Genomic DNA, 57,671 nt, shown 5'->3' with positions numbered 1-57,671 from the left:
AGACGTCAAGCTAAAGCTGTAAACTTTGGAATCGTTTATGGTATAAGTGATTATGGATTAAGTCAAAATTTAGGTATATCACGCAAAGCGGCTCAAACTTTTATTGATGATTACCTTGATCATTTTCCTGGTGTTAAGCAATATATGGAAAGTATCATTCAAGATGCAAAACAAGATGGGTATGTTGAAACATTATTAAAACGTCGTAGATATATACCAGATATTACAAGTCGTAACTTTAATAAACGAGGATTTGCTGAGCGCACAGCGATGAACTCACCAATACAAGGTAGTGCTGCAGATATTATAAAACTTGCGATGGTACATTTCCATGAGGCTATTCAACAATCGGATTTTAATGCGACACTTTTATTACAAGTGCATGACGAACTCATTTTTGAAGTCCCACAATCAGAAGTAGAAGCATTCCGTGAGTTTATTGAAAATATTATGGTTAATGCATTAGAATTAGACGTTCCTCTTGAAGTGGAATCCAATTATGGCAAAACGTGGTATGATGCAAAATAGAAAGAGGTTTTAAAAAGAATGCCAGAATTACCAGAAGTAGAACATGTGAAACGTGGACTTGAACCAATTGTTTTAAATCAAAGGATAAGTGATGTTGAATTTTCGGATAAAGTTATCTCAGGAAAGTCACAAAACAAAGAAACAATTATTAAAGGGATAAGTCTTGAAGATTTTAAAATAAATTCAATAGATTACCGTATTACATCGATTGAAAGAAGAAGTAAATATTTATTTTTCTACCTTCAAAAAGATAATGATGAACGAATTTTAATTTCTCATTTAGGGATGTCAGGTGCTTTTTTTGTCGTACAAACGCTTGATGATATAGCAATTTATAATTATAAAAAGCATTGGCAGGTTATTTTTCATCTTGAAAATGGTTTGAAGCTTGTATACTCGGATATTCGTCGTTTTGGAGAAATTCGAAATGTAAGTGATTTGAGTGTTTATCCTTCAGTATTAGAAATTGCTCCTGAACCGTTTACCGACGAAGGTTTAGTACATTACTTAAAGCAATTTGATATTAAAAAATATCAAGAAATGCCAATTAAACAAATGATTTTAGATCATAAAGTGATTGCAGGATGTGGCAATATATATGCCTGTGAAGCATTATTTGATGCCTCAATCAATCCGCATACTAAAAGTAAACATTTAACATCAAAGGCTCGTGAACAGCTTTATGAGAGTGTTATTAAAGTACTAAATATGGGTATTGAGAATGGAGGTACAAGTGTATCAGACTATGTACATGCTGATGGACAACGTGGATCAATGCAAGATCATCTAAAAGTGTATCAACAAGATCAATGTTCAGTATGTGGTAGTGCTATAAAAAGAGAAACAATTGGTGGACGTAACACACATTATTGTCCTAATTGTCAACATTGAAAAGGATGAGTAAAATATGCCAAAAGTTATTGGATTAACAGGTGGTATTGCAACGGGTAAATCAACAGTTGCTGAACTTCTAAAAATACATGGATTTAAGATTGTAGATGCAGATGTTGCATCACGAAAAGCAGTTGAAAAAGGTTCAGAAGGTTTAAAAAAAGTGCAAGAAGTATTTGGAGATGAAGCACTGACTGATGATGGTGAAATGGATAGAGCGTATATTGGGCAACAAGTCTTTTATAGTGACGAAAAAAGAGCGCAATTAAATCGAATTGTTCATCCGATTGTAAGTCGTATTATGTCTAAAGAAAGAGATGAATATCTTAAAGAAGGGTATAATGTAATTATGGATATACCTTTGCTTTTTGAGAATAATCTTGAAAAAACTGTAGATGAAGTATGGTTAGTTTACGCATCGGAACCAATTCAAATCGATCGTTTAATGGAGCGTAATGATTTGTCTATTGAAGATGCGAAAGCTCGAATCTACAGTCAAATCTCTATTGATAAAAAAAGTCGTATGGCAGACGTTGTCATTGATAATTTAGGCACAAAACTAGAACTTAAGCAAAACCTAGAAAAAATACTTGTTGAGAAAGGTTTTATAGAATCATTTGATTCATTGAGTGATGAATCTTCGTCATCATAAAATGTATTTTAGATTATTAATTTTGAACGTACAGTATCCGCATAAACTGTACGTTCTTTTTTTATTTTGAGTCATATTTCTTTTGGAATGAGGTCTATTTAAATCATAAAACAACTTAACAGTGAATATAATTACACAAATAAAGTGAAATTGATATTAGAAAACGATTTCATTTTAGAATTATTATGATATACTTATCTGTATAAAGTATAACACATATCTAAGGAGTGCTTTTTCAAATGACGACAAAGATTGCGATTAATGGTTTAGGCCGTATTGGCCGTATGGTTTTAAGAATTGCATTAAATAGAGAGGATATCGAAGTTGTAGCAATCAACGCAAGCTACCCATCAGAGACTATTGCGCATCTTATCAAGTATGACACAACTCATGGCCGCTTCAATAAAAAGGTTGAAGCAGTTGAGAATGGTATTAAAGTCGATGGAAAAGAAATCAAATTGGTTTCTGACCGTAATCCTGAAAATTTACCATGGAAAGATTTAGGTATTGATGTTGTTGTTGAGGCAACTGGTAAATTTAATCATGGCGATAAAGCAATCGCACACATTAATGCAGGAGCGAAAAAAGTTTTATTAACTGGCCCATCTAAAGGCGGAGAGGTTCAAACGGTAGTAAAAGGTGTGAATGATGATACGTTAGATGTTGAAAAGTATGACATATTTAGTAATGCATCATGTACTACAAACTGTTTAGCGCCAGTTGCTAAGTTATTAAATGACAAGTTCGGAATTCAAAATGGATTAATGACAACAGTGCATGCTGTTACTAATGACCAAAATAACTTAGACAATCCACACAAGGACTTACGACGTGCTCGTGCAGCGTTTGAAAGTATTATTCCAACATCAACTGGTGCAGCTAAAGCATTAGCACTAGTTTTACCTGAATTAGAAGGAAAAGTTCACGGTATGGCATTACGTGTTCCAACGAAAAACGTTTCATTAGTAGACTTAGTTGTAGATTTAAATCAATCTGTAACTAAAGACGAAGTTAACCAATTATTCAGAGATAACGATTTAGATGGCATTGTAGATATTACTGATGAGCCATTGGTGTCAGATGACTTTAATACTGATGCGCATTCGGCAATCATTGATGCTCAATCTACAATGGTTATTGATGATAAAAAAGTAAAAGTACTCGCTTGGTATGATAACGAGTGGGGTTATTCTACACGTGTTGTTGACGTATTACAAATCATTGCTGAAAAGTTATAAGGTTTTTTATATAAAAGGTTAGCATTCTGTTTTCAGAGTGCTAACCTTTTTGTGTTGGTTCTATACTTTTAATGGTTAGTGAAGTGTTTATTAGCTACTATCAATTTAATTTTAATAAAATTATATTTTGCATTTATTAAGGATGTTAACACTTGACCTGTTGAACTTTTGAAATAGTGATGTTTATAGTATAATAGAGCAAAATTAGACATGAAGAAGGTGAAAAGTCGTGAAATGTCCCAAATGTAATCATACGCAGTCTAAAGTTGTTGATTCTAGACATGCTGATGATATGAATGCAATTAGAAGAAGAAGAGAATGTGAAAATTGTGGTACACGTTTCACAACTTTTGAACATATTGAAATGAGTCCATTAATTGTAGTAAAAAAAGATGGTACAAGAGAGCAATTTAACCGAGAAAAGATTCTAAATGGACTTGTACGTTCATGTGAAAAAAGACCTGTTGGATTTCAACAATTAGAAGAAATCACGAATCGTGTTGAGTGGAAGTTGAGAGAAGATGGCGTTGCAGAGGTTTCTTCACTTGATATTGGTGAATATGTTATGGATTTATTAATGCAAGTGGATCAAGTATCGTATGTACGTTTTGCTTCGGTTTATCGTGAATTTAAAGACGTCGATCAACTTCTTCAATCAATGCAAGGTATATTAAAAGAAAATAGACGGAGTGAGTAGAATGACGATATCAAGATTTCAATCTCAGTTAAGTCCTCATGATGGTTTCACCGTGATCCGGCACTTTCAATATAATACAGATCATTATGAAATTTTGAATCGTTTGTTTACACCATTAATAGGGGCGACAGCCATAGGTATATATCAATTTTTAAATCAATTTAACGATGGCTCTCAAAAGCAACAAATTACACATTACACGATAATGACAGAGCTTAAAATGAATTTAATTGATTTCAGAGAAAGTTTGGACTTGCTTGAAGGTTTAGGGCTATTAAAAACATTTGTGAAACATACGGATAATGTTACACAATTTGTATATGAATTGTTACCGCCACCTTCAGCATTTGACTTTTTTAATGATCCAATGCTATCTATATATTTTTATGAAGTTGTAGGAAAAGAACGTTATCTGTCTCTGAAAAATTATTTTATACCTAAACGATTTGATTTAACAGGTTATACAGAAGTTACTAAAAAGTTTACAGATGTATTTAAAGTACCTAAACACGTCGAGGTAAGTCCAGCACATGATTTAAAAACAACTCAGTATCCAGGACTTGATTTAACAGATGTTGCATTTGATTTTGAGTTATTAGCAGATATGTTGCAGTCACATTATGTGAGTCGTAGCGTGTTATCAGAACCTAATAAATCTGTGATAAATCAATTAGCGACACTTTATCGTTTATCTCCAGATGTGATGAAAACAATTATATTAAAATCTCTAAATAGTGATCAAAGTTTATCGATTAACCAATTACGAAAGCAAGCTAAGCAATATTTTCTTATGAACAACCATCAGCAACTCCCTTCATTACAGGTGAATAAAAAGCCAGTTCAAAAGTCTACGTACAAAAAAGATGCTGAATCTGTTTCGAGTTGGGAAGAATGGTTTGATTTAATGGATGAATTAAGCCCAGTGGTAATGTTGACCTCTTATGGCGGATCAGAACCTCCTAAATATCAAAAAGATATGATTGAAGAGTTAATGCAGCGAGAGGGATTCGGATTCGGTGTCATAAATATTCTGTTACAGTATGTTATGCAAAAAATAGATAACAGCTTACCTGAAAAATATGTGTTTTCTGTAGCATCTACATGGAAAAAAAGTGGTGTAACAGATGCGAGATCTGCTTATGAAAAAGCAATGGAGACACAAAAGAATGAAGAACTCGCTCAACAAAAACGTCATACTAAAAATAGTCGAACTCAACGCTCTAATTACTATCAACGTAAAGAAAAACAACCAAGATGGGTCACGCATCCTGAGGAATTCGAACAAAAAAGTGAAGATCAAGAAGCGTTAGCTAAAGATAGAGAAGCTTTCTTAAACAAATTAAAACATAAGCGTCGGGCAGGTGAGAAGTAATGCAACAGTTTAATCAAATATTTGGCAATAATCCAGCACTTCAAAAAAGAATAGAAAAAATTAAGCGACAAGTATTAGCAGATCCAGATGTTAAACAATTTTTAAATGATCATCAATCAGAAGTTACATCACAAATGATTGATAATGATTTAAATATTCTGCAAGAGTATAAGGATCAACAAAAATATTATACGGATAATCATACTTACGAGAACTGTCCCAACTTTATTAAAGGGCATATTCCAGAACTTTATATCGAAAACCACCAAATTAAAATTCGTTATTTACCATGTCCATGTAAAATAAGACATGATGAAGAGAAAAAACTGAGTAGCATGATTACATCATTTCATATGCATCCGGACACACTTAATGCCAAAATTAAGGATATTTATATGACCCGACGCAATCGTTTAGATTTAGCTATGAAGCTAGATGATGTTATTGACGCAATAATTGAACATCGTACTACAAAAGGGTTTTATCTGTATGGTGAGTTTGGAACGGGTAAGTCATTTATACTAGGTGCCATTGCGAATGAATTAAAAGACAATCGTATTCCATCAATGATTATTTATGTTCCAGAATTTATACGTACATTAAAGAATGGTTTTCAAGATGGCTCAACAGCTAAAAAAATAAAACAAGTTCGTGAAGCAAAAGTGTTATTTTTAGATGATATTGGTGCTGAAGATTTGACACCATGGGTTCGTGATGAAGTATTAGGGCCTATTTTACATTATCGAATGATTCAAGAACTGCCTACATTTTTTAGTTCAAATCTAGATTTAACTGAGTTAGAAAATCATTTATCGGATACTAAGCAAGGTATAGATGGTATGAAGGCACAACGTATAATGGAACGAATTAAAACTTTAAGTGACCCTTATCAACTTGAAGGTGAAAATTATAGAAGAAAAAGTATTGAAAATTAAAAAAATAGGGGTATAATAGATTTATCAGAATATATTTGTAAAATTAGAGGATATGGTATGACATGTAATACTGTACAGAGAGCTACGGATGTTGAGAGTGTGGCCAGTAACTTGTTATATTACTCCCTTGTTTAAATGGTATTTGTAATGAATACCCGGCTCAAGACCGTTATCTTATGTAGAGATGAGACTCAATATAGTATGTAGAAATATACGATGAGAGTCTTAAATTAGGGTGGTAACGCGAAACCTCGTCCCTTTTTGGGATGGGGTTTTTATTTTATATTCGTATTTTGAAGAGGAGGATTTTCATGTCAAAAATTAAAGTACGCTTTCCAGATGGCAATGAAAAGGAGTTTGATAAAGGGATTACAACTGAAGAAATTGCACAATCTATCAGTCCTGGATTACGTAAAAAAGCAGTAGCAGGTAAATACAATCAACAGCTTGTAGATTTAACTAGACCCTTAGAGACTGATGGGGATTTAGAAATCATTACTCAAGGTAGTGATGAAGCACTCGAAGTTCTTCGTCATTCTACAGCTCACTTAATGGCACAAGCATTAAAACGCTTATATGGCGATGTGAAATTCGGAGTTGGTCCAGTTATTGAAGGCGGCTTTTATTATGACTTTGATATGGATCAAAAAGTATCAAGTGATGATTTCGAAAAAATCGAAAAAACAATGCGTCAGATTGTTGATGAAAATCACAAAATTGAAAGAAAAGTTGTTTCGCGAGAGGAAGCGAAGGAGTTTTTTAAAGATGATGAGTATAAATTAGAATTAATTGATGCAATTCCAGATGATGAATCAGTAACATTGTACTCACAAGGTGAATTTACTGACTTATGTCGTGGTGTACATGTACCATCTACATCAAAAATAAAAGAATTCAAGCTTTTATCAACTGCAGGTGCTTATTGGCGTGGTGATAGCGACAATAAAATGCTTCAACGTATTTACGGTACAGCCTTCTTTGACAAAAAAGATTTAAAAGCTCATCTTAAAATGTTAGAAGAACGCAAAGAACGTGACCATCGCCGCATTGGTAAAGATTTAGAATTATTCACAAATAATCAATTGGTTGGCGCAGGTTTACCACTTTGGTTACCAAATGGCGCAACAATTCGTCGTGAAATTGAACGTTACATTGTTGATAAAGAAATTAGTTTAGGATATGACCATGTTTATACACCAGTTATGGCAAATGTTGAGCTTTATAAAACTTCAGGCCACTGGGATCATTATCAAGATGACATGTTCCCAGCAATGCAATTAGATGCTGATGAAGCAATGGTTTTACGACCAATGAACTGCCCGCATCATATGATGATTTATGCAAATAAACCTCATTCATACCGTGAATTACCAATTCGAATTGCAGAATTAGGTACAATGCATCGTTATGAAGCTAGTGGTGCAGTATCAGGTTTACAACGCGTAAGAGGCATGACTCTAAATGATGCGCACATATTTGTACGTCCTGACCAAATTAAGGAAGAGTTTAAACGTGTTGTCCAAATGATTTTAGACGTTTATGAAGATTTTGGTTTCAAAGATTACACTTTCCGCTTAAGTTATCGTGATCCAGAAGATAAAGAAAAATATTACGATGATGACGATATGTGGAATAAAGCAGAAGCAATGTTAAAAGAAGCTGTTGATGAGTTTGGCCTTGATTATGAAGAGGCTATTGGTGAAGCGGCATTCTATGGACCTAAATTAGATGTGCAAGTTAAAACAGCTATGGGTAAAGAAGAAACACTGTCAACTGCACAACTTGATTTCTTATTACCGAAAAAATTTGAACTCACATACATTGGTCAAGATGGTGAACATCATCAACCTGTAGTAATTCATCGTGGTGTAGTTTCAACTATGGAACGTTTTGTTGCATTCTTAACTGAAGAAACTAAAGGTGCATTCCCAACTTGGTTAGCACCGCAACAAGTTGAGATTATCCCAGTTAATGTTGATTTACATTATGATTATGCACGTCAAATTCAAGACGAGCTCAAATCTCAAGGTGTTCGTGTACACATTGATGATCGTAATGAAAAGATGGGATATAAAATCCGTGAAGCACAAATGAAGAAAATCCCTTACCAGTTAGTTGTTGGTGATAAGGAAGTTGAAAACAATGAGGTTAACGTTAGAAAATATGGTTCTAAAGATCAAGAAACTGTAGAAAAAGATACGTTTGTTTGGGATTTAGTAGACGAAATTCGTCTTAAAAAACAAAGATAACCTTGCTACAGGTAGCGATATAGTGTATAGTTGGAATTAAAATATTAATAAGATTTAGTTAGAGGATGCATTGTCAATAAGTCACTTGTCAGAAGTATTGATAGTACGTATGTTGAACAAGTAAAAGGTGCCAATGCCGAAACTTTAAAAGGCTATCAACTTTTGAAGTTGGGCTAGTTATCGAATAGAAACTAGACTGTCACAGATGTGATGCGCTACTATTCATTCACTAAAAGGGTTGCATCATCAAGGTGCAACCCTTTTGACTTTAAAAAGAAAAATACTTTTAATAGTTGAATGAACGATAAATCTGAAATAAAGAGAATACATCAAGATTTTGATTGAGCAAAATATTGTGGTGGTTACTTTATAAATGTTGCTATTGAAGTTCCACACTACCTCTAAGTAAAGGAAAGGATTAAATTATGAGTAACGATGTAAAAGAACAAAATACGGTTCAACGTCACTTAAAAGACCGGCACATTTCGATGATTGCCATTGGGGGAGCTATTGGTACAGGTCTATTTATGACGTCTGGCGGTGCAATTCATGATGCAGGACCATTAGGAGCTTTATTAGGATATGCCATTATTGGCATTATGGTGTTTTTCTTAATGACATCCCTAGGTGAGATGGCTACTTACTTACCAGTTTCCGGGTCGTTTAGTACATATGCAACAAGATTTGTTGATCCCTCACTTGGTTTTGCACTAGGATGGAATTACTGGTTTAACTGGGTCATTACTGTTGCAGCTGACGTGACAATCGCGGCACAAGTCATTCAATATTGGCAACCGCTTCAATTCTTACCAGCATGGGCGTGGAGTTGTGTGTTCATGCTTATCATATTTGGTTTGAATGCTCTATCAGTCCAAGTTTATGGTGAAAGTGAATATTGGTTTGCATTCATTAAAGTAGCAACTGTAATTGTTTTTATTATAGTAGGTATACTTACAATATTTGGTATTATGGGTGGCAGTGCAGTTGGTTTTGATGTATTTACCAAAGGTGATGCACCTTTACTTGGTGATGGATTAGGGGGCAACCTCTTAGTTATCTTTGGCGTATTTTTAATTGCAGGATTCTCTTTCCAAGGTACGGAGCTAGTTGGTATTACAGCTGGAGAGTCTGAAAATCCTGAGCGTGCAGTACCTAAAGCGATTAAACAAGTGTTTTGGCGTATTCTATTATTTTATATTTTTGCAATATTTATTATCGGAATGTTAATTCCTTATAATCATCCTGCCTTAATGGGTGGAGGAGATGATATTGCAACATCTCCATTTACACTTGTGTTTAAAAATGCTGGTCTCGCATTTGCAGCATCTTTTATGAATGCAGTTATTTTAACTTCAGTACTTTCTGCAGGAAACTCAGGGATGTATGCAAGTACGAGAATGCTGTATTCAATGAGTAAAGATGGTTTAGCTGCTAAAGTGTTCGGTAAGACAAATCATAAAGGGACACCTCTTATTTCAATGTTCTCAACAGCATTGATTGTTATTTTGATTTTCATTGTTCAACATTTAAGTGGTAATGCTTATGAGTACATAGTGGCTGCCAGTGGTTTAACAGGATTTATCGCATGGCTCGGTATTGCGATAAGCCATTATCGATTTAGAAAAGCATTTAACGCTCAGAATTATGATGTGAATAAACTTAAATATCAAGCTAAATTATTTCCTTTTGGGCCAATTTTAGCATTTGTTTTATGTGTTATTGTAATCATTGGTCAAGATGTGGATTTAATTCAAAGTGGTGATTTTGATCTGAATCGCTTTTTAATCACATATATGGGTATTCCGGTATTTTTAATTTTCTTCTTTTATCATAAATTAAGATACAAAACGAAGAAAATACCGTTAGAACAAGTGAATTTGAGTCAGGATGTTTCAATGGATGAAAGAAATTTTCAAAAAGACTTGACTAAGCATTAAAATGTTGCTATAGTGTTACATGTTGAATACGAAACGGACCAAGTAGAAGCTTCCCGCTTCTCACCTGTAGCGACGCATAAAGCTGTTGGCAGGTTAACGATGAAACATGTGTGATATTAGTTCATGTTGACGTTAGAAGCGGGGGATGTATCCCTCGCTTTTTTTCGTGCTTGGACCATTCGTAAATTTTTTGGAGGTGTCAACCATAGCTAAGGATCAAACGCAAGTAAATGAAAAAATTCGTGCAAAAGAATTACGTCTTATTGGTCAAAATGGTGACCAAATCGGTGTTAAGTCAAAAAGAGAAGCATTGGAGATGGCAGACCGAATTGGTTTAGACGTTGTAATTGTTGCTCCAAATGCTAAGCCGCCTGTTGCACGTATTATGGATTATGGTAAATATAAATACGAACAACAGAAAAAAGAAAAAGAAATGAAGAAGAAACAAAAAGTCATCAATGTGAAAGAAATTCGTCTAAGTCCAACAATTGAAGAACATGACTTCAATACTAAGTTGAAAAACGGACGTAAGTTCTTATCTAAAGGTGATAAAGTTAAAGTTTCAATTCGTTTCAGAGGGCGTGCAATCACTCATAAAGAAATTGGACAACGTGTTTTAGAAAAATTTGCTGAAGAATGTAAAGACCTTGCAACTATCGAGCAAAAACCTAAAATGGAAGGTCGTCAAATGTTCCTTATGTTAGCCCCAATTAATGAAAAATAAAAGATTATAGGAGGAAATTACAATGCCTAAAATGAAAACTCACCGCGGAGCAGCGAAACGTGTTAAAAGAACTGGATCAGGTAAATTAAAACGTTCTAGAGCATACACTTCTCACTTATTCGCGAATAAATCTACAAAACAAAAACGTCAATTACGTAAAGCAACACTTGTTTCTAAAAGTGATGAAAAACGTGTACGTCAATTATTAACATACGTAAAATAATAAATTAGTGTAGGGTATGAAAGATACCGAAGAGATAAAAGGAGGAATTTACTATGCCACGTGTTAAAGGTGGAACAGTAACAAGAGCGCGTCGTAAAAAGACAATCAAATTAGCTAAAGGTTACTTTGGTTCAAAAAGTACTTTATATAAAGTAGCAAAACAACAAGTTATGAAATCAGGTCAATATGCATTCCGTGACCGTCGTCAAAGAAAACGTGATTTCCGTAAATTATGGATTACACGTATTAATGCAGCCGCACGTCAGCATGATATGAGCTATTCTCGTTTAATGAATGGTTTAAAACAAGCTGGAATTGATATTAACCGTAAAATGTTATCAGAAATCGCTATTTCTGACGAAAAAGCTTTTGCTGAATTAGTAAATAAAGCTAAAGATGCTTTAAAATAATCAATAATCATTAAGAGTTGGAATGTTAGACGATTCCAACTCTTTTTTACATATTATAATTACTTTACCTGATTTTTAAAATTTTGTTATGATGATAAAAACATTTAAAGGAGCCAAATGACATGTCTAAATTTGATGAACAAATCATAGTTGTTCCTAGGGAAAAGCTATTTAATCACGAAGAGTTAGCGTTTAATGGGTTTATTTCACATAAGGATAAGAGGGGCGAAGCAATTTATAATCATCTTAAGGCCTTCGAAGTGAAACGAAGAGGAGATATGGAGGAAGATCCTTCATTTAAACAATTGATTACTTATACTTTAATTGAGAATGAAAAAGGAGAACTATTAGTATATGAACGTTTAACAGGTGGTGGTGAAGCACGACTACATGGTCAACAATCCATTGGTGTTGGTGGTCACATGAATGATGTTGAAGGCGCCGAATCGATTGAAGTAATTGTTAGAGAAAATGCAGGCCGTGAACTTAATGAAGAAATTGGCATTCACCCTCAACAATTAGATCATATCGGCTTTATTAACGATGACAATAATGAAGTTGGACGAGTGCATATGGGTGTAGTTTATAAAGTCAAAGTCAATCAAGAAGAAGTTGATGTGAAAGAGACGGATACTTTAAAAATTAAATGGCAGTCTATTGACGAAATAAATCAGTTTGATACATTTGAATCATGGAGTGCACTTATATTAAAAAATTTAAAATAGGTGGTTTAAATGTCCGAAGTTATTCCGTTTCCGAAATTAAAAAAACAGCTGAATGAAAATATCAACGAAAGTGTTGAATCACAAGCATTTGAAAAGGCTTATCAATATATTAATGAATATGAGTCTTATTTTGAACTTAACAATGAGATTGCGCTTGTAAAATGTGAAGTTTTATGGAAACTCGAAGCTTATTTAGAATTAAGAGAAGAAACAAATATTCTAATGTCTCTAGGTTATCAGCCTTATGATACTTTTATGGTATTTTATATTAAAAGTTTACTAAAGCTTGAACAATATCATGATGTTATCAATGTCATCGATCAAGTTATTGACGAAGTATCAGAACATCAAACACGTTTAATTCTTTTACCTTTAAAAGACCAAGCGCTTTCAAAGCTCCATGAACGTGTAGATTTTATGGCATACCAATTACAAAAGTTCAATTCACTAACGACACCTGAACAAACCAAATTAATACTTGCTTTAATAGATGATCATGCGTTTCAATTTGTTGAAAGTATAAAGTATTTATTAGAGACACATCAGTATGTCGCAGTTACACAAAGTGTGATGCTTGAATATTTAAGGCTTGGTCGCTACAATCACTCTATAACACTTTCAAAATTTGATGATGATTATCAAATCATACCTAGTCAATTACCAGGAATTGAAAAAAGTGATTTTAAGCATTTAGTTATGCCAAAAGTAATTGAATTGTTAGAAGGGAATGCGCCTTCATTAGTTCAAGAGGCATATGTACACTTAAATAATCATAATATTGCGTTATATCCATTAGATATTTATCGCTATGGTAACCAAGAAGAATGGATTCATGCTTATAATCAATATTTTATGCATTTAATTGGACAAGAAAACGATAATACAAATTCAAATATAAACAAGTTACTAAAACTTATAAAATCATTAAATACATAGTGTTCATGTTTAAATCACTATGAACCTGTGTTATAATAAAGAAGTTGAAAAATTTTAAAAATGATTATTCATGGAGGTTTTAATACATGACAGCAACATGGGAAAAAAAGGAAGGTAACGAAGGATTATTACAAGTTACTGTTCCTGCAGAAGAAGTAGATAAAGCTTTAGACAAAGCTTTTAAAAAAGTTGTAAAATCTATTAATGTACCAGGATTCCGTAAAGGAAAAGTACCTCGTGTGATTTTTGAACAACGTTTTGGTGTAGAAGCATTATACCAAGATGCTGTTGATATTTTATTACCACAAGCTTATAGTGATGCGGTAGTAGAAACTGGAATTAATCCAGTTGCACAACCTGAAATCGAAGTCACTCAAATTGAAAAAGGAAAAGACTTAAAATTTGATGCAACAGTTACGGTAGAACCTGAAGTTGAACTTGGTGAATATAAAGGTTTAGAAATCACTAAGCAAGAAACTGAGTTAACTGATGAAGAACTTGAAGAAGCAGTTGAACAACGTCTTGAGTCAATGGCAGACATGGTTGTTAAAGAAGATGGTCAAGTTGAAGAAGGTAATACAGTTAATTTAGACTTTGATGGTTATGTTGATGGAGAACAATTCGAAGGTGGCCAAGCTGATGGTTACGACTTAGAGATTGGTTCAGGTATGTTTATTCCTGGATTTGAAGAACAACTTATAGGCTTAAAAGTGGGAGAAGAAAAAGACGTTGAAGTTACATTCCCTGAAGAGTATCACGCAGAAGAGTTAGCTGGAAAAGCTGCGACATTCAAAACAAAAATTAACGAAATCAAAGTAAAAGAAGTACCAGAATTAGACGACGAATTAGCAAGTGAACTTGATTCTGACGCGAACTCAGTAGATGAGTTTAAAGCTAATTTACGTAAACAATTAGAAGAAGCAAAACAAAAAGAAGCTGACGAAGATCAAAAAGAAGAAGCGATTATTAAAGCGACTGACAATGCTAAAGTTGACATTCCAGAAGCAATGATTACAACAGAAACTGACCGTATGTTACAAGAATTTGCACAACGTATTCAACAACAAGGTTTAGATCTTGAAACATATTATCAAATTTCTGGTCAATCTGAAGATGATTTACGTAAACAAATGGCTGAAGATGCTGAACAACGCGTAAAAACAAATCTTACTTTAAATGCTATTGCTGAAAAAGAAGACATTGAAGTTTCAGATGAAGATATCGATAAAGAATTAGAAACAATGAGTAAACAATTTAATATCTCAGTTGAGGACATCAAGAACACTTTAGGTAATACGGACATTGTTAAAAGCGACGTACGTATTAAAAAAGTCATTGACTTATTAGTGAACGAAGCTAAACTTGTTGATGAACCAACTCAAGACAAAGATTCTGAGTAATAAAAGATTGTTATAGCTCACCATTATCGTTAGCAGATACAATTTAAGTTGTATCTGCTAATGTTGTTTTATGCAAAAAGCTTGAAAGTATAGTTCAATACGTAATAAAATGCTTTCTAGTATAGTCGTAAAAGAACAGGGGTGTAAATTTAAATGTTTAAATTTAATGATGATGAAGAAAACTTAAAATGTTCTTTTTGTGGTAAAGATCAAGATCAAGTAAAAAAATTAGTTGCAGGTAGTGGAGTTTATATCTGTAATGAATGTATCGAATTATGTTCTGAGATTGTTGAAGAAGAGTTAGGCCACAATGAAGTAGAAGAACTAGCAGAATTACCTACACCAAAAGAAATTATGGACGAACTTAATAATTATGTGATTGGTCAAGAAAAGGCTAAAAAGTCACTTGCCGTAGCAGTATACAATCACTATAAACGTGTTCAACAATTAGGACCGAAAAACGGTGAAGATGTCGAACTTCAAAAAAGTAATATCGCGTTAATTGGTCCAACAGGTAGCGGTAAAACGTTACTTGCTCAAACTTTAGCCAAAACATTGAACGTTCCATTTGCAATTGCAGATGCGACAAGTTTAACTGAAGCGGGTTATGTTGGTGAAGACGTTGAAAATATCTTATTACGCTTAATTCAAGCGGCAGACTTTGACGTTGATAAAGCTGAAAAAGGTATTATTTACGTAGACGAAATTGACAAAATTGCTCGTAAATCTGAAAACACGTCTATCACACGTGATGTATCAGGTGAAGGTGTTCAACAAGCATTGCTTAAAATTTTAGAAGGTACTACTGCAAGTGTGCCACCTCAAGGCGGACGTAAACATCCTAACCAAGAATTCATTCAAATTGATACAACAAATATTCTGTTCATTCTTGGTGGTGCCTTTGATGGTATTAATGAAGTAATTAAGCGTCGCCTGGGAGAAAAAGTTATTGGTTTTTCTAGCAGTGAAGCTTCTAATTATGATGATGATAGTATTCTAGAGCATATTCGTCCTGAAGACTTACAAGCGTATGGCCTTATTCCAGAGTTTATTGGTCGTGTACCTATTGTTGCCAATCTTGAAACATTAGATGTTGCAGCACTTAAAAATATTCTAACTCAACCTAAAAATGCGCTTGTAAAACAATATTCAAAAATGTTAGAACTTGATAACGTTGAACTTGAATTCACTGAAGAAGCGCTCGCTGCAATTAGTGAAAAAGCAATTGAGCGTAAGACAGGTGCACGTGGTTTACGTTCTATCATTGAAGAAGCACTGATTGATATTATGTATGATATACCATCAAGTGATAACGTAGCGAAAGTCGTTATTACTCAAGACACAATTATCAACGAAACTGAACCTGAGCTTTATGATGCTGATGATAATCTATTAAATGATAAAAAAACATCAGCATAGTTAGTGAAGATAAGAAAATAAGTTACTGTGATTGAGATAAATTAAATCTAAATGATATAATTGCTTGTCATTTTATTTATAAAACAGTAACTTTAAAAGTGGGGGTGCGAAATCAAAACTGATTTCGTCCTCACTTTTTTATTTATATATGATAAATACCTATTAGATATAGGAGGACTAATGATGCAAATCAATTCAAACAACGTCGATATATTAATCAGTGCAGTGAAACCGGATCAGTACCCAGATTTAGGCTTACCAGAAGTAGCTTTAAGTGGTCGTTCGAATGTTGGAAAATCTACATTTATCAATGCTATGATTGGTCGTAAAAATATGGCAAGAACTTCTCAACAACCTGGTAAAACTCAAACTTTAAACTTTTTTAATATTGATGATCAATTAATATTTGTCGACGTTCCAGGATACGGTTACGCGAAAGTGAGTAAAAAACAGCGCGAAGCTTTTGGTAAAATGATAGAAACATATATTACCACTCGAAAACCTTTAAAATTAGTAATTCAGCTGATTGATTTGAGGCACCCACCTACTGAAGATGATATTTTAATGTATGACTTTTTAAAGCATTATGAAATACCTACTTTAATTATTGCTACGAAAGAAGATAAAATCTCAAAAGGTAAAGTACAAAAGCACATTAAAGTGATTAAAGAAGTACTTGATTTAGAACCAGGTGATCAGATTATCAGCTATTCTGCATTAAATAAAAATAAAACTTCAAATATATGGGAGGCCATTGCTACATATATTGATATTAATGAGTAAAAAAAGTGATTTTATAGTTCGGTTTTAATTAGAATGACTATAATCTATGTTATAATACCTGTATTGAAAAACGTATGGGGGCATTTTCATGTATATTTTAGCAGTTAGCGTGAATCATAAAACAGCTGATGTAGCGCTTAGAGAAAAACTTTCATTCAATGAACAAAATATGTTAAATGTTCATGAATCTTTATTTGAAACCAAATCTATATTAGAAAATGTAATTTTATCAACATGTAATCGTACAGAAATCTATGCAGTAGTTGACCAAATTCATACAGGTCGTTACTATATTCAGAGATTTTTAGCACGCCAGTTTAATTTTGAAGTTGATGATATAAAAGCTATTTCAGAAGTTAAAGTTGAGGATGCAGCAGTTGAACATTTATTTAAGGTGACTTCTGGACTAGACTCTATTGTGTTAGGAGAAACACAAATATTAGGTCAAATTCGAGATGCATTCTTTACAGCTCAAGAAGCACATACTACAGGTACAATCTTTAATGAATTATTTAAACAGGCGATTACATTTAGTAAGAAAGCACACCATGAATCTGATATTGCAGATAATGCAATTAGTGTTTCTTACGCAGCGGTGGAATTAGCTAAAAAAATGTACGGTAAATTGCAAAAAAAACGCGCCCTTGTTATAGGTGCGGGTGAAATGGGTGAGCGTGCCATCCAAAATCTAAAAGGTGCAGGAGTTACACAAATAACATTAATGAATCGCACTCATTCTAAGGCTGAGGCTTTAGCAGAGACTTATGAAATTGATGCAGCACCTATGAGCCAATTGGCTGATGCGCTAACAGAAGCGGATATCGTTATAAGTTCAACAAGTTCTAATACATTTGTCATTACAAAAGAAATGTTAGAAATGTGCGATAGCATGAATGGTGCACATCAAAAGGTATTAATTGATATTGCAGTACCAAGAGACATAGAGCCAATTGAAACAATGGATTCTAATCTATTTATTTACGATGTTGATGATTTAAAAGGTCTTGTTGATGCCAATATTCGTGAGCGTCGTCGTGCTGCAGATCAAATTTCAGGACAAATTCCAGCGCAAATCACTAAACATAATGAATGGGTACAAATGTTAGGTGTTGTACCTGTCATTCGTGCATTAAGAGAAAAAGCAATGAATATTCAACAGGATACTATGGAAAGTGTAGATCGTAAGTTACCACACTTAACTGAACGTGAACGCAAAGTCATTTCAAAACATACTAAAAGCATTATCAATCAAATGCTAAAAGATCCTATTAAAATGGCTAAAGAAATTAGTACAGAAAATGATTCTGAATACAAATTATCATTATTCCAAGAGATATTTAATTTAGAAGTTGAAGAAGATTATAAACAAAAAGCAGTTGAAAACAAACGTCAAATTCTTAATCAAAAAGTATTAAAATTTGATCATTAATAGTTGGTGGTGCTGTGGAAGAAGTATTTTTAATTCGTTTTCATGAAGTTATTTTATTGATTTACTTTATTTGTACTTTATCTTTAGTACTTGATTTATTCCAAAAGAATTATCGACTGCAGTCTTTTGGATTTTATACATTAGGGATTGTTTGGGTATGTCAAACAATCTCTTTAACTATATTTGTAATATGGCGAGGTTATCTCCCTTTAACGTCAATAGTTGAAAGTATGAGTGTTTTAACGTGGTTAATATTAACAGTTAGTTTTATGCTTACTTCAATGAAACAATCTGACTTTATGATAGTCTTGTTGAATATTATTGGTTTCATATTTATGGCAATTCATACTTTTCATCCTTATCAGTTTAAATTGGATGTGTCGCGTATTACGGCAATTAATGAGTTATTAGTGATTCATATTTCACTTGCATTATTAAGCTATGTTGTTTTTGCAATTGCTTTTGTAAATGCAATTATATATATTATGCAATTTCAAAACTTGAAACGGAAAAGATTTACCCAGCACTTTTTCAGAATAAGTAGTCTTGCAAATATTGAGCACATTGTTTTCTTAAGTTCAATTATCGGGAATATCTTATTATTTGTTAGTCTTATTTTGGGAGTGCAATGGGGACTTGTAACAATAGGTTTACATATATTCCGAGATTTAAAAGTTATTTTATCTGTAGCGATATTTCTATGCTACACCGTCTATATTGCATTAAAATTAATGAAACGGCTCAAACCAATTGTATTAATATATTTCAATATGATTTTGTTTTTGAGTTGTATGATGAATTTAATTGTCATTACGCAAGTCTCATCATTTCATCAGTGGACTGGTGTATAAAATATTAAAGGAGGAAAGCATCTATGAGAAAGCTTGTTGTAGGATCACGACGTAGTAAGCTTGCTTTAACACAAACTAAACAATTTATTGAGAAATTAAAAGAAATTGACTCCACTTTAGAGATTGAAATCAAAGAAATTGTCACAAAAGGTGATCAAATTGTAGATAGACAATTATCTAAAGTCGGAGGTAAAGGGTTATTTGTGAAAGAAATTCAAAATGAATTATTTAATCATTCCATCGATATGGCTATACATTCCTTGAAGGATGTACCAAGTGTTTTACCTGAGGGATTAACACTTGGATGTATTCCGGATAGAGAAAATCCGTTTGATGCATTTATTTCTAAAAATCATATCCCACTAGATGAACTTCCTGAGGGGAGTATCGTTGGAACAAGTTCTCTCAGACGTGGCGCACAAATCCTTGCAAAGTTTCCACATCTTGAGATTAAGTGGATAAGAGGGAATATTGATACAAGATTAAATAAATTATACAATGAAGATTATGATGCAATACTCTTAGCGGCAGCAGGATTGAAACGTATGGGATGGTCTGAAGATATTGTTACGACATATCTTGATAAAGATTTGCTAGTACCAGCTATAGGACAAGGTGCTTTAGGTATCGAGTGTAGAGCGGACGATACAGAATTGCTTGCACTGTTAAAGAAAGTTCATAATAATGATGTAAGTGAATGTGTAAGTGCTGAACGTACATTTTTGAAAGAAATGGACGGTAGTTGTCAAGTACCGATTGGTGGCTATGCACATAAACGAGAAAATGGAGAAATTGAATTTACAGGTCTTGTCATGTCACCAGATGGTCATCAACGTTTTGAACATACTGAAATCGGTCATGATGGCATTGAGCTTGGTAGAACAGTCAGTCAAGTTCTTAAATCACAAGGCGCTTATGAAATTATTCAAGCTTTGAATGATAATTAAAGAGGTGTTAACAGTTGAAGCCCAATGTTTTAATGACTCAAACACATGATTATGAAAATACGCTTGTAAATATATACCATTTACCATTAATTCGAACACAAAAATTGATGTTCGATACTCAACAGTTAAAAGTTCATTATCATTGGCTTCTTTTTTCTTCTAAAAATGCGGTACGTTATTTTTTACCATATATAGAACAAACATCATTTGATAAAGTAGCAGTAATTGGTAAAAAAACTGAAGCGTATTGTATTGAACATGGTATAAATGTAGACTTTACGCCAGATTTATATTCACAAGAAGGCTTTTTAGATGCATTTCATAATGAATGTTCTACATCGATATTGATACCATCAAGTCAAGGGGCACGTCCACTATTACATGAAACTTTACGTCATCAGGGGCATAAAGTATGTAAAATTGATTTATACCGTTCAATTCCGTATTTAAAAAATATTAAAAAAGCACATCAATTAGTGGATGAGAAAAAAATAGACTATATTACCTTTGCGAGTTCATCAGCTGTTCGAGCTTTTTTTGATGATTCGTATGAATTGAACAGTGATATTGGTGTAGTAACAATTGGAGCACAAACCCAGCAAACGGCCAATCAATATGGCATAGATAATATATCAGCGAACATACAAACTTTAGATGCAATGATCAAAAAAATAATTGAAACGAGGGAATAATTATGGATTTTGATAGACATAGACGTCTACGTTCTTCAAAGACAATGCGTAGTTTAGTACGTGAAACACATCTAAGAAAAGAAGATTTAATATATCCTATATTTGTAGTGGAAAAAGATGATGTCAAAAAAGAAATTAAGTCTTTACCAGGTGTATATCAAATAAGCTTAAATTTATTACATGAAGAAATTAAAGAAGCTTACGATTTAGGTATCCGTGCAATAATTTTCTTTGGTATTCCAAATGAAAAAGATGCATGTGGTACAGGTGCATTTGTTGATGACGGTGTTATTCAACAAGCTACAAAAATTGCAAAATCATTATACGATGATCTTTTAGTCATTGCAGATACTTGTTTATGTGAATATACAGACCACGGACATTGTGGTTTAATTGACGAACATACACATGATGTGGATAATGATAAAACATTACCGTTACTTGTAAAAACGGCTGTATCCCAAGTTAAAGCAGGTGCAGATATTATTGCGCCAAGTAATATGATGGATGGTTTTGTTGCCGAGATTCGAAAAGGCTTAGATGAAGCGGGTTACTATCATATCCCTATCATGAGTTATGGTATTAAGTATGCTTCAAGTTTCTTTGGTCCATTTAGAGATGCAGCTGATTCAACGCCTTCATTTGGCGATCGTAAGACGTATCAAATGGACCCAGCTAATCGTTTAGAAGCATTTCGTGAACTCGAAAGTGATTTAAATGAAGGTACTGATATGATGATTGTTAAACCTGCATTAAGTTATCTAGATATTATTCGAGATGTTCGCAATCATTCAAATGTTCCTGTCATTGCATATAATGTCAGTGGTGAATATAGTATGACAAAAGCTGCTGCTTTGAATGGATGGATTGATGAAGAAAAAGTTGTAATGGAACAAATGATTTCAATGAAACGTGCTGGCGCCGATATGATTATTACGTATTTTGCTAAAGATTTATGTCATTATATTGAAAGACAATAACATTAGGAGGATCAATCATGCGTTACGATAAATCAGTTCAAGCATTTGAAAAAGCACAAACGTTAATGCCTGGGGGAGTTAATAGTCCTGTCCGTGCATTTAAATCTGTTGATACACCAGCGATATTTATGGATCATGGTGAAGGAAGCCACATTTTTGATATTGATGGCAATGAGTATATTGATTACGTTTTAAGTTGGGGACCTCTTATCTTAGGTCATAAAGATCCTAAAGTAATTGAATCAATCCATGAAGTCGTGGATAGAGGTACAAGCTTTGGTGCTTCAACATTAGAAGAAAATAGACTTGCAGAACTTGTAATTGAACGTGTACCTTCAATTGAAAAAGTCAGAATGGTGTCATCTGGTACAGAGGCTACTTTAGATACCTTAAGACTTGCACGAGGATATACAGGTCGTAATAAAATTCTTAAATTTGAAGGTAATTATCATGGTCATAGTGATTCGTTACTTATTAAAGCTGGATCAGGTGTTGCAACTTTAGGATTACCAGATTCTCCTGGAGTTCCTGAAGGTACAGCTAAAAATACAATTACTGTACCATATAATGATTTAAATGCAGTTAAATATGCATTTGAACAATATGGATCAGATATTGCTGCAATTATTGTGGAACCTGTATCAGGTAATATGGGTGTAGTGCCACCGATTAATGATTTTCTTCAAGGCTTACGTGATATTACTCATGAATATGGTTCTTTATTAATTTTTGATGAAGTGATGACTGGTTTTAGAGTAGGCTATCATTGTGCGCAAGGTTATTTTAATGTGACGCCAGATTTAACTTGTTTAGGTAAAGTAATTGGTGGAGGATTACCAGTTGGGGCATTTGGTGGTCGTCAAGAAATTATGGATCATATTGCACCAAGTGGAGATATTTATCAGGCTGGTACTTTGTCAGGAAATCCTCTTGCTATGACAAGTGGATACATGACATTAAGTCAATTGACAGAGGATAGCTATGCATATTTCAATGAACTTGGAGATATGTTAGAGGAAGGATTAACGCGAGTATTTTCTAAGCATCAAGTGCCATTAACGATTAATCGCGCGGGCTCAATGATTGGATTTTTCTTAAATGAAGGACCTGTTACTAATTTTAAAGAGGCGAACCAATCTGATTTAAAATTATTTGGTGAACTATATCGTGAATTAGCTAAAGAAGGTATTTTCTTACCACCATCGCAATTTGAAGGCATGTTCTTATCAACTAAGCATACTCACGAAGATATCAAGAAAACAATTAATGCGTTTGATGTAGCTTTACAACGTGTAATAAAATAATAATCCTTATATATAAGTATTAAAATTCATAGTGGTTGGGATGAAAAGACGTAAGGTTAATAAAAGTAAGTATTTTGATAAATCATATATAGAATTTATTGGAAAAACGCTTTAGAAATCCTTACTTCTGGACACAATTAATTATTGTTCTGGAGTTGTGTTGAATTTGTCCCAACCTTTCTATTTGTATTAACATTATAATTTTAAAAGGGGTCAATATGTCAAAAAAATATCTAAAGAATAATATTATCGTTGTTGTACTTTCTATTATTGTAGGATTTGCGCTCTTTTTTCTTAATATCATGTTGCCATGGATGTTCGGTCCGATAATTGCAAGTTTAATTGCGGTAAAAATATTTAAATTAGATATAAAGTGGCCGACGTGGCTCAGTAATTTAGGCTTAATTATGTTAGGCGTTCAAATTGGTAGTGCGTTTACCAAACCAGTTATGCATGATATAAAAGATGATTTTATTGCTATTGTTTTAGTCAGTATATTTTTATTATGTTTAGCTTTAATTGTTTCGTTAGGATTTAAAAAAATTGCAAAAGTCAACACTGAGACAGCGATATTAAGTGTGATACCTGGTGCACTTAGTCAAATGCTTGTTATGGCTGAGGAAAATAAGAGAGCAGATATATTAGTAGTCAGTTTAACTCAAACCTCTAGAATCATCTTTGTTGTTATTTTAGTACCACTTATATCATTCTTTTTCCAAAATCAATCACAACACCAAAATGATTTACCTCAAGCTAAGGTAATGACTGATGTCCTTGAATTGTGGCAAGTAGGAATTTTAATAGTAGGCGTGATCATCGTATATTACATTATGAAATGGATTCATTTTCCAACTAAAATGTTATTAGCGCCGATAGTAGTGCTCATTATATGGAATATTTCTACAGATCTTACTTTTACTTTAGATCAGCCAATCATTGCTATTGCACAAGTTATATATATGATTCGCGTTGGTGTTCAAATCGCTCATCTCACAGATAGGTTAAAGGGACGAATCGCAGTTGCTATTGCATTTCAAAATGTATTACTCATTTTTAGTGCACTTTTAATGGTAATAATTTTAAGTTATTTCACTCATGATCCTGTCAACGAGTTGTTTCTAGGTGCGGCGCCAGGTGGTATGAGTCAGATTGTACTCGTGGCTTTAGAAACTGGAGCAGATGTGGCGTTGATATCAAGCTATCATATTTTCCGTGTATTCTTTATTTTATTTTTAGTTGCACCTTTACTTAATATTTATTTGAAGAGATTATTAATGAGAGAATAACGCTACTGTGTCTGAATTAAGTTCATCTAATTATTGACTTAATGTGGATTTAAGTATACTATAAAAGAGAATTTAATAGCAGTAACTTTGGGAGGAGTACATTTAACGTTTTTTATAGAGAGTGCATGGTTGCTGAAAATGCACAAAAACTTAAATGGAAGGTAGCCCATTTATTACCTTATCTGAAATTAAGTAAGTTTAGGCGTGTCATGAGCGTTAATCATTTGAGTGCAATAATCAATTATTATTGAATATAGGTGGTACCACGGAACATCCGTCCTATTTATAGGGCAGATGTTTTTTTATTTTATGGAGGGATTCAAGATGGAAATGAAACCAAAGTATAATCCGCAAGAAGTTGAAGCGGGTCGTTATCAATCATGGCTAGAACAAAAGTTATTTACACCTAAAAAGTCGGATACAAAAAAAGAAACATTTACAATTGTTATTCCGCCACCGAATGTAACTGGAAAATTACATTTAGGTCATGCATGGGATACAACATTACAAGACATTTTAACACGTATGAAGCGTATGCAAGGGTATGATACATTATATTTACCTGGTATGGACCATGCTGGTATCGCAACACAAGCTAAAGTTGAAGCTAAAATGAGAGAAGAAGGTATTTCTCGTCATGATATCGGTAGAGAGAAATTTTTAGAAAAAGCTTGGGAATGGAAAGAAGAATATGCGAATTTCATCCGTGAACAATGGGCGAAACTAGGTTTAGGGTTAGACTACTCAAGAGAACGTTTTACCTTAGATGAAGGTTTAAGTAAAGCTGTTAAAAAGGTCTTTGTGGATATGTATCATAAAGGACTTATTTATCGTGGGGAACGAATCATTAACTGGGACCCAGAAGCGCGAACAGCATTATCTGATATTGAAGTGATTCATGAAGATGTAAACGGAAAATTTTATCATTTCAAATATCCATATGCTGATGGAGAAGGATATATTGAAATCGCTACTACGCGTCCAGAAACTATGCTTGGAGATACAGCGATTGTAGTAAATCCTAATGATGAACGATACAAAGATGTTATTGGTAAAAAGGTTATATTACCGATAGTAGGACGTGAATTACCAATTTTAGCTGATGAATATGTAGATCAAGACTTTGGTAGTGGGGCTATGAAAGTAACACCTGCACATGATCCTAATGACTTCGAAATTGGTAATCGTCATAATCTGGAGCGTATTGTCGTTATGGATGAAACAGGACACATGAATGAGCATGCTGATAAATATCAAGGTATGGACCGTTTTGAGTGTCGTAAACAATTAGTTGAAGATTTAAAAGCTCAAGATTTAGTAATTAAAATTGAAGATCATATGCATTCGGTAGGTCATTCCGAACGAAGTGGAGCAGTTGTAGAACCTTATTTATCAACACAATGGTTTGTTAAAATGAAACCTCTTGCAGAACAAGCTTTAAATAATCAAGATACCCATAATCGAATAGATTTTGTGCCAGCAAGATTTGAAAAAACATTTAATAGATGGATGGAAGAAATTCGTGATTGGACAATTTCAAGACAACTTTGGTGGGGACATCAAATTCCAGCTTGGTATCATAACGAAACTGGTGAGATGTTTGTTTCTGAAGAACCACCAGAAGATATTGAAAATTGGACACGAGATGAAGATGTACTAGACACATGGTTCTCAAGTGCATTATGGCCATTTTCAACTTTAGGTTGGCCAGATGAGGAAGCGGAAGATTATAAACGTTATTATCCTACAAATGTTCTTGTTACAGGTTATGATATTATATTTTTCTGGGTAGCCCGTATGATTTTCCAAGGACTTGAATTTACAGGTCAAAAACCATTTAATGATGTGTTACTTCACGGTTTGGTACGTGCTGAAGATGGTCGCAAAATGAGTAAATCATTAGGAAATGGTGTAGACCCAATGGACGTAATAGACCAATACGGTGCAGATAGTTTACGTTATTTCCTAGCAACTGGTTCTTCACCAGGACATGATTTAAGATATTCAACAGAAAAAGTGGAATCTGTATGGAACTTTATCAATAAAATCTGGAATGCTGCAAGATTTAGCTTGATGAACATTGGCGAATCTTTCACGGTAGAAGACATTGATTTATCTGGAAATTTATCTGTTGCAGACCAGTGGATATTGACACGTTTAAATGAAACTATAGAGACAGTAACAAATTTAAGTGAAAAATATGAATTTGGTGAAGTAGGACGCGCGTTATATAACTTTATTTGGGATGAATTTTGTGATTGGTATATTGAAATGAGTAAAATACCAATGAATGGTGACGACGAAGACCAAAAGAACACAACACGTTCAGTTTTAAGTTATGTATTAGATCGTATTATGCGATTATTACATCCATTCATGCCTTTTGTTACAGAGCAAATTTGGCAAAATCTTCCACATAAGGGAGAATCAATTGTGACAAGTGATTGGCCAACAGTGAATCATGAGTTAATGTTTGAAGAAAGTAAAGTAATCATGGAACAGCTTGTTGAAATTATCAAATCAGTACGTCAGTCACGATTAGAAGTTAATACACCATTATCTAAAGAAATTCCAATTAAAATCCAAGTTAAAGATCAAGATACACAAGTACTATTAGAGCGCAATCAAGATTATTTAAAACGTTTTTGTAATCCAAGTGTACTAGAAATTAACACAACAATTGAAATACCTGAAAAAGCAATGACAACTATAGTTACAGCAGGTAAAGTGATTTTACCTTTAGAAGGTTTAATAGACATGGATAAAGAAATCCAACGTTTAGAAAAAGAATTAGATAAATGGCAAAAAGAATTAGATCGTGTCAATAAAAAATTGGCAAATGAAAACTTTGTCAATAAAGCACCTGAAAAAATCATCAATGAAGAACGTGAAAAACAAAAGAATTATCAAGAAAAATATGATGGTGTTAAATCAAGAATCGAACAATTACAATCATAGGAGTCTGAGTTATGAATTATCTAGATAGTTTATATTGGATACATGAAAGGACGAAATTTGGTATCAAGCCAGGTGTGAAACGTATGCAATGGATGCTAGCAGAATTAGGTAATCCAGAGCAAAACATTAAAGCAATACATGTTGGTGGTACCAATGGAAAAGGATCAACTGTAGCTTATTTACGAGAAGCTTTAGTGAAAAATGATTACCAAATTGGAACATTTACATCACCTTACATTGAAACTTTTAATGAACGAATCAGTGTCAACGGCCAACCTATATCTAATGAAGCTATTGCAGAGTTGGTAACACAAGTGAAGCCTGTAAGTGAAAGGATGGAAGAAGAAACTGAATTAGGTACAGCTACAGAATTTGAGATTATCACTACGATGATGTATCTATATTTCGGTGCTATTCAAAAAGTAGATTTTGTAATTATTGAAGCTGGATTAGGCGTGAAAAATGATTCTACTAACGTAATCCATCCGATTATGAGTATTTTAACGAGCATAGGATTGGATCATACAGATATTTTAGGTAATTCTTATCTTGATATTGCGCATGATAAAAGTGCAATTATTAAACCTAATACACCGGTAATATATGCAATTAAGAATGAAGATGCCCTAAAGCATTTTCGTGATACTGCTGAAATGATGGACGCACCTGCGATAGAGTATGATCGTGATATATTTATAAAATCTGAAGATGATGAATTTACCTATCGTTATAAAGATTATGAACTTGAAAATATTGCTTTAAATATGTTGGGTGAACACCAAAAAGAGAATGCTGCACTAGCAATAACAGCGCTCATTGAATTATATGAACGCGGATTTATTAAAATTGACTTTAATGCAATGATTGATGGCGTAGAACAAACACGTTGGACAGGCAGAATTGAAGAAGTTTCAAAAGAACCATTAATTATTATTGATGGGGCACACAATAAAGAAAGTATTGATGCTTTAATTGATACAATACATCGATACTATCAACGTGATAAAGTCGATATTCTTTTCTCAGCGATTGAAGGTAAACCAATTCATCATATGTTAGCTGCATTTAATGATATTGCAGAACACATTTATATTACAGAATTCGATTTTCCAAAAGCATTGCCGAAATATGCTTTATATGATGAAATTGAATTTACAAATAAATCTATTGTTGATGATTATGTTCAATTTATTAAAAATTACAAAGGTGATTGTTTATTAATCACTGGAAGTTTGTACTTCATTAGTGAAGTAAAATCTAAAATAAATTTTAATTAAATTTCTCCCTCCTATTTAGACAACAGATTTTAATTTTAATGGTCTAATTAGGAGGGACTTCATTTTATTCAGCATTATGGACTCTAATATGTAAAATTTGAAATTTGACTCTAGGACGCTCGACGCATATACTACAAATACAAAAAAGGAGGAGACTATGATTGTAGTTATTCTAATGTTTGGTGCAAGTTTAATGAGTTTTTTAATGCAAGTTTCAGAACACAAAGTACTTAAAATTTCGATGTTATGGAATAGGAGTCGTTGTCAGAAGTGTTATCATACTATTGCGTGTTACGATTTAATCCCCATATTTAGCTTTTTAATTTTAAAAGGGCGATGTCGACACTGTGGTACAACTATACCTCTTCAGCTATTTATCGCAGAATTATTAGGTGCTTTCTTATTAATATTACCAATTTACCTCGCTTTAGATATCTATCTTTCTTATTTTTATCTCATTTCCCTTATATTATTAACTTTATCTTTTATAGATATTCAAGATTTAATAGTGCCACATCGATGGTTATTGTTATTAGTGTTTTGTTTAGTTGGCTTAGGGATGTTTAATCATATTACTATAAGTCAGTTATTGTTATCCGCTGTTCTTTTAGTGTTTGGTATGATATTTCCTAACTTTATAGGATTTGGTGATATCAAATTATTAATGATTTTAGCACTGGCACTACCATTTAATTTTATGGTATTACTACTTTTAATCCTTTTTCCAATCGCTTTACTATTACTTCCTTTTTACTATTTATTTAAATTAGTCCATTTTCCAATAATACCGCTTGTCCCTTCCATTTTTTTAAGTTTTATCATTATATCAATAATGTTTAAGCAATTCTTATTTTATTTTGGGGGTATTTTATGATGCGAATCAACGATTTATTACATGAAGAAAAACCAAAAGAAAGGTTAAGATTACATGGTGCGAAAGCATTATCAAACACGGAATTACTTGCAATATTAATTAATACAGGTCGAAAAGGAAAATCAAGTCTTGAAATAGCCTCTGAAATATTGAAACAGTATTCAAACTTAAGACAGTTAAGAGCTTTATCGATAATGGAATTACAAAATTTTAGTGGGATTGGAGAAAAGAAAGCAATAACATTACTTGCGGCTTTTGAATTGGCTTCAAGAATTTATTTTGACCGGCAAGTATTATTATCAGAACCAATAAAAGGCCCTGAGCAAATTGCTGAGTACATGTATCATGATTTAAAAGGGATTGATCAAGAACATTTTATCGTTCTTATACTTAATACAAAGCATCATATTGTACATAAAGAAACATTATTTATCGGGACGCTTAACAGTGCTATTATTCATCCAAGAGAGGTATTTAAAGTTGCACTAAAATGGTCAGCTCATGCAATTATTGTTGTTCATAATCACCCCTCAGGGGACACAACACCTTCATCAGCTGATATTACCACAACAAAACGACTTATTACATGTGGGGAAGCTATGGGCATAGAATTATTAGATCATATTATAGTGGGGGAGGATAACTTTACATCGATTATGAGTGAAACACAGTTCAAATGAAAAAGTTATAGACATACTTACTATGACATAGGTATAAAGACTAGAATTATCATATTGATTAAAGATTTTGAAGTATTGTCATTTGATGAAATTAAAATATATAAAAATTGTGGGAACTATAGAAAAGTTGGTAAATGAGTTACAGCGTTATTATCTAAGAAAAACGTTGCCATAGTAATTCTTTCTAGGAAGCTCCCACTTCAGAAAATTTAAGGATTATCTAAATTGTAAGTAATTCACAATTGTTGAGTTAGCCATAATATTAAGTGATAGCCTAAATATAATAGCAAAAGTACAAATCCTAGCCGAATTAAAAAGCTAATTAGTGAGACACTAAAACGGAAGATGAGAATTACTAATAAAATAATAAGAAACAAGGAAATTAATCTCAAATAATCACTCCTTTAACTTTATTTTACTATGTAATGCCATAGGTTGCATGTTTTCATGATTAATTCCATCTAAAGAACGATGTAGAGGGAATTAATTCAAGATATACTAAGTATGATAAAAATGTTCTTAAAGGATGACATATAGTGAGAAAGCAAATTAATATTTCAATAATTATTTTACTGTTAATAGGTTTAATTGTATCGTTAAAATTCATGCCCGTTGTTAATCAACAAAATTGGAATCCTTTAAAGCATAAATTAGCTTACCAATATGTTGATGAACAAGGTTATGAAGTACCTGCAAATGGTAGGGGTTATATCATACAAGAGAACACGTTATTTAGAAACGTTCCGAGTACACAATCTAGAAATGTCTTTAGTTGGATAGATAAATATGAGTTTATGCAAGTTAATGAATTGACTCGAATGGGTTTTGATGACGAATATTTAATTGCTGAGCAAAACTCTCGATTTATTTTATACAACTTCGGTGAAAAACAAATGCGTGTATATACCACAGAACACGACTTATATTATGACTTAAATCAAATGGGTCATCCTATTAAAATGTTTGCTCTTGAAGCATATAATGATAAGTCAGAATAAAGTATAGACTTGTATTTCATAATTTTTTGCGTTACCCTGAATTTGAATGATTATTAGAAAGGTGAGTATAATGACTAATCAAAATAATCAAGAGCAAAGTAACGAACAATTAAAAGCACAAAAATTATTCGCGAAAATGCGTCAAAAAGAATCACAACAAGAAAATGCAAAAAATGATGCGAATGCATCAGATAACACATCTAAATAATATTTAAGTTTCTATATTGAGATTGGGACTCATTCATTTAATTGTCACTGTAGTCTCGATCTCAATAATATAATTTTGAAATTTCATCCCTATCTTTAACACTCTTTATAATAACCAATTTTTTAACATTTTCTTTTCTTTCGTTTGATGTTACCTCTGTTTATCTAATTTAATTATAACTTCCTTTCTTGTTTGAGAAACATAACACATAATTATAGTAGTATAGTTGCTTTGGTTTATTATACATTTATTTAAATTTCTAAATTGAAGCAGTTCATTAATTCGGACTTTATTAAAAGAAGAGATTCATTTAAAATGGTACAGTATAGGTAAATACATAGAACATGAGGTGTTAAGGTTGTCCAATTTTTTTAAGAACAATAAACTTGTCGTATTATTTTGTTCAATCATTATCTTTATTGCATTAATAGGACTTTCTATAAGGTCAAATTCACAATCCGTTCCGGAACAATACATAGGTGATACCGTGAGTTTTGGACAGCGTGTTTTTACTTATCCTGTGCATATTATATCTGGCTCTATTCACCAACTATTTAATCATGAAAAAGATGAGAGCAGTAAAATAAAACAACTCGAGGCTGAGAATAATCGTTTGAAATCAGAAAATAAAAATCTAAAAAAAGAGCTTGATATGACTGATATCTCTAAATACAATCCTGTATCAGCGGCAGTTATTGCACGTCAACCTGATCAATGGTTAAATACACTTATTATTGATAAAGGAAAAAAAGCCGGTGTAAGAGAAAATATGGCGGTTATGACAAATGAAGGTTTAGTAGGGAGAGTCACAAAAGTAAACCAATTTTCTTCAAAAGTAGATTTGATTTCAACTAAAGGACGTACGAATCGATTGTCTGTCAATATCCAGCATGACTCGGATGAAGTTTTTGGTCTTATTGACCATTATGATGAAAAGCATCATGAGCTTATAATTAGTGATATAGACAATAAGGATACGGTTGAAAAGGGTGACCAAGTACTGACTAGCGGTTTAGGCGATGATATGCCTAAAGGATTATATGTAGGAGAAGTACAAAAAGTAGAAAATGACCAATATGGACTATCTAAGCAAGTCATTATCAAGACTGGGGCGGATATGAATAATTTAGCACACGTATATGTCGCTAAAAATAATAAAGTAAGTAAAGTGTCTACAGAACAAGGTGAAGAATAATGAAAACATTTTATTATTTCTTAATTTCGTTAATATGCTTTTATTTAGATACGTTATTAACATTCTTATCGCCTATTCGTATTGGAAATTTTGATATCATATCTGTACCACATCTAACGCTGCTTTTCATTTTAGTGATTGCTATTTTTAAAAATACGAATATCGCATTGATATTAAGTGTTTTTTTAGGAATTATACATGATGTTTATTTTGGACAAATATATGGCGTATATTTATTTGGAAATTTAATATTCACATTAATAGTTGATAAATTCATCAAAGTGTTCTACCGTGATCAAAAAATGATTTTTATATCATTATTAGTATTAACCGCATTGTTTGAAGTGTTTGTAAGCTTAGTTTATGGTGTATTAGGGTTAGTAGAGCTACATGTAATCCAACTTATTTTCTTAAGAATTATGCCAACAGTTATTTTTAATGCGTTATTAATTACTATTATTTATACAGTTATAAGTATATACAAAAATCGTAAACATACTGTTGACAGTAAGTGATGATTAATGATATTATGCAGTAGTTGAGTAGTTTTATAGCTACATACAACCGCTCAAATATAGGTTTTAAGTACGAATGTCACCTATATATGGCGTGACTTAATTTTAGGAGGTGCAAAGTATGTTTGCTATTATTGAAACAGGTGGAAAACAAATCAAAGTTGAAGAAGGTCAAGAAATCTTCGTTGAAAAGTTAAATGCTAACGAAGGTGATACATTCACTTTCGATAAAGTTTTATTTGTAGGTGGAGATTCAGTTAAAGTAGGAGCACCAACAGTAGAAGGTGCAACAGTAACAGCGACTGTTAACAAACAAGGTCGCGGTAAAAAAATCACTGTATTCACTTACCGTCGTCGTAAAGACTCTAAACGTAAAAAAGGCCATCGTCAACCATACACTAAACTAACTATCGATAAAATTAATGCATAATTATGATTAATGTTGATATTAGTTTAAATGACGAAGGTCAAGTGTCTGATGTGATTATGACAGGTCATGCAGATTATGCAGAGCATGGACAAGATATTGTGTGTGCCGGAGCTTCTGCAGTGTTATTTGGAAGTATCAATGCTATAATGGGACTAACTTCTGAAAAACCTGACATTGATTATGATGATGAAGGTGGATATTTTCATGTGCGTTCTGTTGATCCATCAAATGAACAAGCACAGTTAATATTACAAGCTATGATCGTCTCTCTACAAACGATGGAAGACGAATATAAAGACTATATTAAATTAAATCTTAAGTGAGGTGTAACTCATGTTAAAATTAAACTTACAATTTTTCGCATCTAAGAAAGGGGTAAGTTCTACTAAAAACGGTCGTGACTCTGAATCAAAACGTTTAGGTGCTAAACGTGCTGATGGTCAATACGTTACTGGTGGTTCTATCCTTTTCCGCCAACGTGGTACTAAAATTTACCCAGGTGAAAACGTAGGTCGTGGTGGCGATGATACTTTATTCGCTAAAATCGACGGCGTTGTAAAATTTGAACGTAAAGGTCGAGACAAAAAACAAGTTTCTGTATATGCAGTTGCTGAATAATTTGTCAATTTAAACACCAGAAGTTGGCTTCTGGTGTTTATTTTTTTAGGTCATATTTTTAAAGAAGTTCATGTTAAAGATGATATGCAATATCTGATTTGTATTAAAGACAATTGTTGTACCATCAAAAATAGAACTAACTTTAACTAAATAAATTGTTATATATTAAATGTAAAAGAGGTGAAAAAATGTTCGTCGATCAAGTGAAGATATTTTTGAAAGCTGGCGATGGTGGTAACGGTATTACTGCATATCGTAGAGAAAAATATGTGCCTTTTGGCGGCCCTGCTGGTGGTGATGGGGGTCGCGGTGCTTCTGTAGTATTTGAAGTTGATGAAGGACTGCGAACATTAATGGATTTTAGGTATCAACGCCAATTTAAAGCTAAAAAAGGTGAAAATGGTCAAGGCAGTAATATGCATGGTAAAAATGCTGAAAACTTAATATTGAAAGTGCCACCAGGGACTACAATTAAAAATGCAGATACTGAAGAAGTTGTAGCTGATTTAATTGAACATGGTCAACAGGCTACAGTTGCTAAAGGTGGACGAGGTGGACGTGGAAATTCACGTTTTGCCACGCCGAAAAATCCAGCACCAGATTTCAGTGAAAACGGAGAACCAGGAGAAGAAATAGAAGTTACATTAGAATTGAAGTTATTAGCAGATGTTGGTCTTGTAGGTTTCCCTAGTGTCGGAAAATCTACATTATTATCTATTGTGTCCAAAGCGAAACCTAAAATTGGTGCTTATCATTTTACAACAATACAACCTAATTTAGGAGTTGTAACAACACCAGACCAGCGTAGTTTTGTTATGGCAGATTTACCAGGTCTTATTGAAGGTGCGTCAGAAGGTGTAGGATTAGGACATCAATTTTTAAGACATATTGAGCGCACTAAAGTGATTGTACATGTTATTGATATGAGTGGTATGGAAGGGCGAGATCCATTTGAAGACTATCAAACCATTAATCAAGAATTATCTGCATATAAGCAACGTTTAGAAGAACGTCCGCAAATTATAGTTGCTAATAAAATGGATATACCAGATGCAGAAGAGCATCTTAAACAATTCAAATCAAAAATAGATAGTAATCTTCCTGTTATAGCTATTTCTTCTTTCACTAAAGAAAATATCGATCAATTACTGTATACGATTGCTGATACACTTGAAAAAGTTAAAGATGTTGATTTCAGTATTGAAGAAGATACAGTTGGTGTAAATCGTGTGCTTTATAAACATACACCGTCACAAGATAAATTTGAAATTACTCGTGATGACGATGGGGCGTATGTTGTGAGTGGTAATGCGATAGAACGTATGTTCAAAATGACTGATTTTAATAGTGATCCGGCAGTACGTCGATTTGCAAGACAAATGCGTTCAATGGGAATTGATGATGCGTTACGCGAGAGAGGCGCTGAAAATGGAGATACAGTACGTATACTTGGTGGAGAGTTTGAATTTATTGAATAGATAAGGAGGCTGTACGATAACATATGAAACATAAGTTTTATCTCATACGTGAAGATGTTTTACCTTATGTTGTACAGAGAGTATTAAAAGTAAAATCTTCTTTAAAAGAAGATCAGACTTTAACTATTCAAGAAGCTGTCGATATGCATGAATGCTCTCGAAGTGCTTTTTATAAGTATAGAGATACTATATTTCCTTTAGATGAATTAAAGCAAAGAAACAATTCATTTACGTTGATATTGTTTGTTAATGACAAAGTTGGTATTTTAGCAAATATACTTGAAAAAGTATCTGAACTGAACCTCTCTGTTTTAACAATTCATCAGAGTGTTCCAGTGAATCAACGTGCTTCTATCACACTTTCGTTAAGGATGGTTGAAACGTCTATGAATATTTATGAGGTCATAAAAGCTTTGAAACAAATAGAAAATGTCTATAATGTTGATATTATAGGTATGGATATATAAGGAGACAATGTTATGTATGCATATTTGTATGGTCAATTAACGGAACTAACGCCAACACATATCATTATTGAAAGTGCATCAGGAGTGGGTTATGAAATCCATACACCAAACTCTTATCGCTTTCAGAAGTATTTAAATGAAAAAATAAAGGTTTTTACTTCTCTAATTGTACGAGATGATGCGCATTTACTCTACGGTTTTATAAATTTAGAAGAAAAAGATCTGTTTACAAGTCTTATTAAAGTGACAGGAATTGGCCCTAAATCAGCGCTAGCTATTTTAGCGGCAAGTACGCCTAATGACGTTAAATTAGCGATAGAAAATGAGAATGAATCTTATCTTACTCAATTCCCTGGTATTGGTAAGAAAACTGCGCGTCAAATAATCCTTGATTTAAAAGGTAAAGTGATTATTAATGAAGAAACAGAGCATACTGTTATGCAAACAACTTCTACACCATTAACAATGCAAGTTCAGGATGAAGCAATGCTTGCACTTGAGGCATTAGGTTATTCAAAACGGGAGTTAAACAAGTTATCAAAATTAATGAGTCAACAATCATTTGAAGAAGTGGATGAGGCAGTCAAATTTGGGTTAAAACAGCTCATTAAATAATTTAGGAGGGATGGTATGAATGACGATCGTATGGTAGATGGTAACGAAAAAGAAACAGAGCATGACTTTGAGTTATCGCTACGCCCAGAATATTTACGACAATATATCGGCCAATCTTCAATTAAGTCCAATCTAGAAGTATTTATTGAAGCGGCTCAATTACGTGAAGAACCATTAGATCACGTACTTTTATTCGGTCCCCCTGGATTAGGTAAAACGACATTATCGCATATTATTGCAAATGAAATGAATGTCAATATGCGTACGGTATCTGGACCATCTATTGAGCGGCCAGGTGACTTAGCAGCAATACTTACAGGTCTTCAACCAGGTGATGTCCTATTTATAGATGAGATTCATAGATTAAGTAGTGTTGTGGAAGAGGTATTGTATCCAGCAATGGAAGATTTTTTCTTAGATATTATAGTAGGTAAAGGAGACGAGGCACGAAGCATTAGGATAGATTTACCTCCTTTTACACTAGTAGGTGCTACGACACGAGCCGGAAGTTTAACAAGTCCTTTAAGAGATCGTTTCGGTGTGCACTTACGTCTTGAATACTATAAAGAAAAAGAATTACAACACATTATCATGCGAACGGCTGACGTTTTAAACACTCAAATTGACGAAGCTAGTGCTATGGAAATTGCGAAAAGAAGTCGGGGGACACCGCGAATTGCTAATAGATTATTGAAGCGCGTCAGAGACTTTCAACAAGTTAATCAAGATGACATGATTTATATTGAAACCACTAAGCGTGCGTTGCAGTTATTACAAGTAGATAGTGAAGGATTAGATTATATTGATCATAAAATGATTGCTTGTATCATTGAAAAATACCATGGCGGTCCTGTTGGTCTTGATACTATAGCTGTCTCTATTGGAGAAGAGCGGATTACGATTGAAGATGTTTATGAGCCATTTTTAATTCAAAAAGGATTTTTAGAACGTACCCCAAGAGGACGTAAGGCGACACCACTCGCTTATGAACATTTCAACTATCCGATTCAGTAAGGAGATTTAATATTGAATATAGAAGAATTTGATTACCATTTACCAGAAGAACTAATCGCACAAACACCTTTAAAAAAAAGAGATACTAGTCGATTATTATATCTTAATCGAAAAACAGGTGACATAGAGGATCTTAATTTCAAAGATGTCAAACGCTTTTTAAATGCGGGTGATACGTTAGTATTAAATGATACAAAAGTCATGCCTGCACGTCTGTTTGGTATAAAAGAAGATACTCACGCTAAGGTTGAAATGCTAATGTTAAATCAATTAGAAGGTGACGATTGGGAAGTTCTATTGAAACCTGCGAAACGTATAAAAGTTGGACAAACGTTAACTTTTGGAGAAGGTAAGATCAAAGCGACTTGTATCGAAACATTATCTCAAGGTGGACGTATCATGCGTTTGAGCTATGATGGTATTTTACAAGAGCGCTTAGATGAACTTGGTGAAATGCCGCTTCCACCATATATTAAAGAAAGATTGGATGAAAAAGATCGTTACCAAACTGTTTATGCAAAAGAAGTGGGTTCTGCAGCTGCACCGACTGCTGGTTTACATTTTACAGAATCATTACTATCTGAGATACAAAATCAAGGTGTACGAATTGCATTTGTGACTTTACATGTAGGTTTAGGAACATTTAGACCTGTCAGTGTTGATAATATAGATGATCATAAAATGCATAGTGAATATTACCATATGAATGAAAAGACCGCTGAAATTTTGCGTGATACTCGGGAAAATGGGGGGCGAATTATTTCAGTAGGAACAACCTCTACACGTACGCTTGAAACAATTTACAGAGACTATGATGACTTCACAGCATCCAGTGGTTGGACAGATATCTTTATATATCCAGGTTTTGAATTTAAAGCTGTAGATGGATTAATTACCAATTTTCATTTACCAAAATCGACACTTGTTATGCTGGTTTCTGCCTTTAGTACTAAGCAATTTATACTTCGTGCATATCAACATGCGGTCGATGAAAAGTATCGATTTTTTAGTTTTGGAGATGCAATGATTATTATTTAAAAATAAAAGGAGCGTTTTACATGCCTGCTGTAACTTATGAACATATAAAAACATGTAAACAATCAGGAGCTCGCTTAGGAATTGTCCATACACCTCATGGATCCTTTGAAACACCAATGTTTATGCCTGTTGGAACTAAAGCAACAGTGAAAACAATGAGTCCTGAAGAATTAAAAGAAATGAACACTAAAATATTATTAGGAAACACGTATCATTTATGGCTTCAACCTGGTAACGATATTATTAAAAAAGCAGGTGGATTACATCAATTTATGAATTGGAATGGTCCAATTTTAACAGATTCTGGTGGTTTCCAAGTATTTAGTTTAAGTAACTTACGTAAAATCTCAGAAGAGGGCGTAGAATTTAGACATCACACAAATGGTTCAAAATTATTTATGTCTCCAGAAGATTCTATACAAATTCAAAATGACTTAGGCTCTGATATTATTATGGCTTTTGATGAATGCCCGCCAATGCCAGCTGAATATGATTATGTTAAAGATTCCTTAGAACGTACAACTAGATGGGCTAAACGTTGTAAAGTTGCGCACCAACGACCAGAAGACCAAGCTCTTTTTGGAATTATACAAGGTGGCGAATATAAAGATTTGCGTAAACAGTCTGCAGAAGAACTTGTTGCATTAGACTTTCCAGGATATGCTATTGGAGGTTTATCAGTGGGTGAACCTAAGCCTGTCATGTATGATATGGTACAATATACAGAACAGTTCATGCCTAAGGATAAGCCTCGATATCTTATGGGGGTTGGTTCACCAGATGCTTTAATTGAATGTAGTATTTTAGGTATGGATATGTTTGATTGTGTTTTACCAACACGTATTGCGAGAAATGGTACATGTATGACATCTAAAGGTAGACTTGTTGTTAAGAATGCACAGTATAAAGACGATTTTAGACCTTTAGATGAAAATTGTGACTGTTACACATGTCGAAATTATACTCGCGCATATTTACGTCATTTAATCAAAGCAGATGAAACATTTGGTATTCGTCTAACGACTTATCATAACTTACATTTTCTGCTAAAATTAATGGAGGACATTAGACAAGCTATAAGAGAAGATCGCCTCTTAGATTTTAAAGAGGAGTTTTATGAACAATATGGCTTGAATGTTGAAAATCCAAAAAACTTTTAGAAAAGGAGGATGATTATGGGTTCATTAGTGAGTTTACTGCCGTTAATATTACTGTTTGTTGTAATGTGGTTCTTTATGATACGTCCTCAACAAAAACGTGCTAAAGAGCATCGTCAAATGGTTGAAGCACTAAGATCAGGTCAACGTGTTACAACAATTGGAGGTATTAAAGGTACTGTGCGTGCAGTAGATGAAACAACAGCAGTTATTTCTGTAGATGGAAAAGGTAATGAATTAACATTCGAAAAACAAGCGATTAAGCAAGTTGATCCATCATAAATCAGATTTGTGCAAATTAACCTTGAATTAAAAGATATGGTTTTCCATATCTTTTTTTGTTTTTAAAAGGAAATAGCTTGCGAATATTTCAATCATTCAAGTATGCTAGAAACGTGAGAAAACTCAAATGAGGTGTTTATGTGAAAAAAATAAGTAGACTTATCGCATTTTTACTTATTGTCATATTATTGTTAGGTGGTATGGCAATGAGTTTTAGAGATGTGGTTAAAAATGTGAACTTGGGTCTCGATTTACAAGGTGGATTTGAGGTACTATACCAAGTTGAACCTTTAAAGAAAGGAGATAAAATAGACGATACGGCTGTACAATCAACAGCTAAGACACTTGAGCAACGTGTAAACGTATTAGGGGTATCTGAACCTAAAATACAAGTTGAAGATGGTAATAGAATCCGTGTTCAATTAGCGGGTGTTAAAGACCAAAATCAAGCACGTGAAATCCTATCATCGCAAGCGAATTTGACGATTCGTGACGCAGAGGATCATGAACTTTTGACCGGAAAAGATTTAGTTCAAGGATCAGCTAAACAAGAGTTCAAACAAAATACCAATCAACCTGCTGTAACGTTCCAACTTAAAGACAGCAACAAATTTAGGGAAGTTACAGAGAAAATCTCTAAAAAAACAGAAAACGTTATGGTTGTTTGGTTAGATTTCAAAAAAGGTGATAGCTATCAAAAAGAAAAAACTAAAGAAGATCCTAAATATATATCAGCTGCAACTGTAGATGAGCCTATTAACTCTAAAAATGTTGAAATTTCAGGAGGCTTCCAAGGTGAAGATGGTATCGCTGAAGCAAAACAAATTGCTGATTTATTAAATTCCGGTTCATTACCAGTAGATTTAAATGAAATTTATTCTACGTCTGTCGGAGCACAATTTGGTCAAGATGCTTTAGATAAAACGATATACGCATCAATTATAGGAATCAGTCTTATATTTATCTTTATGCTACTGTTCTATCGCATTCCTGGGATTGTAGCGGTCATAACACTGACTACATACATTTATCTAACGCTCGTGGCATTTAACTTTATTTCAGGTGTCCTAACACTTCCAGGTCTTGCTGCGTTAGTATTAGGTGTAGGGATGGCTGTTGATGCTAATATTATTATGTATGAACGAATCAAAGATGAATTAAGAATTGGACGTACATTAAAACAAGCATATAAACGCGCAAATAAAAGCTCCTTTATTACTATTCTCGATGCAAACTTAACTACTGTATTAGCAGCGACTGTACTGTTTTTCTTTGGTGAAAGTTCAGTTAAAGGGTTTGCGACTATGTTATTACTCGCCATTTTAATGAGTTTTGTAACAGCAGTATTTTTAACTCGTATTTTACTTGCGCTATTAGTACATTCAAATGTGTTCAAGAAAAAACTATGGTGGTTTGGTGTTAAACAACAACAAATACACAATATTAATGAAGGTTATGATGTGTCAGATCTATCCACTCCATATGATCGTATTGATTTTATGAAATTAGCTAAACCTTTATTTGCATTCAGTAGTCTAGTTATACTCGCAGGTGTCGTCATATTATTTATTTTCAAACTAAATCTAGGTATTGATTTTACATCAGGTACTCGAGTAGATTTACAAAGTGATAGTCCCTTAAAACAAGGTGATGTAGAGCGGAAAATGGAAGACATCAACTTAGCACCAGATCAAATTTCAATTGGTGGTACAAAAGATGATAACCTTTCAATGCAATATAAAGATGACTTAACTAAAGATGAGATTGCGCAACTAAAAACTGCACTAAATGATGCTTATGGTCATGAACCATCAGTCAACACAGTATCACCAGTCATTGGGCAAGAACTTGCAAAAAATGCGATGTTGGCAGTTTTATTAGCGTCAATTGGTATGATTATATATATTACATTACGATTCGAGTGGCGTATGGGTATTGCCTCAATTATTTCACTATTACACGATGCATTTATGATTATCGCTGTTTTCAGTTTGTTCCGTATTGAAGTTGATATCACATTCATAGCTGCTGTACTTACAATTATTGGTTACTCGATTAACGATACGATTGTAACATTTGATCGTGTTCGAGAAATGCTTTCTAAAGTTAAAGTTATTACTAAAGAATCTGAAATAGATTACATCGTTAATAGCTCAATTCGACAAACATTGACACGTTCTTTTAATACAGTCTTAACAGTTGTTATTGTAGTTGTTGCTTTATTAGTATTAGGAGCGTCAAGTATATTTAACTTCTCTTTAGCGTTATTAATCGGTTTAATTTCAGGTGTATATTCATCTATCTTCATTGCGGTACCACTTTGGGGAATGTTGAAAAAACGCGAGCTTCGTAAATCTAATAATCACAAATTAGTTGTGTATAAGCGCAAACGCTCAAATGACGAAAAAGTATTAGTTTAATAATAGCTAAGTGATTGAATAGATATATTCATCTGTTCAATCACTTTTTTAATGTATCATTACTTTTTATTTACGTAAAAATTCGATATAATACGTTTGGGAAAGAGGCGGTAAAGTATGATTCAGTCTAAATATCAATGGCTATCTCGAGAAGAAAAGACTTCCATTACATCATCTTTAATTGAAAAATTTAATTTAACACCAATTATGCGTAAAGTGTTAGAAAGCAAAGACATTACGACAGAATCTTCAATTGAAGAGATACTGTCTTCTAATGCTATCAATCATGACTCTAAACAATTAAGTGATATAGAAAAAGCAACTGAACGTATACATAATGCAATAAACAAGCAAGAACCGATTTTAGTATATGGAGATTACGATGCTGATGGTGTAACCTCTACGACGATTTTAGTCGATGTGCTAGAGCGTTTAGGAGCTGTAGTCAGTTGGTATATCCCTAATCGTTTTACAGAAGGGTATGGTCCAAGTGAACTCGCGTTTCGCAATGCGCATGATGAAGGGATTCAGTTGATTATTACTGTAGATAATGGCATTCAAGGTCATAATGAGATTCGTCTTGCGAAAGATTTAGGTATGGATGTGATTGTTACTGATCATCACGAGATAGGCGAAACATTGCCTGAAGCTTTTGCAATAGTTCATCCCATGCATCCAGAATATAGTTATCCATTTCAATATTTATGCGGTGCAGGCGTCGCGTTAAAATTAGCTCAAAATTTAATTTCTGATATTCCTAGTGAATATTGGATATTAGCAATGATTGGTACAATTGCGGATTTAGTGCCACTTAAAGATGAAAATCGCTATATTGTAAAAAAAGGACTCTCACTAATTAATGATAGAGTACCGGTTGCGATTAGTGCGCTTTTAAACCAAGCGGGATTTAGTGAGACGATTACTGAAGAAACAATAGGATTTTTAATTGGTCCTCGATTAAATGCAGTAGGTCGCTTGGAAGAAGCATCATTAGCTGTTGAATTACTTATGACTAAGGAAATAGAAGAAGCGGAGTTTTTAGCAGAACAAGTTGAATATTTTAACAATGAACGTAAGGCAATTGTCGAGGACATTACAGAAGAAGCTATGGATATGGCTGAAATAGACATTAAAAACGGTCATCAATTTTTACTTCTTGCACAAGAAGGATGGCACGAAGGTGTGCTGGGTATTGTAGCATCAAGAATCGTAGAACAATTCAACTTACCGACTATGATACTAAATATTGATCGACAGCAATCGACTGCAAAAGGGTCAGCTAGAAGTATCACTCAAGTGTCAATGTATGACATTCTAAATGAACATCGAACACTGATAGATAAGTTTGGTGGGCATCATATGGCCGCTGGATTAACATTATCAGTCGATCAAGTTGACCCATTAAGAGAAGCTTTGAATAAATGGATGACTCTGCATTTTGAAGATGAAGACCTCAAACCTGAAAAACAAATTGATGCAGTGTTAGATATTGAGGATATCACAATTGAGAATATCCAATCTATTGAGCGTTTAAGACCATTTGGGTCAGAATTTAATCGACCAATTTTCCGATTCAATCGCTTAGTGATTCAAGATGCAAAAGGTATAGGGCAACAAAAAAAGCATTTAAAAATAGCTTTTACAGAGCAAAACCTTCAAGGATTATATTGGAATCAAGGTGATTTAGCTCAGGTTATGACGAAAGATCAATCTATTGATGCTCTTGGTGAATTACAAATTAATGAATGGAATGGTTTTCAGACTCCACAAATTATATTAAAAGATTTAAAAAGTGATGAGCGACAGATATTAGATTATCGCAATAAAACTAAACATTTACCCGAATTTAATGCACAGACTTGTTATCTCATACATCCTTCAGAGGATAAAAAAAGTGATAATGAATTTTATTATGGAGAACCGATTGAAGCACGATATGAAAAGTGTGTATTTAGAGATTTACCTCTTACGATTGAGGATATTCAAACATCACTTCAACATATTAATGCATCTCAAATTTATCTCGTATTTAACCATCAAAAATCGATTTATTTTGAAGGTGTTCCAAAAGTTGAAGTATTTAAAAAATGTTATAAAGCCTTGTATCAAAAAGGTAAAACAAATTTAGTTCAAGAAGGAATGCAATTAAGTCAATTTTTAAAAGTTGACCCAAATATACTTAAATTTATCTTAAAGGTATTTTTAGATTTAGGACTAATTGCACAAAAAAATGGTACTATAGAGATAGTACCTACACAGCAAAAGCTTTCCATTGAATCAAGCCGTGTATATCAAGCACGCCTTGAGCGTATTAATGTTGAAAAAATATTATTATATCAGGATTTTAGTTCGACGAGAAATTGGATTGAAGCTCAAATGTTAAAGGAAAACTAGGAGGACATTATGGATTTAAAACAGTATGTTTCAGAAGTAAAAGATTGGCCTAAAGAAGGCGTTAATTTTAAAGATATTACAACAATTATGGACAATGGTGAAGCTTATGGATATACAACGAATAAGATAGTTGAATATGCTAAATCAAAAAATGTAGACATAGTTGTTGGACCAGAAGCACGCGGATTTATTATTGGGTGCCCTGTTGCTTATGCAATGGGTATAGGTTTTGCACCTGTTCGAAAAGAAGGCAAGTTACCACGTGAAGTCATTCGCTATGAATACGACCTTGAATATGGTAGCAATGTTTTAACGATGCACAAAGATGCAATTAAACCAGGACAACGTGTCTTAATTACTGATGATTTATTGGCAACTGGTGGAACAATCGAAGCAGCAATTCATTTAGTTGAAAAACAAGGTGGTATTGTAGCTGGGATTGCATTTATTATAGAACTTGCATATCTTAAAGGAATGGATAAAATTAAAGGTTATGATGTTTTAACATTGATTTCTTATGATGAATAGTAAGGTTATGAAGGAACACGTTTAAAGTGTGGTTAGGATACAGTTAACAGGGATATGATTTGAAATGACTTAATAGAAATTGTGTTATTCAAATTTTCATGTCATTTAAAAACTCTTAGTTTAAGGCTCTCGTTGTTTGATTATCGGAGTACTATGACGTCTTAACCCCTTACTGTGTTCTTTTTTTGTAGAAGGAATATATACATTAAAATTTGAATTTAACATCTGTTCATATTTTGAAATTCTCGCTAATAAATGGTTCAATTCTCAACAATCCTGTAGTATGATATAGATATTATTTAAATGTGGGGGTGTCCTTATGAACAACGAATATCCGTATAGCGCCGATGAAGTTCTGTATAAAGCAAAAACATACTTAAGTAAAGAGCAATATGAATATGTATTAAAAAGTTACCATATCGCTTATAAAGCACATGAAGGCCAATTTAGAAAAAACGGGTTACCATACATTATGCATCCCATACAAGTTGCTGGTATTTTGACTGAAATGCATCTTGATGGCCCTACTATTGTTGCTGGGTTCTTACACGATGTGATTGAAGATACATCATATACATTTGATGATGTTGCTAAAAAGTTCAATGTTGAAATTGCGACGATTGTTGACGGTGTTACTAAATTGAAGAAAGTGAAATACCGTTCTAAAGAAGAGCAACAAGCAGAAAACCATAGAAAATTATTTGTAGCTATTGCAAAAGATGTGCGTGTGATATTAGTTAAGCTAGCAGATAGATTACATAATATGAGAACGTTACGTGCGATGCCACGAGAAAAACAAATCCGAATTTCAAAAGAGACTTTAGAAATCTATGCACCTTTAGCACATCGATTAGGAATCAATACAATTAAATGGGAACTCGAAGATATTGCGCTACGTTATATTGATAATATCCAGTATTTCCGTATTGTGAACTTAATGAAAAAGAAAAGAAGTGAACGTGAAGCATATATAAAAAATGCGATTCAAAATATTCAAAAAGAGATGGATATTATGAAAATCGATGGTGAGATAAATGGGCGCCCCAAGCACATCTATAGCATTTATCGTAAAATGATGAAACAAAAAAAGCAGTTTGATCAGATTTTTGATTTATTAGCAGTGCGTGTTATCGTTAATTCTATAAAAGATTGTTATGCTGTTCTAGGCCTTGTACATACATTATGGAAACCGATGCCTGGACGTTTCAAAGATTATATCGCAATGCCAAAACAAAACATGTATCAGTCTTTACATACGACTGTTGTAGGGCCTAATGGAGATCCGCTAGAAATTCAAATTCGAACTTATGAAATGCATGAAATCGCAGAACATGGTGTTGCAGCGCATTGGGCATATAAAGAAGGTAAACAAATAAATTCAGACCAACAACCTTATCAAAAGAAATTAAATTGGCTAAACGATATAGCGGAGACAGATCACACTTCCTCAGATGCTCAAGAATTTATAGAATCATTAAAATTTGATTTACAAAGTGATAAAGTATATGCCTTCACACCAGCAAGTGATGTTATTGAATTACCTTATGGTGCAGTACCTATCGATTTTGCATATGCTATTCATAGTGAAGTAGGCAACAAAATGATAGGTGCCAAGGCAAATGGTAAAATTGTACCTATTGATTATGTTTTACAGACCGGCGATATTGTTGAAATTCGTACAAGTAAGCATTCCTATGGACCTAGTCGTGATTGGCTAAAAATTGTTAAATCATCAAGTGCCAAGAGTAAAATTAAAAGTTTCTTCAAAAAACAAGACCGCTCTTCAAATATTGAAAAAGGAAAATTTATGGTTGAAGCAGAATTGAAAGAACAGGGCTTTAAACCGGAAGAGGTATTAACAGAGCAGAATATTAAAATTGTTAATGATAAATATAATTTTGCTAACGAAGAAGATTTATATGCTGCTGTTGGCTTTGGTGGAGTGACTTCAAATCAAATTGTTAATAAATTAACAGAGCGTATTCGAATTGAACATAAACAAAAAGCATTAAATCAAGCGCAAGAAGTGACGAAATCGGTTCCGATAAAAGACTCAATTACTACAGATTCCGGCGTTTATGTTGAAGGATTGGATAATGTATTGATTAAGTTATCGAAATGTTGTAATCCGATTCCTGGGGATAAAATTGTAGGATACATTACTAAAGGTCACGGTATTAAAGTGCATCGTACTGATTGTCCAAATATCAAAAATGAAACGGATCGTTTAATAGATGTAGAATGGGTAAAATCAAAAGATGCTTCTCAAAAATATCAAGTGGATTTAGAGGTAACCGCTTATGATCGTAATGGATTATTAAATGAAGTGTTACAAGCAGTTACAACTACGAAAAGTCAATTGGTTAAAGTCTCAGGTAAATCTGATGTCGATAAAAATGCCATTATTAATCTAAGTATTATGGTCAAAAATGTTAATGAAGTTTTTAAAGTTGTAGATAAAATAAAACAACTTGGAGATATTTATACGGTTTCAAGAGTATGGAATTAGAGGTGAGTAATAATCATGAAAGTTGTAGTTCAAAGAGTTAAATCTGCTGCAGTAAAAAATGATACAATTCACAATAAAATTGGACAAGGCTATTGTTTATTAGTAGGTTTGAAAGCATCTGATACTGAGGAAGATGCAAAAGTACTTGCGAAAAAAATTGCAAACGCACGACTTTTTGAAGATGTTAGTGGTAAGTTAAATGATAATATTCAACAAATAGATGGTGAAATTTTATCTATTTCTCAATTTACTTTATATGCAAATGTAAAAAAAGGGAATCGTCCGAGTTTTACAGATGCAATGCACCCAACAGAAGCTGAACAATTATATGAAAAATTCAATTCATATTTAACAGATTTGGGTATAAATGTGGAAACAGGAGAATTTGGAACGGATATGAGTATTGATATTCAAAATGAAGGGCCTGTTACTGTTATTTATGAAAGTGAAGATGGCAAAATAATATGAGTCAATTTGAAAAGTGGTTAAAATCTAAAAATATTAAAACGACTCAATTTTACTTTATCCTTCTTATATTAGCGATTTTAATGGCTGTGTTGATCTCTTTTTTATTACTTAATCATAAAGATGAAAAAAAGTTACAGTTAACAGAGAATGCTGAAATCAGAACGGGGCCTAATGCGGGATACCCAGAAATATATAAGGTTCATAAAGGAGACATATTTAATATCGTTTCTAAAGAAGGTAAATGGATTGAAGTCATTGATCAAAGTGAAACCAAAAAAGGTTGGATAGCTGGTTGGCATACTTCTTTAAATATCAAACCTGATGTTGATCCTAATGCTGATCCGTTAAGAGGGAAAACTATTGTGCTCGACCCTGGTCATGGCGGTGGAGATCAAGGTGCTTCAGGCCAAACACCCAAAAAGACCCTTGAAAAAAATATCACCCTTAAAACTGCTTTAGAGCTAAAAAATCGTCTAGAAAGTAAAGGGGCCAAAGTCAAAATGACACGGGATGATGATACGTATGTCAAATTAAAAGATCGTAAAGCAGATGGAGATGTATTTATTAGTATTCATAACGATGCTTTAGAATCAAATAATGCTAATGGTGCTACAGTGTATTGGTATCATGAACAACAAGAACGACTTGCAGATGTGCTTAATGCAAGTATTCAGAAAAAAGCATTACTTTCGAATAGAGGATCAAGACAAGAAAACTATCAAGTGTTACGTCAAACTAAGCTTCCTGCTGTTTTATTAGAATTAGGCTATATTAGTAATCCAACTGATGAAGTGATGATGCGTGATAAAAATTATCGTGCTATCGTAGAAGAGGCAATTGTGGATGGTTTGGAAACATATTTTTTAAGTTAATGTCTTGAAAGTATTTTCAAAAACAGGTATCATTGTAGTTGAATTTTATAATTAAAACCGTTTGTATTCTTGAAAGATTATGGTGAGATGTCATTTTACAAAGAGAATTTATCCTCGGCTGAAAGATAAATCTTCGAATCATAATTTATGAACACAAGAAGAGGGATGCTATGCAAAGTAGTGTCGATTAGCTAACGTTACTAGCTTAGAGAAGAGGTTGAAGTCGTCAACTTTATTTAATTTAGTGTATTTAAGCTAAGTTAATCTCTTGAATAAGGGTGGCAACACGTCTTAAATTAACGTCCCTTGTATGTAATGATGCATGCAAGGGGCTTTTTTATATTTATAAAAGTGAACGAGGTGGTTTGATTATGATTAAAATCCCAAGAGGTACACAAGATATTTTGCCTTCAGAATCACCGAAATGGCAATATATCGAAAATCAACTTAAAACTTTGATGGAGCGTTATAACTATCAAGAAATACGTACACCTATTTTTGAAAGTACTGATCTATTCGCTAGAGGTGTGGGTGACTCAACAGATGTAGTTCAAAAAGAAATGTATACATTTAAAGATAAAGGAGATCGTAGCTTAACGTTACGTCCGGAAGGTACAGCAGCTGTAGTGAGAAGTTATATTGAAAATAAAATGCAGGGCTTACCTAATCAACCGGTAAAATTATATTATAATGGTCCAATGTTTAGATATGAACGTAAACAAAAAGGACGCTATCGTCAATTTAATCAGTTTGGAGTAGAAGCGATTGGTACTGAAGATCCATCTATTGATGCGGAGATTTTAGCGATGGTGATGCACATCTATGAATCATTCGGCTTGAAAAAACTGAAATTAGTGATTAATAGTGTCGGAGATCTTGATTCTCGAAAAGACTATCAAGAAGCTCTAAGAAACCACTTTAAACCGGTTATTCATACGTATTGTGCAGATTGTCAAAATCGTATAGACACTAACCCAATGAGAATATTAGACTGTAAAATTGATCGTGACAAGCCTGAAATGAAAACTGCGCCGGCTATTACTGATTATCTAAATGATTATTCTAAATCTTATTTTGAAGCGGTAAAAGCACATTTAGACCGTTTGGGTATTAACTATGTTGTTGATCCTACACTAGTGCGTGGATTAGATTATTACACCCACACTGCTTTTGAACTCATGATGGATAATGATGAGTATGATGGTGCAATTACAACATTATGTGGTGGCGGTAGATACAATGGTTTACTAGAATTATTAGATGGTCCAAAACAAACTGGTATTGGGTTTGCTTTAAGTATTGAACGCTTATTACTAGCACTAGAAGAAGAAGGCATTGAACTACCAGTTGAAAATCCAATCGATTTATTTGTCGCTACAATGGGCGAAACTGCTGATAATTATGCAGTCAAATTATTAAACGATTTACGTCATCAAGGTGTTAAAGTAGATAAGGATTATCTATCACGTAAATTAAAAGGTCAAATGAAACAGGCGGATCGCTTGAATGCTAAATATACAATTGTTTTAGGTGATCAAGAACTAGAACAAAATCAAGTAGAAGTTAAAAACATGCAATCTGGAGAAACATCATCTGTAACACTGGATGCTATTGCAAGTTATATTTTAGAGGAGATGAAATAATGACGAAAAGAACAACATATTGCGGCTTAGTAACAGAAGAGTATTTAGGTCAAGAAATAACATTAAAGGGATGGGTTCACAATCGTCGTGATTTAGGTGGACTAATCTTTGTTGACGTTCGTGATCGTGAAGGGTTTGTACAAGTTGTGTTTAACCCGGATTTTTCCAAAGAAGCACTTGAGACAGCTGAACGTATTCGTTCGGAATATGTTGTAGAAGTGACAGGAACAGTTTCTAAACGTGATGAAGAGACAATCAACCCTAAAATAAAAACAGGACAAGTAGAAGTTCAAGCTAAATCAATTCGTATTATTAACAAGTCAGAAACACCACCTTTTTCAATTAATGAAGAAAACTTGAATGTAGATGAAAATATCCGATTAAAATATCGTTATTTAGATTTAAGAAGAGAAGAATTTGCACGTACATTCAAAATGAGACACCAAATCACACAATCAATTCGACGTTATTTAGATGGAGAAGGATTCTATGATGTTGAAACACCGATTTTAACTAAATCGACACCTGAAGGGGCACGTGACTATTTGGTACCTTCGCGTGTACATGAAGGTGAATTTTACGCGTTACCACAATCTCCACAGTTGTTTAAACAATTATTAATGGTTAGTGGTTTTGATAAATATTATCAAATTGTAAAATGTTTTAGAGATGAAGACTTACGTGCAGATCGTCAACCTGAATTTACACAAGTCGATATGGAAATGAGTTTTGTTGAACAAGAAGATGTTATGAATCTTGGTGAAGCAATGCTTAAGCAAGTCGTTTCTGATGTTAAAGGTATTACGATTAATGAGTCATTCCCACGTATGACTTATGCTGAAGCGATGGAGCGTTACGGTAGTGATAAACCGGATACACGTTTTGGTATGGAGTTACTTGACGTATCAAAATTAGGTGAAATCATGGACTTTAAAGTTTTCAAAAATGCTATTGAAAATGGAGGACAAATTAAAGCCTTAGTTGTAGAAGATGCGGCTAATGATTATACTCGTAAAGATATTGACGGATTAACTGAATTTGTAAATATTTACGGAGCTAAAGGTTTAGCGTGGGTAAAAGTTGTTGATGAAGGTCTCACAGGGCCAATTGCTAGATTTTTTGAAGATGAACATGTGAGTGAATTACAACAGTTAACTAGTGCAAAACCAGGAGATTTAGTATTATTTGTGGCAGATTCTAAAGAGGTTGTAGCACAAAGTTTAGGTGCATTACGTATTAAATTAGGAAAAGAACGTGGATTAATTGATCCTGATAAACTGAATTTCTTATGGGTGACTGATTGGCCACTATTTGAATACGACGATGAGGCACATCGTTATGTTGCAGCTCACCATCCGTTCACTTCACCTAAAAAAGAAGATATCGATAAACTTGAATCTGATCCTGAAAATGTTCAAGCACAAGCTTATGATATTGTACTCAATGGTTATGAGCTAGGTGGTGGATCAATCCGTATTCATGAAGGTTCACTTCAAGAAAAAATGTTTAAAGCGTTAGGGTTTAGTGAAGAAGAAGCGAAAGCTCAATTCGGTTTCTTATTAGATGCATTTAAATTTGGTGCACCGCCTCATGGTGGTATAGCCCTTGGTTTAGATAGACTGGTAATGCTTTTAACAGGTCAAACTAATTTACGCGATACAATTGCATTTCCTAAAACAGCATCTGCAACTGATTTATTGACAGATGCACCAAGCACGGTATCAGAAAGACAATTAGATGAGTTATCTTTACGTATCAAAAAATAAAGTCAATTTATAATTTAGAAAAGTGATATTGCTTGCGAATTACCATAATTGTGATATGATTGGAGTATAAGATAGTCATCTGTAATGTTCGTAAGTTCGCTGTATGTATTTTGACCTAACACTCTTTGATCAGGGAGTCCAATAGGTTTTCTTGCAGCGCACACGCCTTTATAGAAGGACGTGCAAAACAAGAAACAGGACACCCACCTGTATTTAGCAGGCCAAAATGATCAAGCACTTTAAACTACGGCAGAACGGATTCTATCGGTACGCAAGACTTTATGTCTTGCGTATTTTTTTGATATAAAATTAATAGAATTTGAGATGAAGGAGTTCAATGAATAATGACGAAACATCAATTTTCAAGGAACGAACTTGCTATTGGTCAAGAAGGACTCAAACAGTTAAATGATACAACGGTAGTTGTCCTAGGTGTAGGTGGTGTAGGTTCATTTGCAGCAGAAGCCCTAGCGAGAACAAACATTGGTCATATTATTTTAATAGATAAAGATGACGTCGATATTACAAATGTCAATCGTCAAATCCATGCTTTAACGACTACAATTGGTCAAAGTAAAGTGACATTAATGGAGGAGCGCATTAAACTTATAAATCCTGAATGTAAAGTAACGCCATTGCATATGTTTTACACAGAGGATACATATGAGCAACTGTTTAATGACTATGATATAGATTATGTTATAGATGCTAGTGATACAATTATATATAAAGTTCATTTGATGGAACAATGTTTAAATAGAGGGATTAAAATCATTTCAAGTATGGGTGCAGCAAATAAAACTGACCCAACACGTTTTAAAATAGAAGATATTTCTAAAACAAATACAGATCCTATCGCTCGTGTGATTAGAAACAAATTGAAACAAAAAGGAATTAAAAAAGGAATTCCTGTAGTATTTTCTGATGAAAGTCCAATTATAATTCGTGAGGATGTTAAAGCGAAGGTTGGAGACGCCAAAGGGATGAACCGAAAAGCGCAAATGCCACCTTCCTCAAATGCTTACGTTCCAAGTGTGGTAGGTTTAATTTGTGCAAGTTATGTATGTAATGATATTTTAAAAGCAATTCCAGTTCAACGTATTAAAGACAAATAATAATAAAAAGCATTAGACTTATTAATAAAGTGTCTGCAATGAGTTTGTATTAGTGACACTTAAAGTCTAATGCTTTTTGTACTTGAAACCTTATTGCAATATTATCTTGATTTTTTTAAGTTTTGATAAATTTCACTTAGTTGTTTTTCAAACTTGGAGGTTGTTTTAGGTTTATAATAACTTCGACTTTTTAGTAAATCTGGTAGATATTGTTGCGTAATATATCCATTTTCAAAATCATGTGGATATTGGTAACCAATTGATCTACCCAGTGATTTAGCACCTTGATAGTGTCCATCTTTTAAATGGTCAGGAATTTGTCCAATTTTACCTTGACGAATATCTTGCAATGCACTATCTATAGCTTTGTAAGCAGAATTGGACTTAGGTGAAAGGCATAATTCAATGACAGCTTGACTTAAAGGTATTCGAGCTTCTGGTAATCCTAATCTTTCAGCTGCTTCTATTGCAGCTAATGTTCTTTGACCAGCTCCAGGTGATGCAAGTCCAATATCTTCATAGCTTACAACAAGTAATCGTCGTGTGATTGTAGGTAAATCACCAGATTGAATCAAACGAGCTAAATAGTGCAATGCAGCGTCGACATCACTGCCGCGTATAGACTTTTGAAATGCACTCATAATGTCATAATGCATATCTCCATCTTTATCACTGATAAAAGCGCCACGTTGTAAACAATCTTCTGCGTCATTGAGCGTGATATGAATTGGATTGTCTTGAGCACTTAAGACTGCAAGCTCTAATGCATTTAATGCACTTCTTACATCACCTTGACTTTGTGTGGAAAAATATTCAAAAGCGTCGTCATCGACTGAAACTTGATATTGTTTTAATCCTCTGTTTTCATTAGCAAGTGCTTGCTTTAAAGCTTGTTTAATTTGATCAGAATTTAGTGGATGTAGTTCAAATATCTGCGCTCTCGAACGAATAGCTGGATTGATTGCATGATAAGGATTTGACGTAGTTGCACCAATTAGTACTATTTTCCCATTCTCCAAATGTGGTAATAAAAAGTCTTGTTTTGCTTTGTCCAAACGATGAATTTCATCGAGTAGAAGTATAATTTGGCCAGATATTTTACTTTCTTCAACGATATATTGCATATCTTTTTTTGAATGAGAAACTGCATTGAGTTGTCTAAACTTATATTGCGTACTTCCAGCAATAGCTTGAGCGATGCTTGTTTTTCCAATACCCGGTGGTCCATATAAGATCATGGAAGACAGTCTTTTAGCATTAACCATTCTTCTAATAATACCATTAGGGCCAACAAGGTGTTCTTGACCGATAATTTCATCAATGTTTTGCGGTCTCATACGTGAAGCTAAAGGTTCTACAGTCATTTTAAAATTCTCCAATCATTACATCATAAAAGTATCAAAATGTGTTATGGTTTGTAGTGTGATTGCATAGGTATTATAATAATATAAATAATACTAAATTTTAAGTAAATTGGACTACGTAAGGTGAGGTTAAAACATGAAAATATCGACTAAAGGTAGGTATGGTCTAACTTTAATGATTGCTTTAGCGAAACGTAAAGGTACGGGATGTGTTTCGTTAAAAACAATTGCAGAAGAGAATGATTTAAGTGATTTGTATTTAGAACAACTAGTTGGTCCATTAAGAAATGCTGGACTAATCCGTAGTGTTAGAGGTGCAAAAGGTGGATATGAACTTAAAATGCCAGCAGATGAAATTACAGCAGGAGACATTATTCGCTTATTAGAAGGACCAATTACCATTGTTGAACGTATTGAGTCAGAGCCACCTGCTCAACAAAAATTGTGGCTTCAAATGCGTGATGCAGTTAAAGATGTTCTTGACCAAACAACATTGCAATCTTTAGCTGATTATAAAGAAGAATCAGATAAACTAGAAGGCTATATGTTCTTTATCTAATCTTCTAATTCGAACGATACATTAAATCATAATATTATGAGATGGGGGATTCCATATGGAAAAGTATCTATTAAATGATAAACAACATATTGATCAACTCGGGTTTGGGACATATAAACTTAATGGTATACAAGGTGCTCATGCAATAAGTAGCGCTTTACAATTAGGATATCGTGTGCTTGATACTGCTTATAATTATGAAAATGAGGGGACTGTTGGCCGTGGTATTCAATTAAGTGGCGTTCCACGTAGCGAAATTTTTATAACTTCGAAACTTCCTGGACGTTATCAATCTTATGATGATGTTTTTACAACAATTCAAGAGTCCCTTTATCGTTTAGGTGTTGACTATATAGATTTATATCTGATTCATTGGCCAAATCCTAAACAAGGAAAATACGTAGAAGCGTGGCAAGCGATGATTGCTGCACAAAAAGCTGGATTAATAAAATCTATTGGCGTATGTAATTTTTTACCAGAGTATATTGAAAAACTTGAAAAAGAAACAGGCGTTTTACCTGTAGTGAATCAAGTAGAATGTCACCCTTATTTTAATCAAAAAGAGCTCATCGAGTATCATCATGATAAAAATATACTTACGGAAGCATGGAGTCCATTAGGTCGAGATAATGGTGTCATGGAGGAAGATACACTTAAGCATATTGCAGACAAATATAATAAAACAGTCGCACAAGTGATTTTAAAATGGCATATTCAAAAAGGTGTAATGCCAATACCAAAAGCAACATCAAAAACACGACAATTGGAGAATTTATCAGTGTTTGACTTTGAGTTATCCACTGAAGATTTAAAGCAAATCGATAGTTTATCAAAGCCTGATGGTCGACGAAAAAATCAAGACCCAGCTGTATATGAAGAATTCTAAAGTTAATGTTTAAACTCTGAAAAATGTGGAATACTGATTAAGACAATATTATTCAAGGAGGGGCTTCAAATGGCTGAAGGCGAAAACAAATTTGAACAAGCAAAAGGAAATGTAAAAGAAACTGTAGGTAACGTTACGAATAATAAAGAATTAGAAAATGAAGGTAAAGGTGACAAAGCTTCAGGTAAAGCGAAAGAAGTCGTTGATAATGTTAAAGAGAAAGCGAATGACGTTATCGATAAGTTTAAAAAATAAGGGAGCATATTAGATGGATAAAAAACAAGGACAAGAATACTTAAATAAAGCAAAAGACGCTTATGATAAGTATCAAAATGCTCAAAATAAAGACAATAATAAAACAAATGATGATAAAAATAATAGTATTTTAGATAAAGCGAAAGATGCGCTAGATCAATTTACAAATGATAAAAAATAATCGTAGTATTATTGTTGATTATCTTTGATTAATAAAGAAATACTATTTACCTAAAAAAGAAGGTAAAGCACATTCTAACATTTATAGGCTCTTTGTCAACGTCGGTTGGTGAAGACAAAACGTACTAAGTTGCTATTTTTAGTGACTTGGTACGTTTTTTATGTTCACTTACAAACATCCTAGAAATAACTAATATTCTATTTCTGAAATTATAAAAGTTTCTATAACCGTAAGACACACGCTTAATAAGTTTAATTTTATTGTTAATACCTTCAATTGGTCCATTTGTTAAATGGGGG

At 33.4% G+C, this 57,671-nt stretch carries 57 protein-coding genes, 1 other RNA gene, 1 riboswitch and 3 other annotated features (1 of these 62 running past the window's edge); of the genes, 56 read left to right on the top strand and 2 right to left on the bottom strand.

Going from position 1 to position 57,671, the window contains the following annotated elements:
* The 52 genes from polA to HHH54_RS00985 form a co-directional block, all read left to right on the top strand.
* Positions 1-528, top strand: partial view of a DNA polymerase I gene (polA, locus tag HHH54_RS01240; protein ID WP_198617008.1) — the 3' portion only. The gene continues 2,106 nt to the left of window position 1, outside the view; the window shows 528 of its 2,634 coding nt (coding positions 2,107-2,634); the start codon falls outside the window, past its left edge; the stop codon is at positions 526-528.
* A gap of 18 nt (positions 529-546) precedes the next feature.
* Positions 547-1,419, top strand: coding sequence for a bifunctional DNA-formamidopyrimidine glycosylase/DNA-(apurinic or apyrimidinic site) lyase (mutM, locus tag HHH54_RS01235; protein ID WP_198617007.1), 873 nt, complete (start codon positions 547-549; stop codon positions 1,417-1,419).
* Positions 1,420-1,435: 16 nt separating this feature from the next.
* Positions 1,436-2,071, top strand: a complete 636-nt coding sequence (gene coaE, locus HHH54_RS01230; protein WP_198617006.1) for a dephospho-CoA kinase — start codon at positions 1,436-1,438, stop codon at positions 2,069-2,071.
* 239 nt (positions 2,072-2,310) lie between these two features.
* Complete coding sequence (locus tag HHH54_RS01225; protein WP_198617005.1) at positions 2,311-3,309, top strand: glyceraldehyde-3-phosphate dehydrogenase; 999 nt, start codon at positions 2,311-2,313, stop codon at positions 3,307-3,309.
* A 229-nt stretch (positions 3,310-3,538) separates the two neighbouring features.
* Positions 3,539-4,006, top strand: coding sequence for a transcriptional regulator NrdR (nrdR, locus tag HHH54_RS01220; RefSeq protein ID WP_198617004.1), 468 nt, complete (start codon positions 3,539-3,541; stop codon positions 4,004-4,006).
* Between the two features lies 1 nt (position 4,007).
* Positions 4,008-5,378 carry a replicative helicase loading/DNA remodeling protein DnaB gene (gene dnaB, locus HHH54_RS01215; protein ID WP_198617003.1) on the top strand — a complete coding sequence of 457 codons (1,371 nt, stop codon included), beginning with the start codon at positions 4,008-4,010 and terminating at the stop codon, positions 5,376-5,378.
* On the top strand, positions 5,378-6,313 hold the full coding sequence (gene dnaI, locus HHH54_RS01210) for a primosomal protein DnaI (protein ID WP_198617002.1): 936 nt from the start codon (positions 5,378-5,380) through the stop codon (positions 6,311-6,313). Before dnaB ends, dnaI begins: the two co-directional genes overlap by 1 nt.
* 311 nt (positions 6,314-6,624) lie before the next feature.
* Positions 6,625-8,562 (top strand): threonine--tRNA ligase, encoded by a 1,938-nt coding sequence (gene thrS, locus HHH54_RS01205; RefSeq protein WP_198617001.1) that lies wholly within the window; start codon positions 6,625-6,627, stop codon positions 8,560-8,562.
* 51 nt (positions 8,563-8,613) lie between these two features.
* Positions 8,614-8,788, top strand: a riboswitch (Lysine riboswitch).
* Positions 8,789-8,987: 199 nt separating this feature from the next.
* A complete protein-coding gene (locus tag HHH54_RS01200; RefSeq protein WP_198617000.1) occupies positions 8,988-10,499 on the top strand; it encodes an amino acid permease in 1,512 nt (503 codons plus the stop codon).
* A gap of 34 nt (positions 10,500-10,533) precedes the next feature.
* Positions 10,534-10,671 (top strand) — a sequence feature (ribosomal protein L20 leader region).
* A 24-nt stretch (positions 10,672-10,695) separates the two neighbouring features.
* Complete coding sequence (gene infC, locus HHH54_RS01195; protein ID WP_198617072.1) at positions 10,696-11,223, top strand: translation initiation factor IF-3; 528 nt, start codon at positions 10,696-10,698, stop codon at positions 11,221-11,223.
* Between the two features lie 22 nt (positions 11,224-11,245).
* The gene (gene rpmI, locus HHH54_RS01190; RefSeq protein WP_198616999.1) at positions 11,246-11,446 is read left to right on the top strand and encodes a 50S ribosomal protein L35; all 201 of its coding nucleotides are present in this window, start codon (positions 11,246-11,248) and stop codon (positions 11,444-11,446) included.
* Between the two features lie 53 nt (positions 11,447-11,499).
* Complete coding sequence (gene rplT / locus HHH54_RS01185; protein ID WP_198616998.1) at positions 11,500-11,856, top strand: 50S ribosomal protein L20; 357 nt, start codon at positions 11,500-11,502, stop codon at positions 11,854-11,856.
* A 122-nt stretch (positions 11,857-11,978) separates the two neighbouring features.
* The gene (locus tag HHH54_RS01180) at positions 11,979-12,581 is read left to right on the top strand and encodes an NUDIX domain-containing protein (protein ID WP_198616997.1); all 603 of its coding nucleotides are present in this window, start codon (positions 11,979-11,981) and stop codon (positions 12,579-12,581) included.
* A 9-nt stretch (positions 12,582-12,590) separates the two neighbouring features.
* A complete protein-coding gene (locus HHH54_RS01175; protein ID WP_198616996.1) occupies positions 12,591-13,517 on the top strand; it encodes a hypothetical protein in 927 nt (308 codons plus the stop codon).
* Between the two features lie 86 nt (positions 13,518-13,603).
* A complete protein-coding gene (gene tig / locus HHH54_RS01170; RefSeq protein WP_198616995.1) occupies positions 13,604-14,917 on the top strand; it encodes a trigger factor in 1,314 nt (437 codons plus the stop codon).
* 153 nt (positions 14,918-15,070) lie between these two features.
* Positions 15,071-16,336 (top strand): ATP-dependent Clp protease ATP-binding subunit ClpX, encoded by a 1,266-nt coding sequence (clpX, locus tag HHH54_RS01165; protein ID WP_198616994.1) that lies wholly within the window; start codon positions 15,071-15,073, stop codon positions 16,334-16,336.
* 183 nt (positions 16,337-16,519) lie between these two features.
* Positions 16,520-17,119: a ribosome biogenesis GTP-binding protein YihA/YsxC gene (gene yihA / locus HHH54_RS01160; RefSeq protein WP_198616993.1), complete on the top strand. Its 600-nt coding sequence runs from the start codon at positions 16,520-16,522 to the stop codon at positions 17,117-17,119.
* Between the two features lie 88 nt (positions 17,120-17,207).
* Positions 17,208-18,548, top strand: a complete 1,341-nt coding sequence (gene hemA, locus HHH54_RS01155) for a glutamyl-tRNA reductase (RefSeq protein WP_198616992.1) — start codon at positions 17,208-17,210, stop codon at positions 18,546-18,548.
* Positions 18,549-18,562: 14 nt separating this feature from the next.
* On the top strand, positions 18,563-19,399 hold the full coding sequence (gene ccsA / locus HHH54_RS01150; RefSeq protein ID WP_198616991.1) for a cytochrome c biogenesis protein CcsA: 837 nt from the start codon (positions 18,563-18,565) through the stop codon (positions 19,397-19,399).
* Between the two features lie 23 nt (positions 19,400-19,422).
* Complete coding sequence (hemC, locus tag HHH54_RS01145) at positions 19,423-20,346, top strand: hydroxymethylbilane synthase (protein ID WP_198616990.1); 924 nt, start codon at positions 19,423-19,425, stop codon at positions 20,344-20,346.
* Positions 20,347-20,360: 14 nt separating this feature from the next.
* Entirely contained in the window at positions 20,361-21,038 is a 678-nt protein-coding gene (locus tag HHH54_RS01140; RefSeq protein WP_232796194.1) for a uroporphyrinogen-III synthase, read from the top strand.
* A gap of 2 nt (positions 21,039-21,040) precedes the next feature.
* Positions 21,041-22,018 carry a porphobilinogen synthase gene (gene hemB / locus HHH54_RS01135; protein WP_198616989.1) on the top strand — a complete coding sequence of 326 codons (978 nt, stop codon included), beginning with the start codon at positions 21,041-21,043 and terminating at the stop codon, positions 22,016-22,018.
* 17 nt (positions 22,019-22,035) lie between these two features.
* Positions 22,036-23,322 carry a glutamate-1-semialdehyde 2,1-aminomutase gene (gene hemL / locus HHH54_RS01130; RefSeq protein WP_198616988.1) on the top strand — a complete coding sequence of 429 codons (1,287 nt, stop codon included), beginning with the start codon at positions 22,036-22,038 and terminating at the stop codon, positions 23,320-23,322.
* A 218-nt stretch (positions 23,323-23,540) separates the two neighbouring features.
* Entirely contained in the window at positions 23,541-24,608 is a 1,068-nt protein-coding gene (locus tag HHH54_RS01125; RefSeq protein WP_198616987.1) for an AbrB family transcriptional regulator, read from the top strand.
* A 77-nt stretch (positions 24,609-24,685) separates the two neighbouring features.
* Positions 24,686-24,893 (top strand) — a binding site (T-box leader).
* A gap of 39 nt (positions 24,894-24,932) precedes the next feature.
* The gene (locus HHH54_RS01120) at positions 24,933-27,566 is read left to right on the top strand and encodes a valine--tRNA ligase (protein WP_198616986.1); all 2,634 of its coding nucleotides are present in this window, start codon (positions 24,933-24,935) and stop codon (positions 27,564-27,566) included.
* A gap of 11 nt (positions 27,567-27,577) precedes the next feature.
* Entirely contained in the window at positions 27,578-28,843 is a 1,266-nt protein-coding gene (locus HHH54_RS01115) for a bifunctional folylpolyglutamate synthase/dihydrofolate synthase (protein ID WP_198616985.1), read from the top strand.
* Positions 28,844-29,000: 157 nt separating this feature from the next.
* Positions 29,001-29,717 carry a prepilin peptidase gene (locus HHH54_RS01110; protein ID WP_198616984.1) on the top strand — a complete coding sequence of 239 codons (717 nt, stop codon included), beginning with the start codon at positions 29,001-29,003 and terminating at the stop codon, positions 29,715-29,717.
* A complete protein-coding gene (gene radC, locus HHH54_RS01105; RefSeq protein WP_198617070.1) occupies positions 29,717-30,397 on the top strand; it encodes a RadC family protein in 681 nt (226 codons plus the stop codon). The genes HHH54_RS01110 and radC overlap by 1 nt, the downstream gene beginning before the upstream one ends.
* Before the next feature lie 536 nt (positions 30,398-30,933).
* Positions 30,934-31,395: a DUF4930 family protein gene (locus HHH54_RS01100; RefSeq protein ID WP_349771819.1), complete on the top strand. Its 462-nt coding sequence runs from the start codon at positions 30,934-30,936 to the stop codon at positions 31,393-31,395.
* Positions 31,396-31,465: 70 nt separating this feature from the next.
* The gene (locus HHH54_RS01095; protein ID WP_198616983.1) at positions 31,466-31,603 is read left to right on the top strand and encodes a hypothetical protein; all 138 of its coding nucleotides are present in this window, start codon (positions 31,466-31,468) and stop codon (positions 31,601-31,603) included.
* 358 nt (positions 31,604-31,961) lie between these two features.
* Positions 31,962-32,798, top strand: coding sequence for a rod shape-determining protein MreC (gene mreC / locus HHH54_RS01090; protein WP_198616982.1), 837 nt, complete (start codon positions 31,962-31,964; stop codon positions 32,796-32,798).
* Positions 32,798-33,313, top strand: a complete 516-nt coding sequence (gene mreD / locus HHH54_RS01085; RefSeq protein ID WP_198616981.1) for a rod shape-determining protein MreD — start codon at positions 32,798-32,800, stop codon at positions 33,311-33,313. Before mreC ends, mreD begins: the two co-directional genes overlap by 1 nt.
* A 37-nt stretch (positions 33,314-33,350) precedes the next feature.
* Positions 33,351-33,423 (top strand) — a sequence feature (ribosomal protein L21 leader region).
* Between the two features lie 11 nt (positions 33,424-33,434).
* Positions 33,435-33,743 (top strand): 50S ribosomal protein L21, encoded by a 309-nt coding sequence (rplU, locus tag HHH54_RS01080; protein WP_198616980.1) that lies wholly within the window; start codon positions 33,435-33,437, stop codon positions 33,741-33,743.
* 2 nt (positions 33,744-33,745) lie between these two features.
* The gene (locus HHH54_RS01075) at positions 33,746-34,066 is read left to right on the top strand and encodes a ribosomal-processing cysteine protease Prp (protein WP_198616979.1); all 321 of its coding nucleotides are present in this window, start codon (positions 33,746-33,748) and stop codon (positions 34,064-34,066) included.
* Positions 34,067-34,076: 10 nt separating this feature from the next.
* Positions 34,077-34,361, top strand: coding sequence for a 50S ribosomal protein L27 (rpmA, locus tag HHH54_RS01070; protein ID WP_037574233.1), 285 nt, complete (start codon positions 34,077-34,079; stop codon positions 34,359-34,361).
* A gap of 188 nt (positions 34,362-34,549) precedes the next feature.
* The gene (gene obgE, locus HHH54_RS01065; RefSeq protein WP_198616978.1) at positions 34,550-35,839 is read left to right on the top strand and encodes a GTPase ObgE; all 1,290 of its coding nucleotides are present in this window, start codon (positions 34,550-34,552) and stop codon (positions 35,837-35,839) included.
* A gap of 23 nt (positions 35,840-35,862) precedes the next feature.
* Positions 35,863-36,306 (top strand): ACT domain-containing protein, encoded by a 444-nt coding sequence (locus tag HHH54_RS01060; protein WP_198616977.1) that lies wholly within the window; start codon positions 35,863-35,865, stop codon positions 36,304-36,306.
* A 12-nt stretch (positions 36,307-36,318) separates the two neighbouring features.
* Complete coding sequence (gene ruvA / locus HHH54_RS01055) at positions 36,319-36,921, top strand: Holliday junction branch migration protein RuvA (RefSeq protein WP_198616976.1); 603 nt, start codon at positions 36,319-36,321, stop codon at positions 36,919-36,921.
* A 15-nt stretch (positions 36,922-36,936) separates the two neighbouring features.
* Positions 36,937-37,935 carry a Holliday junction branch migration DNA helicase RuvB gene (gene ruvB / locus HHH54_RS01050; protein WP_198616975.1) on the top strand — a complete coding sequence of 333 codons (999 nt, stop codon included), beginning with the start codon at positions 36,937-36,939 and terminating at the stop codon, positions 37,933-37,935.
* A gap of 12 nt (positions 37,936-37,947) precedes the next feature.
* Positions 37,948-38,973 carry a tRNA preQ1(34) S-adenosylmethionine ribosyltransferase-isomerase QueA gene (gene queA, locus HHH54_RS01045; RefSeq protein WP_198616974.1) on the top strand — a complete coding sequence of 342 codons (1,026 nt, stop codon included), beginning with the start codon at positions 37,948-37,950 and terminating at the stop codon, positions 38,971-38,973.
* 20 nt (positions 38,974-38,993) lie between these two features.
* Positions 38,994-40,133 carry a tRNA guanosine(34) transglycosylase Tgt gene (tgt, locus tag HHH54_RS01040; protein ID WP_198616973.1) on the top strand — a complete coding sequence of 380 codons (1,140 nt, stop codon included), beginning with the start codon at positions 38,994-38,996 and terminating at the stop codon, positions 40,131-40,133.
* A gap of 15 nt (positions 40,134-40,148) precedes the next feature.
* Positions 40,149-40,412 carry a preprotein translocase subunit YajC gene (gene yajC / locus HHH54_RS01035; RefSeq protein ID WP_198616972.1) on the top strand — a complete coding sequence of 88 codons (264 nt, stop codon included), beginning with the start codon at positions 40,149-40,151 and terminating at the stop codon, positions 40,410-40,412.
* A 140-nt stretch (positions 40,413-40,552) separates the two neighbouring features.
* Positions 40,553-42,832, top strand: a complete 2,280-nt coding sequence (secDF, locus tag HHH54_RS01030; RefSeq protein WP_198616971.1) for a protein translocase subunit SecDF — start codon at positions 40,553-40,555, stop codon at positions 42,830-42,832.
* Between the two features lie 117 nt (positions 42,833-42,949).
* Positions 42,950-45,226 (top strand): single-stranded-DNA-specific exonuclease RecJ, encoded by a 2,277-nt coding sequence (gene recJ / locus HHH54_RS01025; RefSeq protein WP_198616970.1) that lies wholly within the window; start codon positions 42,950-42,952, stop codon positions 45,224-45,226.
* A 9-nt stretch (positions 45,227-45,235) separates the two neighbouring features.
* Positions 45,236-45,754, top strand: coding sequence for an adenine phosphoribosyltransferase (locus HHH54_RS01020; protein ID WP_198616969.1), 519 nt, complete (start codon positions 45,236-45,238; stop codon positions 45,752-45,754).
* A gap of 319 nt (positions 45,755-46,073) precedes the next feature.
* Positions 46,074-48,263 carry a RelA/SpoT family protein gene (locus tag HHH54_RS01015; protein WP_198616968.1) on the top strand — a complete coding sequence of 730 codons (2,190 nt, stop codon included), beginning with the start codon at positions 46,074-46,076 and terminating at the stop codon, positions 48,261-48,263.
* Positions 48,264-48,278: 15 nt separating this feature from the next.
* The gene (gene dtd, locus HHH54_RS01010) at positions 48,279-48,731 is read left to right on the top strand and encodes a D-aminoacyl-tRNA deacylase (protein WP_198616967.1); all 453 of its coding nucleotides are present in this window, start codon (positions 48,279-48,281) and stop codon (positions 48,729-48,731) included.
* Positions 48,728-49,603 carry an N-acetylmuramoyl-L-alanine amidase family protein gene (locus HHH54_RS01005; RefSeq protein ID WP_198616966.1) on the top strand — a complete coding sequence of 292 codons (876 nt, stop codon included), beginning with the start codon at positions 48,728-48,730 and terminating at the stop codon, positions 49,601-49,603. Before dtd ends, HHH54_RS01005 begins: the two co-directional genes overlap by 4 nt.
* A gap of 371 nt (positions 49,604-49,974) precedes the next feature.
* The gene (hisS, locus tag HHH54_RS01000) at positions 49,975-51,246 is read left to right on the top strand and encodes a histidine--tRNA ligase (protein WP_198616965.1); all 1,272 of its coding nucleotides are present in this window, start codon (positions 49,975-49,977) and stop codon (positions 51,244-51,246) included.
* Positions 51,246-53,012: an aspartate--tRNA ligase gene (gene aspS, locus HHH54_RS00995; RefSeq protein WP_198616964.1), complete on the top strand. Its 1,767-nt coding sequence runs from the start codon at positions 51,246-51,248 to the stop codon at positions 53,010-53,012. The genes hisS and aspS overlap by 1 nt, the downstream gene beginning before the upstream one ends.
* Before the next feature lie 73 nt (positions 53,013-53,085).
* Positions 53,086-53,277, top strand: a non-coding RNA gene (gene ssrS, locus HHH54_RS00990) — 6S RNA.
* A gap of 79 nt (positions 53,278-53,356) precedes the next feature.
* Positions 53,357-54,127, top strand: coding sequence for a tRNA threonylcarbamoyladenosine dehydratase (locus HHH54_RS00985; protein WP_198616963.1), 771 nt, complete (start codon positions 53,357-53,359; stop codon positions 54,125-54,127).
* 101 nt (positions 54,128-54,228) lie between these two features.
* Here HHH54_RS00985 and HHH54_RS00980 read toward each other — a convergent pair whose 3' ends face one another.
* A complete protein-coding gene (locus HHH54_RS00980; RefSeq protein ID WP_198616962.1) occupies positions 54,229-55,491 on the bottom strand; it encodes a replication-associated recombination protein A in 1,263 nt (420 codons plus the stop codon).
* A 136-nt stretch (positions 55,492-55,627) separates the two neighbouring features.
* Between HHH54_RS00980 and cymR the strand changes: the two genes are divergently transcribed.
* From cymR to HHH54_RS00960, 4 genes are all read left to right on the top strand, one after another.
* Entirely contained in the window at positions 55,628-56,050 is a 423-nt protein-coding gene (cymR, locus tag HHH54_RS00975; RefSeq protein WP_198616961.1) for a cysteine metabolism transcriptional regulator CymR, read from the top strand.
* Between the two features lie 55 nt (positions 56,051-56,105).
* The gene (locus HHH54_RS00970; protein ID WP_198616960.1) at positions 56,106-56,936 is read left to right on the top strand and encodes an aldo/keto reductase; all 831 of its coding nucleotides are present in this window, start codon (positions 56,106-56,108) and stop codon (positions 56,934-56,936) included.
* A 69-nt stretch (positions 56,937-57,005) separates the two neighbouring features.
* Entirely contained in the window at positions 57,006-57,191 is a 186-nt protein-coding gene (locus HHH54_RS00965) for a CsbD family protein (protein ID WP_198616959.1), read from the top strand.
* A gap of 13 nt (positions 57,192-57,204) precedes the next feature.
* A complete protein-coding gene (locus HHH54_RS00960) occupies positions 57,205-57,372 on the top strand; it encodes a hypothetical protein (protein WP_198616958.1) in 168 nt (55 codons plus the stop codon).
* A gap of 124 nt (positions 57,373-57,496) precedes the next feature.
* On the opposite strand, the gene HHH54_RS00955 is transcribed toward HHH54_RS00960, so the two are convergent.
* Positions 57,497-57,671, bottom strand: a 175-nt coding sequence (locus HHH54_RS00955; protein WP_198616957.1) for a transposase, incomplete at its 5' end; no start/stop codon positions are given.

This window comes from Staphylococcus canis (assembly GCF_016238445.1).
Classification (GTDB): domain Bacteria; phylum Bacillota; class Bacilli; order Staphylococcales; family Staphylococcaceae; genus Staphylococcus; species Staphylococcus canis.
This window is presented reverse-complemented; position numbering and strand designations above follow the sequence as displayed.

Bases quoted from the DNA above. Each gene is read 5' to 3' on its own strand.
- ruvA (WP_198616976.1), top strand. From the start codon at position 36,319: ATGTATGCATATTTGTATGGTCAATTAACGGAACTAACGCCAACACAT.
- thrS (WP_198617001.1), top strand. From the start codon at position 6,625: ATGTCAAAAATTAAAGTACGCTTTCCAGATGGCAATGAAAAGGAGTTT.
- radC (WP_198617070.1), top strand. From the start codon at position 29,717: ATGCGAATCAACGATTTATTACATGAAGAAAAACCAAAAGAAAGGTTA.
- aspS (WP_198616964.1), top strand. From the start codon at position 51,246: ATGACGAAAAGAACAACATATTGCGGCTTAGTAACAGAAGAGTATTTA.
- obgE (WP_198616978.1), top strand. From the start codon at position 34,550: ATGTTCGTCGATCAAGTGAAGATATTTTTGAAAGCTGGCGATGGTGGT.
- HHH54_RS00970 (WP_198616960.1), top strand. From the start codon at position 56,106: ATGGAAAAGTATCTATTAAATGATAAACAACATATTGATCAACTCGGG.
- recJ (WP_198616970.1), top strand. From the start codon at position 42,950: ATGATTCAGTCTAAATATCAATGGCTATCTCGAGAAGAAAAGACTTCC.
- HHH54_RS01175 (WP_198616996.1), top strand. From the start codon at position 12,591: ATGTCCGAAGTTATTCCGTTTCCGAAATTAAAAAAACAGCTGAATGAA.
- HHH54_RS01180 (WP_198616997.1), top strand. From the start codon at position 11,979: ATGTCTAAATTTGATGAACAAATCATAGTTGTTCCTAGGGAAAAGCTA.
- HHH54_RS00980 (WP_198616962.1), bottom strand. From the start codon at position 55,491: ATGACTGTAGAACCTTTAGCTTCACGTATGAGACCGCAAAACATTGAT.
- coaE (WP_198617006.1), top strand. From the start codon at position 1,436: ATGCCAAAAGTTATTGGATTAACAGGTGGTATTGCAACGGGTAAATCA.
- rpmA (WP_037574233.1), top strand. From the start codon at position 34,077: ATGTTAAAATTAAACTTACAATTTTTCGCATCTAAGAAAGGGGTAAGT.
- tig (WP_198616995.1), top strand. From the start codon at position 13,604: ATGACAGCAACATGGGAAAAAAAGGAAGGTAACGAAGGATTATTACAA.
- hemA (WP_198616992.1), top strand. From the start codon at position 17,208: ATGTATATTTTAGCAGTTAGCGTGAATCATAAAACAGCTGATGTAGCG.
- dnaI (WP_198617002.1), top strand. From the start codon at position 5,378: ATGCAACAGTTTAATCAAATATTTGGCAATAATCCAGCACTTCAAAAA.
- HHH54_RS00960 (WP_198616958.1), top strand. From the start codon at position 57,205: ATGGATAAAAAACAAGGACAAGAATACTTAAATAAAGCAAAAGACGCT.
- HHH54_RS01110 (WP_198616984.1), top strand. From the start codon at position 29,001: ATGATTGTAGTTATTCTAATGTTTGGTGCAAGTTTAATGAGTTTTTTA.
- hemB (WP_198616989.1), top strand. From the start codon at position 21,041: ATGGATTTTGATAGACATAGACGTCTACGTTCTTCAAAGACAATGCGT.
- HHH54_RS01200 (WP_198617000.1), top strand. From the start codon at position 8,988: ATGAGTAACGATGTAAAAGAACAAAATACGGTTCAACGTCACTTAAAA.
- mreD (WP_198616981.1), top strand. From the start codon at position 32,798: ATGAAAACATTTTATTATTTCTTAATTTCGTTAATATGCTTTTATTTA.
- clpX (WP_198616994.1), top strand. From the start codon at position 15,071: ATGTTTAAATTTAATGATGATGAAGAAAACTTAAAATGTTCTTTTTGT.
- rpmI (WP_198616999.1), top strand. From the start codon at position 11,246: ATGCCTAAAATGAAAACTCACCGCGGAGCAGCGAAACGTGTTAAAAGA.
- yajC (WP_198616972.1), top strand. From the start codon at position 40,149: ATGGGTTCATTAGTGAGTTTACTGCCGTTAATATTACTGTTTGTTGTA.
- HHH54_RS00965 (WP_198616959.1), top strand. From the start codon at position 57,006: ATGGCTGAAGGCGAAAACAAATTTGAACAAGCAAAAGGAAATGTAAAA.
- HHH54_RS01225 (WP_198617005.1), top strand. From the start codon at position 2,311: ATGACGACAAAGATTGCGATTAATGGTTTAGGCCGTATTGGCCGTATG.
- dnaB (WP_198617003.1), top strand. From the start codon at position 4,008: ATGACGATATCAAGATTTCAATCTCAGTTAAGTCCTCATGATGGTTTC.
- HHH54_RS01125 (WP_198616987.1), top strand. From the start codon at position 23,541: ATGTCAAAAAAATATCTAAAGAATAATATTATCGTTGTTGTACTTTCT.
- tgt (WP_198616973.1), top strand. From the start codon at position 38,994: ATGCCTGCTGTAACTTATGAACATATAAAAACATGTAAACAATCAGGA.
- HHH54_RS01120 (WP_198616986.1), top strand. From the start codon at position 24,933: ATGGAAATGAAACCAAAGTATAATCCGCAAGAAGTTGAAGCGGGTCGT.
- mutM (WP_198617007.1), top strand. From the start codon at position 547: ATGCCAGAATTACCAGAAGTAGAACATGTGAAACGTGGACTTGAACCA.
- HHH54_RS01060 (WP_198616977.1), top strand. From the start codon at position 35,863: ATGAAACATAAGTTTTATCTCATACGTGAAGATGTTTTACCTTATGTT.
- HHH54_RS01020 (WP_198616969.1), top strand. From the start codon at position 45,236: ATGGATTTAAAACAGTATGTTTCAGAAGTAAAAGATTGGCCTAAAGAA.
- dtd (WP_198616967.1), top strand. From the start codon at position 48,279: ATGAAAGTTGTAGTTCAAAGAGTTAAATCTGCTGCAGTAAAAAATGAT.
- HHH54_RS00985 (WP_198616963.1), top strand. From the start codon at position 53,357: ATGACGAAACATCAATTTTCAAGGAACGAACTTGCTATTGGTCAAGAA.
- hisS (WP_198616965.1), top strand. From the start codon at position 49,975: ATGATTAAAATCCCAAGAGGTACACAAGATATTTTGCCTTCAGAATCA.
- HHH54_RS01115 (WP_198616985.1), top strand. From the start codon at position 27,578: ATGAATTATCTAGATAGTTTATATTGGATACATGAAAGGACGAAATTT.
- rplU (WP_198616980.1), top strand. From the start codon at position 33,435: ATGTTTGCTATTATTGAAACAGGTGGAAAACAAATCAAAGTTGAAGAA.
- HHH54_RS01095 (WP_198616983.1), top strand. From the start codon at position 31,466: ATGACTAATCAAAATAATCAAGAGCAAAGTAACGAACAATTAAAAGCA.
- hemC (WP_198616990.1), top strand. From the start codon at position 19,423: ATGAGAAAGCTTGTTGTAGGATCACGACGTAGTAAGCTTGCTTTAACA.
- rplT (WP_198616998.1), top strand. From the start codon at position 11,500: ATGCCACGTGTTAAAGGTGGAACAGTAACAAGAGCGCGTCGTAAAAAG.
- ruvB (WP_198616975.1), top strand. From the start codon at position 36,937: ATGAATGACGATCGTATGGTAGATGGTAACGAAAAAGAAACAGAGCAT.
- HHH54_RS01005 (WP_198616966.1), top strand. From the start codon at position 48,728: ATGAGTCAATTTGAAAAGTGGTTAAAATCTAAAAATATTAAAACGACT.
- hemL (WP_198616988.1), top strand. From the start codon at position 22,036: ATGCGTTACGATAAATCAGTTCAAGCATTTGAAAAAGCACAAACGTTA.
- HHH54_RS01015 (WP_198616968.1), top strand. From the start codon at position 46,074: ATGAACAACGAATATCCGTATAGCGCCGATGAAGTTCTGTATAAAGCA.
- cymR (WP_198616961.1), top strand. From the start codon at position 55,628: ATGAAAATATCGACTAAAGGTAGGTATGGTCTAACTTTAATGATTGCT.
- yihA (WP_198616993.1), top strand. From the start codon at position 16,520: ATGCAAATCAATTCAAACAACGTCGATATATTAATCAGTGCAGTGAAA.
- HHH54_RS01075 (WP_198616979.1), top strand. From the start codon at position 33,746: ATGATTAATGTTGATATTAGTTTAAATGACGAAGGTCAAGTGTCTGAT.